General features: G+C 70.2%; 27 protein-coding genes. 13 read left to right on the forward strand and 14 right to left on the reverse strand.

Annotation, left to right across the window (positions count from 1 at the left end; all coding sequences use genetic code 11):
* Nucleotides 1-141: 141 nt before the first annotated feature.
* Complete coding sequence (locus tag ACFPA8_RS26610; protein ID WP_386452593.1) at nt 142-1,827, reverse strand: serine/threonine-protein kinase; 1,686 nt, start codon at nt 1,825-1,827, stop codon at nt 142-144.
* Between the two features lie 601 nt (nt 1,828-2,428).
* Here ACFPA8_RS26610 and ACFPA8_RS26615 point away from each other — a divergent pair.
* The 4 genes from ACFPA8_RS26615 to ACFPA8_RS26630 all read left to right on the forward strand — a co-directional run bounded on the left by ACFPA8_RS26615 (nt 2,429) and on the right by ACFPA8_RS26630 (nt 10,302).
* Complete coding sequence (locus tag ACFPA8_RS26615; protein ID WP_386452595.1) at nt 2,429-6,199, forward strand: FHA domain-containing protein; 3,771 nt, start codon at nt 2,429-2,431, stop codon at nt 6,197-6,199.
* Between the two features lie 147 nt (nt 6,200-6,346).
* Entirely contained in the window at nt 6,347-7,768 is a 1,422-nt protein-coding gene (locus ACFPA8_RS26620) for an ABC transporter substrate-binding protein (RefSeq protein ID WP_386452596.1), read from the forward strand.
* Between the two features lie 297 nt (nt 7,769-8,065).
* The gene (locus tag ACFPA8_RS26625) at nt 8,066-9,346 is read left to right on the forward strand and encodes a carbohydrate ABC transporter permease (protein WP_386452657.1); all 1,281 of its coding nucleotides are present in this window, start codon (nt 8,066-8,068) and stop codon (nt 9,344-9,346) included.
* Entirely contained in the window at nt 9,343-10,302 is a 960-nt protein-coding gene (locus ACFPA8_RS26630) for a carbohydrate ABC transporter permease (RefSeq protein WP_386452598.1), read from the forward strand. The genes ACFPA8_RS26625 and ACFPA8_RS26630 overlap by 4 nt, the downstream gene beginning before the upstream one ends.
* Nucleotides 10,303-10,357: 55 nt before the next feature.
* On the opposite strand, the gene ACFPA8_RS26635 is transcribed toward ACFPA8_RS26630, so the two are convergent.
* On the reverse strand, nt 10,358-11,338 hold the full coding sequence (locus ACFPA8_RS26635; RefSeq protein WP_386452600.1) for a class I SAM-dependent methyltransferase: 981 nt from the start codon (nt 11,336-11,338) through the stop codon (nt 10,358-10,360).
* Between the two features lie 360 nt (nt 11,339-11,698).
* On the opposite strand from ACFPA8_RS26635, the gene ACFPA8_RS26640 reads away from it, so the two are divergent.
* Nucleotides 11,699-14,326, forward strand: a complete 2,628-nt coding sequence (locus tag ACFPA8_RS26640; RefSeq protein WP_386452602.1) for a glycosyltransferase family 4 protein — start codon at nt 11,699-11,701, stop codon at nt 14,324-14,326.
* Here the strand turns inward: ACFPA8_RS26640 and ACFPA8_RS26645 are convergent.
* From ACFPA8_RS26645 to ACFPA8_RS26660, 4 genes are all read right to left on the reverse strand, one after another.
* On the reverse strand, nt 14,284-16,455 hold the full coding sequence (locus ACFPA8_RS26645) for a hypothetical protein (protein ID WP_386452604.1): 2,172 nt from the start codon (nt 16,453-16,455) through the stop codon (nt 14,284-14,286). The genes ACFPA8_RS26640 and ACFPA8_RS26645 overlap by 43 nt on opposite strands.
* Before the next feature lie 217 nt (nt 16,456-16,672).
* Nucleotides 16,673-21,694, reverse strand: coding sequence for an NAD-glutamate dehydrogenase (locus ACFPA8_RS26650; RefSeq protein ID WP_386452606.1), 5,022 nt, complete (start codon nt 21,692-21,694; stop codon nt 16,673-16,675).
* 288 nt (nt 21,695-21,982) lie between these two features.
* Nucleotides 21,983-22,669: an HAD family hydrolase gene (locus tag ACFPA8_RS26655; RefSeq protein ID WP_386452608.1), complete on the reverse strand. Its 687-nt coding sequence runs from the start codon at nt 22,667-22,669 to the stop codon at nt 21,983-21,985.
* Between the two features lie 130 nt (nt 22,670-22,799).
* Complete coding sequence (locus ACFPA8_RS26660) at nt 22,800-23,315, reverse strand: DUF6912 family protein (protein ID WP_386452610.1); 516 nt, start codon at nt 23,313-23,315, stop codon at nt 22,800-22,802.
* Nucleotides 23,316-23,610: 295 nt separating this feature from the next.
* On the opposite strand from ACFPA8_RS26660, the gene ACFPA8_RS26665 reads away from it, so the two are divergent.
* Nucleotides 23,611-24,294, forward strand: a complete 684-nt coding sequence (locus tag ACFPA8_RS26665) for an Rv3235 family protein (protein WP_386452611.1) — start codon at nt 23,611-23,613, stop codon at nt 24,292-24,294.
* A gap of 119 nt (nt 24,295-24,413) precedes the next feature.
* Here ACFPA8_RS26665 and secA read toward each other — a convergent pair whose 3' ends face one another.
* On the reverse strand, nt 24,414-27,248 hold the full coding sequence (gene secA, locus ACFPA8_RS26670) for a preprotein translocase subunit SecA (RefSeq protein ID WP_386452613.1): 2,835 nt from the start codon (nt 27,246-27,248) through the stop codon (nt 24,414-24,416).
* Nucleotides 27,249-27,420: 172 nt separating this feature from the next.
* Between secA and ACFPA8_RS26675 the strand changes: the two genes are divergently transcribed.
* Together ACFPA8_RS26675 and ACFPA8_RS26680 are read left to right on the forward strand one after the other, a co-directional pair.
* Complete coding sequence (locus ACFPA8_RS26675) at nt 27,421-28,002, forward strand: GNAT family N-acetyltransferase (RefSeq protein ID WP_386452615.1); 582 nt, start codon at nt 27,421-27,423, stop codon at nt 28,000-28,002.
* A gap of 139 nt (nt 28,003-28,141) precedes the next feature.
* On the forward strand, nt 28,142-29,326 hold the full coding sequence (locus tag ACFPA8_RS26680; RefSeq protein ID WP_386452616.1) for a winged helix-turn-helix domain-containing protein: 1,185 nt from the start codon (nt 28,142-28,144) through the stop codon (nt 29,324-29,326).
* Nucleotides 29,327-29,506: 180 nt separating this feature from the next.
* Here the strand turns inward: ACFPA8_RS26680 and ACFPA8_RS26685 are convergent, their stop codons facing one another.
* The 7 genes from ACFPA8_RS26685 to mtnA all read right to left on the reverse strand — a co-directional run bounded on the left by ACFPA8_RS26685 (nt 29,507) and on the right by mtnA (nt 37,984).
* On the reverse strand, nt 29,507-30,202 hold the full coding sequence (locus ACFPA8_RS26685; protein ID WP_386452658.1) for a response regulator: 696 nt from the start codon (nt 30,200-30,202) through the stop codon (nt 29,507-29,509).
* Nucleotides 30,203-30,418: 216 nt separating this feature from the next.
* Nucleotides 30,419-31,111, reverse strand: coding sequence for a ribosome hibernation-promoting factor, HPF/YfiA family (gene hpf / locus ACFPA8_RS26690; RefSeq protein WP_386452617.1), 693 nt, complete (start codon nt 31,109-31,111; stop codon nt 30,419-30,421).
* 258 nt (nt 31,112-31,369) lie between these two features.
* On the reverse strand, nt 31,370-32,179 hold the full coding sequence (locus ACFPA8_RS26695; protein ID WP_386452660.1) for a ComF family protein: 810 nt from the start codon (nt 32,177-32,179) through the stop codon (nt 31,370-31,372).
* A 113-nt stretch (nt 32,180-32,292) separates the two neighbouring features.
* Nucleotides 32,293-34,083: an LpqB family beta-propeller domain-containing protein gene (locus tag ACFPA8_RS26700; protein ID WP_386452618.1), complete on the reverse strand. Its 1,791-nt coding sequence runs from the start codon at nt 34,081-34,083 to the stop codon at nt 32,293-32,295.
* A gap of 40 nt (nt 34,084-34,123) precedes the next feature.
* Nucleotides 34,124-36,166 (reverse strand): MtrAB system histidine kinase MtrB, encoded by a 2,043-nt coding sequence (mtrB, locus tag ACFPA8_RS26705; RefSeq protein WP_386452620.1) that lies wholly within the window; start codon nt 36,164-36,166, stop codon nt 34,124-34,126.
* A gap of 1 nt (nt 36,167) precedes the next feature.
* Nucleotides 36,168-36,845 (reverse strand): two-component system response regulator MtrA, encoded by a 678-nt coding sequence (mtrA, locus tag ACFPA8_RS26710; RefSeq protein ID WP_386452622.1) that lies wholly within the window; start codon nt 36,843-36,845, stop codon nt 36,168-36,170.
* Nucleotides 36,842-37,984, reverse strand: a complete 1,143-nt coding sequence (mtnA, locus tag ACFPA8_RS26715; protein WP_386452624.1) for an S-methyl-5-thioribose-1-phosphate isomerase — start codon at nt 37,982-37,984, stop codon at nt 36,842-36,844. Before mtnA ends, mtrA begins: the two co-directional genes overlap by 4 nt.
* 137 nt (nt 37,985-38,121) lie before the next feature.
* Between mtnA and ACFPA8_RS26720 the strand changes: the two genes are divergently transcribed.
* The 5 genes from ACFPA8_RS26720 to ACFPA8_RS26740 are packed head-to-tail and all read left to right on the forward strand — an operon-like array spanning nt 38,122 to nt 43,718.
* Nucleotides 38,122-39,348, forward strand: coding sequence for a proline-rich domain-containing protein (locus ACFPA8_RS26720; RefSeq protein ID WP_386452626.1), 1,227 nt, complete (start codon nt 38,122-38,124; stop codon nt 39,346-39,348).
* A 4-nt stretch (nt 39,349-39,352) separates the two neighbouring features.
* Nucleotides 39,353-40,132, forward strand: a complete 780-nt coding sequence (locus tag ACFPA8_RS26725) for a DUF4129 domain-containing protein (protein ID WP_386452628.1) — start codon at nt 39,353-39,355, stop codon at nt 40,130-40,132.
* Nucleotides 40,129-41,415, forward strand: coding sequence for a DUF4350 domain-containing protein (locus ACFPA8_RS26730; RefSeq protein ID WP_386452629.1), 1,287 nt, complete (start codon nt 40,129-40,131; stop codon nt 41,413-41,415). The genes ACFPA8_RS26725 and ACFPA8_RS26730 overlap by 4 nt, the downstream gene beginning before the upstream one ends.
* On the forward strand, nt 41,412-42,377 hold the full coding sequence (locus ACFPA8_RS26735) for an AAA family ATPase (RefSeq protein WP_386452631.1): 966 nt from the start codon (nt 41,412-41,414) through the stop codon (nt 42,375-42,377). Before ACFPA8_RS26730 ends, ACFPA8_RS26735 begins: the two co-directional genes overlap by 4 nt.
* Nucleotides 42,378-42,407: 30 nt before the next feature.
* On the forward strand, nt 42,408-43,718 hold the full coding sequence (locus tag ACFPA8_RS26740) for a DUF58 domain-containing protein (protein ID WP_386452633.1): 1,311 nt from the start codon (nt 42,408-42,410) through the stop codon (nt 43,716-43,718).
* The last annotated feature ends 93 nt before the right edge of the window (nt 43,719-43,811 follow it).

A 43,811-nucleotide genomic window follows, 5' to 3' on the forward strand; every position in this document is an offset into this window, starting at 1 on the left:
GACTGCCGATCTTCCGTGCCATAGCGACAAAACTACGCGGCGGAAGGGCTGTTGAGGGCCAAGGAAGCGCCAACCGTCACTTTCGAGGGGGAATTCCCTCCCGGGAAGTCGACAAATCTCCGAACTCGCTTACAGGAAGGGCTATTTCTGAGCGTTGTCGATCAGAGCGCCGAGCTCGTCGAAGACGTTCTCGACCGACTGCCAGAAATCCTTGCCCGCTTCCCACCACTGGGGAAGCGGAGTGAAGTTCCACACCAGCACCGCGGCCACCACCAGAAGCAGGATCATGAAGAGGCAGCCCTTGAGGCAGCCCAGCCCCGGAATGTGCATGGGGTTGGCGCTGCGCTGCCGTGGCTCGCGCTGCGGACGGGGCTCCCGGGGCGGCGGACGCTGCGGCTCGTACCGGCGCTGCGGCGGCTGCTGTGCGGGACGGCGCTGCGGCTGCGCGTACTGCTGGGGCGGCGGGCCCTGCTGCTGACGCCGGGGCGGGGGCTGCTGCGGCTGGCGCGGCGGGCGCCGCCGGAGCGGGTCCATGCTCGGGTCGAGCGGCTGCACCTGCGTCTGCTCGTTGCGGTCCCGCGCCGCGCGCATCTGGCTCTGCCAGGGGTGCGGGCCGTCGGGCGCGCCCGCGTCCGGCGACTGCTGGGGCCGCGGGGGTCCACCGGGCACGGGCGGCATGACCTGAGTGGGGTCCGAGTTCGGGCCCTGACCTCCCTGCCCCTGCCCGCCGCCGGCCCCCTGACCGGAGCCCGGACCACCGGACTGCGGCAGGTAGCTGGTGGCCGCGTTCGGGTCGTAACCGCCCTGGCCCCGTGCCGACGCCGAGTGCGGCAGGACCTGGGTGGGGTCGGCGTCTCCCGCTCCCCCGCCCCCTGCGGCACCGGGCGCCGCGGCGGTGTCCGGCACCGTGGCCGGTGCCGGGTCGGGTGCCAGCAGCGCGGCGACACCCATGGCGGCCGTCGCCTGCTCAGGGGTGGCCTGCGCCCCTATGCCGTTCGCGACGGTGCGGAGCGCGTTGGCGAGGTTGACCGCACTGGGCCGCTCCTCCGGCCGCTTGCTCAGACACCGCTGCACCACCGTCCACAACGGATCCGGCATGCTCGGCGGACGCTGCGGCTCCTCGGAGAGGTGACGGTGCAGCACTTCGAGCGCGGTGGCGCCCGCGAACGGCGGACGCCCGGTCGCGAGCTCGTAGAGCAGGATGCCCGCGCCGTAGATGTCGACGGCGGAGGTCTGCGGACGGCCCTCGGCGGACTCGGGAGCCACATAGGCGGGCGTCCCCACGAACTCCTGGGTGCGCGTCAGACCGGGCGAATCGGCGAGCCGCGCGATGCCGAAGTCGGTGAGCATGGGGCGCATGCCCTCCGGGCCGTCGGCGAGCAGCACGTTGGCGGGCTTGAGGTCGCGGTGCACGATGCCGTCGGCGTGGCTCGCGGCGAGCGCGTCGGCCACCTGAGCGGTCACCAGAGCCGCGGCCACCGGGGAGAACGGGCCGTTCTCCCGCAGATAGCGGTGCAGGTCCGGTCCGTCGATGAGGTCCATCACAAGGGCGAGCATGTCGCCCTCCACCACGAGGTCCCGGGTACGGACGATGTTGTGGTGCGTGAGACGGAGCAGGACGGAGCGCTCCCGCAGGAAGCGCATGACCACATCGGGGTCGTTGGCCAGCTCCTCCTTGAGGACCTTGATCGCCACCGTCTCGCCGGGCTGGCCGGCCACGGCCGCCTCGGCGCCCGCGGTCTCCCGCTGCCGTGCCCGCCATACGGTGCCAGTGGCGCCGCGGCCCATCGGCTCCTCGAGCAGGTATTTGCTGCCTACAGGCCGCACGTCATGAGCTCCCTGGTGTCGTACTGCAATCCCGCCCACAATAGTGCCGTCTCGCGAACGGTCGAACGGCCGTATGTGAACAGAAGGGCGACTCCTGAGGGAGACGCATGCCGCGACCTGGTCGGTTGCGTCCCAATGACGATCGACAACGACCGACGACGACCGCCGACGACCGCCGACGACCGCCGACGACCGCCGACAAACAGAGAACGGCCTGGACAGATCCGTTGTCGGCCGCGTGCGATCGGATTCGGTCGAACCCGGTCGGATCCGGTGTCAGCTGACGGCGCGGCCGGGCGCGGACTGCCGGCGCGTCCCGACGGAGCGGCGAGAGCCCGACCTGCACATCGGCCGGACGGTGCGGCCACGCCCCCTTGCGCTGCGCCCGTTCCCGTCAAGATCATTGGTCGACGCGAGCGGGACGCTGTGTCAGTGACGGGTGCGAAGATGCATCCGGCATCGGCAGCACTGTGCGTGGCGCGCGAGCGCAAGAGTGTTGTCCGTTGTGACATGTGTGCCGGGCGCAGGGCACGGCGGGGCCGACCATCTCGCCGTACGCCGGACAGGCCGGGCACACCGGTGTTCGGGACCGGGAGGGCCGATGCAGATCCGGCTGACTGTCACCCTCGGGGCGCGCGGAAGCGGCCCGGGTACGGGGGAGACGACGGCGGCGCCGGGAGCGGCTCCGGCGTGCGACGTCGTGGTCAGCGCACCGTCGGGAACACCGCTGTCCGCGGTGACCGGCGCCCTGGTCACGACGGCCGCCTCGGCGGCGGGCGCCCCGGGTGCGGCGCAAGGCGCCGGCCCGGCTGATTCCTCCTCGGACTCCTCCGCCGCGGTGTACGCCGGGACGGAACGGCTCGATCCGCACCGCCAGATGCTCGGCGAGCCCCCGCTCCTGGACGGCGCCGTGGTCTCGCTGCACGGGCCCGCCCCCGTGGCGGCGGTCCCCGCCCTGGCCGCGTACGGCTCGGCGAAGGCGCGTCTGCATGTGACGGCGGGCCCGGACGCGGGCGGCATACACCTCCTGCAGGGCGGCAAGGTCCACCTCGGCCGCGCGGCGGACGTGGACGTGCCGCTCGACGACCCGGACGTCTCGCGGCTGCACTGCGCGATCACCGTCTCCGACGGCGGAGCCGTCACGGTCACCGACCTCGGCTCCACGAACGGCACCTCGCTGGACGGCACGCCGGTCGGCGCACAGCCTGTGCTCTTCCGCCCCGGCTCGACGCTGCGCATCGGGGAATCGGCGCTGCGCCTGGAGACGTCCTCGCCGCAAGAGGCGCAGGGGCACCAGGGTGCCCAGGGGTTCGAGGCTCCGGTCGCGGGGGCGGCCGCCGGACCGCTCCGCACCGTCCCGGACGGCAACGGTCAACTGCGGCTGGTGGACGGCGGGCCCCGGGGCGCCGAGGCGGAGACGCCCGGCCGGGGAGGGACGGCCCGCGGGACCGTGCCGCCGCCTTCCGCCCCTGCCGCCCCTGCCCCGCAGGGTCACCCGGCGGGAGCCCAGGACAGCTCGCACGGCTACGCACACGGCGGCGGCCCCTTCCCCGACGGCACCGGAGGCCCGGGCGACGGCATCACGCACGGCTCGGGCGTCGCCCAGCACACCCGGTACTCCGAGCAGTTCCCCCCGGCCTCGTCCGCGACCCTGCCCGTATCCGCGGAGCCGCAGGCCGGTGTTCCCGCGGCGCGGGAGCCGGAGCGGTCCCGTCCCCGTGGACTGGGCGCCTGGGCGCGCCGCTTCGCGGGCGCCCGCCCCGGCGAGGAGCCGGCTCGCCACGGCCCGGGGGCCGCGGGCCCCGGGGCCGCCGGAGGCCGCGGCACAGCGGCGGCCTACGGCGGAGACGCGGCGACAGCGCCGTGGGGCGGCGAGCGCCGCCCCGATCCGGCCACCGTCCTGCTCACCTCGCTCGGTCCAGGGCCCCGCCTGTGGGAACGCGAGCCGGATCATCCCGACGCGCTGACCGTCCGGATCGGCACCGCGCACCACAGCGGCGGACGCCCTGACGGATTGCTCACCGTCGGCCTGCGCCAGTCCGGCGCGCTCGGGCTGGCCGGTCCCCGGCCGCGGCTGACGGGCCTGGCGCGTTCCGTGGTGGCCCAGCTCGCCGCGCTGCACGGGCCGAGCACGCTGGAGATCGTGCTGCTCTCCGCCGACCGCTCACGCGAGGAAGCAGGGCGCACGGCGGAGTGGTCGTGGCTCGGCTGGCTGCCGCATGTCCGTCCGGTGCACGGGCAGGACTGCCGTCTGCTCATGGCCTTCGACCGGGACCAGGCCGCCGCCCGTACCGCGGAACTGATGCAGCGGCTCGAAGAGGACCGGCACAGGACACCGGCACCCGAGGGCATCACCGGGCAGCACGCCGCTTCCGGGCCGGCCCCGTCCCGGCACGGCGGCCCGTACACGCTGCTCGTCGTGGACGGCGACCCGGGCTCGCCGGAGCTGCGCGGTACGGTCGCCCGGCTCGCCCAGGAAGGCCCGGCGGCGGGGATCCACCTGCTGTGCCTCGCCGAGACCCCGGCCGCCACGCCCTCCTCGCCCCTGTCCGAGACGGTGCAGACCGCGTGCGAGACGTCCGCGGCCTTCCGCGAGTGCGGTGCGCTCGCTCTGCTCAGCGGAGCCGTCGCGACAGCAGTACGGGTGGTGCACCGGCAGCCCGGCTCGCCCACGCAGGGCGCTCCCGGCGCCCTCGGTACGGTCGGCACCGTCGACGCGGTCTCGGCCGCCTGGGCCGAGCGTTTCGCCCGCGCCCTGGCACCCCTCCGGGAACCGGACGGCACCGCCGCCCGTACGGGCACGGCCTCGCGCACTGCCGTGACGCTGCCCAGGTCCTCCCGCCTGCTGGACGAGCTGGGGCTCGCCCGGGCGACTCCCGCCGCGCTGCTCTCGCGCTGGGCGGGTTCGCCGGAGCCGTCCCCCGGTCGCGCCACCCTGGTCTTCGGCGCCGGACCGCGCGGACCGCTGGAGGCCGAACTGACCGGTGCCCGCGGGCACTGCCTCGTCACGGGACCTTCCGGTTCGGGCAAGACGGAGCTGCTCCGCTCCCTCGCCGCCTCGCTCTCCGCGGGAGAACGGCCCGACCGGCTGCACCTGATGCTCCTGGAGGGGGACGGCGCGGCCCGTGAGGATCTGCGCAGCTGTCTCGATCTCCCCCATGTCCGCGGCCACTTGGCGGCCAGCGATCCGGTGCGGATGCGCGAGTTCGCGCAGTCGCTGAGCGGAGAGCTCAAGCGCCGGGCGGAGTTGATCGGACCCCAGGACGATTACGAGAGATTCGCGCGCAAGGCCGGACGCGGCGCTCACCGCGGCGCCCCGTCCCGTCAGCTCTCCGAGCAGGACGCGGCGGGCAGGAGCGGCGGGCGCGCGGGCAGCGACGCCGCTGACGCCGGACGTACGGAATCCCCTGCGGGGACCGAATCGTTCGCGCCGTCCTCTGCCGCACGGACGGGCCGTGAGCCCGCCCCGCGGGAGATGGGCGGCGCCACGGGCGGGGAGGCCGGTGCCGCCCCGGCGACTCTGAGGCTCCGCGTTCCCCGGGCCGAGGTGCTCGACGGCCCCGGGCCCTCCGTGGCGGCGTCCGACTCGTCCGTGGCGGCCGCCTCTTCCGGCTCGGCCGCCTCGTCCGGATCACCCGGATCACCCGGCGCGCCGGGGACGGCGGAGCGGGCGGGACGACCACAGGCCGAGCAGCCCCCCGGACGCCCCCTGCCCTCACCGGACCTGCGTGGCTCGCACGGGCCCACGACCGGCGCTGATGACGCCACGGTCGTTCAACACTTGGAAACATCGACAGGCCCACTGCCCCGACTCGTCGTCCTCGTGGACGACTTCGACACCCTCGTCGACCCGGCGCTCGGCAACCCCGGCCGCCCGGCGGCCGGTTCCGTCGTGCGCGCCCTGGAGGCCGTGGCACGGGACGGGGCGCGGCTCGGGGTGCACGTCGTGGCGGTGAGCGGCCGTCCGGACCGTACGGTCCAGACAGCGGTGGCCCGATCGGCCTCGCTGCGCGTCGAGGTGTCCTGGGCGGGCGGCCTGAGCGGTACGGGCGAGGAGGAGGCGCTTCCAGGGCGGGGAGCCCTTGTGCACGCGGACGGCGGTGTCACGGCCTTCCAGGCCGGCAGGGTCACGGGCCGCATCCCGCGCACCTCGACGCAGCGCCCGACGGTCGTCCCGCTGGAGTGGGCGCGAGCCGGAGACCCCCCGGCGAGGCGCCCCGTGAGGGAACTCGGGAACGGCCCGACCGATCTCGCTCTGCTCGCCAGCGCGGTGGGCAGAGCCGCGCGCTCGCTCGGTGTGGACCCACAGGAATCGGACGCCCCCGCAGCGAACAGATCACGGAGTGGTCAAGATGAGGTTCTTGAAAGCTGACAACGTATTGCGAGCCGTCCGCGTTCAGGCGTAGGACTTTGCGCACGGGACTGTGGGAGTAGAAGTGATGCCCTCATGCCCAGTGACCAAAACGGCGCGGCAGACCGGTCCCCGGGATCCGCGCCTCCGATGGGGACGGCGGGAGCTATGCGTAATACGGTTCGTGCGACTGGTACATCACGTACCAGGAGCAACACCAGCATCTTCAGCAACACCAGGGCGACTGCACGTGGCGCTGTGGCGCTCTGCGCCGTCGCAGCTCTGTCACTGACGGCCGCATGCAGCGGAAGCAGCAGTGACGAGGGGGGAGACAAGGGCGGTTCCTCCCAGACGGAGAAGGAAACCGTCAAACTGCCCAAGCTCAAGGGCGAGAAGATCCAGGTCGCCGCCGTCTGGACGGGCGACGAGGGCAAGAACTTCGAGAAGGTCATCGACGCGTTCAAGGAGCGCACCGGTGCCGAGGTCGAGGTCACGCCCACCGGTGACAACGTCGCCACTTACCTGGGCTCCAAGATCGAGGGCGGCGCGCCGCCGGACGTGGCCATGCTGCCGCAGGTCGGCGTGTTGAACCAGTTCGCGGAGAAGGGCTGGCTCAAGCCCCTCGACGACGCCACCAAGAAGCAGCTCGACAAGAACTTCTCCAAGGGCTGGCAGGAGCTCGGCTCCAACAAGGGCAAGCAGTACGGCGTCTACTTCAAGGCCGCCAGCAAGTCCCTGATCTGGTACAACGCCAAGGCGTACGAGAACGCGGGCGTCAGCGAGGCGAAGTCCTGGAAGGAGTTCCTCACCAACGCGCAGACGATCGCCGACTCCGGTGTGGAGCCGGTCTCCATCGGCGGTGGTGACGGCTGGGTGCTCACGGACTGGTTCGAGAACATCTACCTGTCGCAGGCCGGCCCGGAGATGTACGACAAGCTCGCCAAGCACGAGATCAAGTGGACCGACCCTTCGGTGAAGAAGGCTCTGACCACGCTCGGCCAGCTGTTCGGCAAGAAGGAGCTGCTCGCCGGCGGCAACAAGGGCGCGCTGCAGACCGACTTCCCGACCTCCGTGACGAAGGCGTTCGACGACCCCGAGTCCCCGAGCGCTGCGAGCGTCTTCGAGGGGGACTTCGTCGGCATCAACGTCGCCAACGACACGAAGGCGAAGATCGGCAAGGACGCGAAGGTCTACCCGTTCCCGGCCGTCGGCAGCGACGCCCCGGTCGTCACGGGTGGCGACGCCGCTGTCGCCCTGAAGGACAGCAAGGCCGCCCACGCCCTGCTGACCTTCCTCGCCTCGCCCGAGGCCGCGGCCGTCTGGGCCGAGGAAGGCGGCTTCGTCTCGCCGAACAAGAACCTGGACGGCAAGGCGTACCCGGACGCCGTCCAGCGCGAGATCGCCAAGGCCCTGATCGACGCCGGCGACGACTTCCGCTTCGACATGTCCGACCAGGCCCCGGCCGCCTTCGGCGGTACCAAGGGCAAGGGTGAGTGGAAGGCTCTGCAGGACTTCCTGAAGAACCCGAAGGACGTGGCCGGCGCCCAGAGCGCCCTCGAGGCAGCTGCCACCAAGGCGTACAAGGACTGACGGCCGGCGGCACCACTGCCGGTGCCGGACCCGTCGTATGCGACGGGTCCGGCACCGGCGACGCCGCAAGCTCGACGCCCGGCGACGCCGCGGGCCTCAGCCCTACCTCGCCCTGCACAAACCCGGACCCGGACAAGGGACACCACCGTCATGCCCACCCCCACCCCCACCCCGCCGACAGACGAGCCACCAGGCACGGGCGCTTCCGGCGCCCCTGCCGCCACCTCGACGCAAGGCGGGGCTGCCACCGCTTCCGCCCCCGCAGCGCCGCTGCCGAAGGGGACCGGCGCCTCACTGATGCGCTCCCGCCCCTGGATAGCCTTCTCGTTCCTGCTGCCCGCGCTGGTGCTGCTGGGTGCGCTGGTCGTCTATCCGATCGTCTACTCGATCTTCCGCAGCACCCTCGACGCTTCCGGATCGGGCTTCGTCGGACTCGACAACTACGTCGAGGTCTTCACCGATCAGGACATCCTGACGGCGTTCAAGAACAACATCATCTGGGTCGTCGTCGTCCCGTCCGTGTGTACCGCCCTGGGTCTGATCTTCGCGGTGCTCACCGAACGGGTGCGCTGGGGCACAGCGTTCAAGCTCGTCATCTTCATGCCGATGGCGATCTCCATGCTCGCCTCCGGCATCATCTTCCGGCTCGTGTACGAGGAGAACCCGAAGCAGGGCGTCGCGAACGCCATCTGGGTCGGTGTCCACGACACGTTCGCCGAGTCCTCCGCATGGCCCGGCGCCAACCCGCGGCCCAACTCGGAGCTGGCCAAGTCCGGCGGCGGCGACTACACGACCAAGTCGACGGTCTCCGCGGCCGACCCGGCCAACCTGGCGCTGGTCGGCCTCCCGCCCAAGGAGGTCGCGGACGCCGCTCCGGCCAAGACCGCGTCGCCCGGCAAGGGCGGCGAGATCACCGGCACCGTCTGGCTCGACTTCGCCCCCGGCGGCACCGGCAAGCCGGACGTCGTCGACCAGAAGGAGAAGGCCCTCAGCGGTATCAAGGTCGAGGCGGTGAAGGGCGGCAAGGTCGTCGCCACCGCCGAGACCGGCGCGGACGGTACGTTCTCGCTCCCCAAGTCCGCCGACGGGTCCAAACTCCGCCTGCCCGCCGCGAACTTCGCGGAGCCGTACAACGGCATCGAATGGCTCAGCTCGGCCCTGGTCACGCCCTCCATCATCGGCAGCTACATCTGGATGTGGGCGGGCTTCGCCATGGTGCTGATCGCGGCCGGACTCGCGGGCGTACCCCGTGAGTTGCTGGAGGCCGCGCGGGTCGACGGCGCGAACGAGTGGCAGGTCTTCCGCAAGATCACGGTGCCGGTACTGGCTCCGGTCCTCGGAGTCGTCGTCGTCACGCTGATGATCAACGTGCTGAAGATCTTCGACCTCGTCTACATCATCGCTCCGAGCCAGAGTCAGAGCGATGCCAACGTGCTCGCCCTTCAGCTGTATCTGTCGTCCTTCGGCGCGGGATCGAACCAGGGCGTGGGCAGTGCCATCGCCGTCATCCTGCTGCTGCTCGTCCTGCCGGTGATGGTCGTCAACATCCGTCGCCTGCGAAGGGAGTCACGCCGATGACCGCGGTCAGTGCGGCAAAGCCCGATCCCACCGCCGCTCTCAAGTCGTCGAAGGCTTCGCCTCCCAAGCAGGAGAAGAAGGCCTCGATCGCCTCCCGGCTGGTCACCGTCACCGGCCACTGGGCCGTACGGCTCGGCCTCGTCGTGGTCGCACTCGTGTGGCTCATGCCGACAGCGGGACTGCTGAGTTCGTCACTGCGCAGCCCGGAGGACATCTCCCTCTCCGGCTGGTGGCAGATCTTCGACCTCAACTCCAGCTTCCCGTGGGTGATCGACGCGGGACAGCTCACCGGGGCGAACTACGAGTCGCTGTTCGCCAACGAGTTGGTGACCGGCTCGCTCTTCACCACGATGCTGATCACGGTGCCCTCCACCATGGCCGTCGTCGTCATCGGCGCGCTCGCCGGTTACGCCTTCGCCTGGCTGGAGTTCCCCGGCAAGGACTGGTTCTTCCTGGTCGTCGTCGGGCTGCTGGTGGTGCCCGTCCAGGTGGCCCTCATTCCGGTCGCCAAGCTCTTCAACATCGTGGGGCTCTTCGAGACCACACCGGGCGTGGTCATCTTCCACACGGCCTTCGGTCTGCCGTTCGCGATCTTCCTTCTGCGCAACTTCTTCGCAGAGATCCCCCGCGAACTGCTGGAGGCCGCCCGTCTCGACGGCGCCGGCGAAGTACGGCTCTTCACCCGGGTCGTACTGCCGCTGGGCGGTCCGGCGGTGGCCTCGCTGGGCATCTTCCAGTTCCTGTGGGTCTGGAACGACATGCTGGTCGCTCTGATCTTCTCCGACGCGAGCAGCCCGCCGATCACAGTGGCCCTGCAGCAGCAGGTCCGTCAGTTCGGCAACAACATCGACGTGCTGGCTCCCGGAGCCTTCATGTCGATGGTGATCCCGTTGATCGTCTTCTTCGCGTTCCAGCGCCAGTTCGTCTCCGGCATGATGGCCGGCGCGGTGAAGTAGGCGGCACAGCAGCAGAACAACTGAACAACGGACGACGCGGAGGCGGTCCGCCTCCTCACCGGCCCCGGGCGCGCAGCGCCCGGGCAAGGTGCCGGGCGATCACCGGCGGCAGCACCTCGCGGGCGATCCGCCGGGTGCGGGCCCCGGCCCTGGAACCGGACGCACCGCCCGCCTCCGCGCCGTCCCTCCACCTGTCCCGGGCTCCGGCCCGGGATTTTGCGTGCCGGGACACCGGAAGCCGGGGTGCCGCGGCCTTGCGCGCTCCGATCAGCAGCAGGCGGTGCCCGGCGACGTCCTGCCACTGGAGCCAGCAGTCTCCCCGCTCGCGCAGATGCGCGTGCAGCTCCTCCTGGACGGCTCGGGGATCGCCCCACGTCCCGTAGAACTTCTGACTGCTGACGCAGACAGGCCGCAGTTCGCCCTCCAGCACCGCCTGCCAGGTCGCGCAGGCGACGCCGGGAGTGTGCGACGAGCGGTAGTCGTCCAGTACGACCAGCCCCTCGGGCATGAGGGCCCCGCGCGCGGCGCTGATGTCGGGGTGGACGTGCTCGTACAGGTGAGAGGCGTCGACGTGTACGAAGCGGCAGCTCGCCGGCGTCACCTCTGCCGGGACGACAGAGGTCGGCGCGTGCAGCACGCGGGGCAACTCGTCGTGGAACGAGAGGTAGTTGGCCTCGAAGCCCCGGCGGGTCAGCGTCGCGTACGAGCCTCGCATCTCGCGCTCGTTCCGCTCGGTGGGAGCCTCGGAGCCGAAGAGGTCGCACACCGTGAACGTCTCACCCTCGCGCAGGTACGCACGCAGCATGATGGCGCTCTTGCCGAGGTAGGCGCCCATCTCCAGCAGGTCACCTCGCTGTTCGAGGCGCTGCTGCCGTCGGAGGAACCAGTCGAAGAGGACGACGTCGGTGTTGTAGAACCAACCGGGCACCTCCTGGAAGGAGCGGGGCCGAGGCAACTCCTCGTCCCCTGCTGCCGATGCGTGTGCTCCGGGTGCTCCGGCGGTCGTCGTCGCGGCTTCGTTCGCGGTGCCCTTCATTGCACTTCTCCTCGGGGCGCGGAGACGGAAAGCGTCAGGAAATCAAGTCACCGGGACGGAACGCCCCGAGTCCTGAAGCCCTGTATACGAGCCCCGCACCCCCGCGCGCACGCCCTCACGCCCCCTCCGAGCAGGGCTTCCGCTGACCGACCGCCCCTGTCCACTGGCGGTTCAGCTGCCGTTGGGCGCATGGAATCGCGCACCGGAGACGCCGCCGGGAGAGGGGTGGACGGCGCATCGGCCCACAGAACACGTCGACTTCGAACCCTACTGGCTATTTTCACACGGTATATGGACAATACAGGCGCTACGGTGCAATAGGGATGTCTCTTCGAATAGATCCAGTGAGGAACGGGCCGGATGAAGATCGTCTTTCTGCTGGACAACGCTTACGGGATCGGCGGAACGATCCGCTCGACGGTGAATCTCTCCCGGGCGCTGGCCGATCGTCACACGGTCGAGGTGGTCAGCCTCCGCCGTACCGTGCGGGAGACCGCGCTCCAGTTCGACCCACGCGTCACGATGACCCACCTCCTGGAGCTGCGCCGGGACGCCCGCGGATTCGACGGCGACGATCCCCGCTTCCACCAGCCGAGCATTCGCTTCACCGAAGGCGCCGACCACTTGGAACGCGGCGTCGCCACGCACCTGGGCGATCTGCGCGTCGAGGAGTTCCTGCGGAACACCGACGCCGACGTCGTCATCGCCACCCGCCCCAAGATCAACGACTATCTCGCGGCGTACGGCAGCGACCGTTACCTGCGCATCGGCCAGGAGCACCTGACCCACGCCATGCACAGCGACCACGTCCGTACCCACCAGGACGCGGCCATTCCCCAGCTCGACGCCTTCGTCACCGTCTCCTACGCCGACGCCGCCAACTACCGGGCCGCCATCACCGGCACCGGCACCGCGACAGCCGACGGGGACGCGCTCATCACCTGCATCCCGAACGCCGTACCCGCGGTCGACGTCGAGCCTTCCGACGGTGACAGCAAGCTGATCGTCGCAGCCGGGCGGCTCATCAAGGTCAAGCGGTACGACCGGTTGATCAACGCGTTCGCACTGGTCTCCGAACGCCACCCGGACTGGCGGCTGCGACTGTACGGACGCGGCCGCCAGCAGGCCGCCCTGCGCAAGCGGATCGACAATCTGGGCCTCTACGACCGGGCCTTTCTGATGGGCCCGCACGCCCCGATCGAAGCCGAGTGGGCGAAGGGCGCGATCGCTGCCGTCTCCTCCGACGCCGAGTCGTTCGGCATGACCCTCGTCGAGGCCATGCACTGCGGGGTCCCGGTCGTCAGCACGGACTGCCCCTACGGGCCCGGAGAGATCATCAGCAACGGGCAGGACGGACTGCTCTCACCCCTCGGCCCGACGGAGAAGACGAACGTACGGGCGTACGCCGACGCGCTGATGCAGCTCATCGAGAACCCCGAACTGCGGTACCGGATGAGCCGCGCGGCGCTGCAGAAGGCCGCCCGCTACGCGCCGGAGCGCATCGCCCGCGAGTACGAGCAGCTGATCGAGAAGCTCCAGTCGCAGCGCCGCTCCCGCCCCGTCGCCCGTCCCGAGCAGGTCGCCGCAGCTCGACCCGGCGGGGATGCGGGGACCTCCGGGCCGCTGCCCGCGCATGCCACGGCTCCCGCGCCGCTGACCCCGCCGGCTCCCGCACCGAAGCCCGCGAAGAACGCTGCCTCCGGCACCGAGAAGCCGGTCGCCGCGGACGCCGGTACGGGCAAGGCCACCGCAGGGAAGTCGCCCGCGGCCAAGGCGGGCGGAGCCGCCGCCCCCCGGCGCACGTCCCGCCCGCTGCGCCGCCTGGCGCTGCGCACGCTGGGTCCCGTGCTGCGTCCCGCGCTGCGCATGTGGCGAGCCCACCGCAACCCGGCCGGCCCCGCCGCGAAGCTCCGGCGCCCTCTCGCCCGAGCCCGGGTCGCCACCGACGGTTCGCTGGTGATCCGGCTGCTCGCGAAGCGGCTCCCGAAGACCTCGTCCGTACTCCTCGTGCGGTCCCGGCGTGACAGCGGGGCGCCGCACCGCATCCCGCTCCCGCCCCGCACGGAGGCCGTCGACGGGTGGGTCGAGGTACGGCTGGAGCGCGCCGCGCATCCGCTTGCCGAGGACCGCTGGGACACGTACGTGGAACGCGTCGCGGACGGCAAGCGGAAGCGCGTCCAGTCCGAACTCGTCGAGACGGCCCGCCTGCTGACGATGCCCCCGCCCCTCGACACCGACGACGTCCTCGCCCCGTGCGTGCCGTACACGACCCTCGACGGCTACCTCGCCGTACGCGCCTGGCACCGCCCGGGCCACGCCGAGGTCACCGCCGTGGACCTCGGCCCGGACAGCGGAACGGTGCGCGCCGAACTGTACGGAGAGGCCGCGCGCGCGGCGAAGGCGGGCGAAGGAGCGGTCGTCGCCGTCTCCCGCACGAAGACGGAGCCGGACTTCGAGCTGCCCTTCGATCTCGTCCCCGGACCGCCGGCCTCCGGGACGTCGGACGGGCCCGCCCGGACGGCCGCCGCCCCTCCGACCGCCGCAGTCTCCGTTCCGGCGCTCTCCTTCGAGCTGCCGTACGAACTCCCGGCGGCGCTGGACTCGGGGAACACGAAGGGCGTCTGGGACCTGTGGTTCCGGCCGGGCCCCCAGGGCACACCCCGCATCCGGTTCGGACGGCTGCTGGGCGACCTCGCCGACCGCAAGAAGACCGACCTGGTGCCGCGCGTCCGGCTCGGTGAGAGCGAGACCGGCCTGTGGTTCTATTTCTCCCTCGCCAACGATCTGGTGCTCGCGCTCCAGCCGCTGCCGCTGGATGAGCCCGCCAAGGTCGCCACGGCGGCCCCGGCAGCCGCGGGCGTACAGGACGCGGGCGCCTCCGCCCCTGCTTCGTCCACTGCGTCGTCCCCTGCGTCGTCGGGTGGTGCGCCTTCCGCGACGTCGGCTCAGAGCGCTTCCTCGTCGCCGGACGCGTCGGCCAGCAGCTGACCGGACGCCGTCGAGGAGGGCGCAGCCCCTTCCGGATGCAGCCGGGGGCCGGGGCCCGCCCCGGCCCCCTCCGCCCCCTCGAACGCGTCCGCGGCCGGTCTCTGCTGGGCGTCGCGACGTGCCCTGTTGGCCACCGCACAGGCCCGCAGCTCCTCCACGGCCCTGCTGAACCGCACCAGTGGCGGCGGCTCGTCCGGACCCAGCAGATGGGCCTTGAGGTCCGCCCGCGCCTCCCGCATGGTGTCCGCGGCCGGGTCCCGTACCGCCTCCAACAGAGCCCGCAGCCCGTCCGCGGCCGGTGAGAGGACCGTGGCGGCCCGTGCGGTCGGGAACGCCGTCCTGAAGCTCTCTCCGGGCAATCCCGTGGTGTTGACGACGGCGTACGGCTTCTCACTGCTGAGGTAGTCCGACACCACGCTGGAGACGTCCGAGATGAGCACGTCGGCCTGGTTGAAGCACGCATAGATGCCCGGGCGCGGCCCTGCGAGGACCAGATGCTCGTCCGGGGCGTGGGCCCGCCAGAAGCACTCCTCCCAGGCGTCGACGGCTTCGAGGACCGCCGCCGCAGGCGGATCCACCGGTGCGCGCTGTCTCAGCATCCGCTCCGCCTCGTCCTCGCCGCGGCGGGCGCTCGTACCGGCGAGGATCCTCAGTTCGGCGGAGCGCCGCTCCAGTTCGGCGGCGGCCGCGGCCACAGACGGCGCCTTCTCTCCCCCCGCCGGGCGGCGGCCGGCGGCCTCGGCGATCATCGCGCGGATGCGGTGGTCGACTTCACCGACGGCCGGGTCCACCGAACCGGTCATCGGATGCGGCTTGTACAGCAGCCGGACCCCCGGCTCGTCGAGGAGCGCGCGGACGATCCGCTCGCCCGCCAGGGGCAGCGAGGTGTTGCCGGGGTCGTCCGTCCAGCCCTCCCACGTCGGGGCGTACAGCACGGTCGTACGGGCGTCCGGGGCCGGCGGCCCGGCGTACGGCCTGATCGGTGCGAGCTGCGGGCGGCCCACCTCCACGACGTCTCCGTCGAGTACGCCGATGTCGGCCAGCCGGTAGCGTTCGCGGGCCGCCGGACCCGCCACCCACACCTCGTCGTACGCCTTGGCGTAAGGGTTGCAGGACGAGAGCTTGTCACTCTCTCCGTGATTGATGAACGCATGCTTGATCGTCGGGATGCGCAGCACCTGGGACGTCTTGCCCGAGTTCGCGGGGTGCAGCAGCACCGGCAGGGACGAGTGCTCCAGACGCATCAGGTGGGCGACCTTGGGGATGCACAGAACCGGTACGTCGGTGACGTCGATCTGCTGCACCATGAACCGCTCCCGCAGCACGATGAGCGGCCGACCCTCCAGCTGTTCCAGCGTGGAGAGCCACATGTTCGCCTGGTACGCGGAGGAGGCTCCTCCGGAGAAGTACATGCCGACGGTCGGCCTGTACGCGGCCAGCCAGCCGTCCAGCCAGGCCAGCGCCTCCTCCTCCCCCGCCGGACGCCGTCCGGGCAGCAGGCGCGCCGCCAGCAGTACGACACCGGCCGCCAGCACGGCCCAGCATCCGAGCGCGGTCACGGCGCCCCATGCCGCGTCGCCCGTCACCGTGGTGGCCGCCAGTCCCGCTGTGACGGCAGCGGAGCAGGTCAGCAGGCGTCCCGCACCGTTGCGACCGAAGATCGCGGGAGGTGCGGGGCCGAGGCGGAGCGGTGACGCGTCGATGTTGCGCGTGACGACCGGCAGCCTCCGGGAACGCCGCACCCGCGCGGCAACCGCCTGGCACACGAAGTGCGTCGCCCAACAGCCCAGCACCGCCACCAGCAGCAACGCGGCCTGCGGTGAAGGGCCGAGCACCTCCAGCCGCGCGAGCCCGCCGAGAAGCAGGGCGTCCCTCAGCAGCTGCCGGACGGGGTGGTACAGCTGTGCCCGGCCCAGACCGCGGGCGAGCGCACGCCATCTGCCCAGCAGCCATGCCTCGGTCAGGATGCCGAGGGCGGCGCCGGCGACGGCGAGAGCCGCCGAGGCGAGCAGGACGCCCAGCAGCTGGAGGACGTAGCCGAAAGCCAGCAGTGCCACCAGTGCCAGGGCAGTCACCGCGCGGCGCGAGAGCCGGCGGCTGAGCGGGGCTGCATTCAACTCGGTTCGCATGAGGCTCCCCTTGACGGTCTCTTCCACTTAAGACCGTCGAAGGGCCCGCAGCGCCCTGGACAGAGCCGAACGCGTGCCCCGGGCGCCGGGAGGGCGGGCGTGCCGGGCCGGAAACACGTCCGGCGGCCCACGTACGGGTGACCGCACGGGACCGCCGGGCCGCGAACCTCCGGGCTCCCGGCCGCCGGACCTCGAACCGCCGGGCCGCCCGCGGGCGTCAGCGGTTGCTGCGCAGCAGCGTGCGCATCGTCCTCATCGCCACCGAGAGGTTGGCCAGGTCGAAGGTCTCCGACGACTGGATCTCGTCGAGCGTGGCCCGCGCACGCGTCAGGATCGTGTGGTTCTTCGCCTCCCACTTCTCGTACCGCTGCTCGGGAGTCGCCTTGCCGTCACCTTCCGAGAGGACGTCCGCGGCGATCAGCTGATGCGCCGCGTAGAGGTCCTCCCGGATGGCCGCCCGTGCCATCGACTGCCAGCGGTCGGCGCGCGGCAGCTCGCTCACGCGCTCCTGGAGCTGAGTGATGCCCAGCCGGTCCGCCAGGTCGTAGTAGACGGCTGCGACGTCCAGGAGCTGCACGCCGGTGCGGTCCGTCACGGCGACCACGTCCAGCGCGGAGAAGGCCGCGGAGAACCCGGCCACCCGCACGGCCAGGCCGGAGGGCACCCCGGCTTCGTCCAGCCGGTCCAGGATCGTCTGGTGCCAGTCGCGGTCGTCGCCCTTGAGCAGCTTGGGCAGCTCCTCCCAGACCTCCGCGACCCGTTCCCTGAACAGGTCGATGGTCTCGGCGATCAGCAGCGGCTGGGGGCGGTTGTTGAGCAGCCAGCGGGTGCCGCGCTCGACCAGCCGCCGCGACTGGAGCCGGATGCTGGTGAGGACGTCCGCGCTGACGATGTTGTCCAGCGCTTCGGCCTCGTCCCAGATCTCCCCGAGCCGGAAGATGGCGCGGGCGGCGGTGTGCGCCCTCACGATCTCCTCCGCCGAGGCGCCGGTCTCCTCCTTCATGCGGTGCACGAGGGTCGAACCGCCCGTGTTGACCGTGTCGTTGACCAGCAGCGTCGTGACGATCTCACGGCGCAGCGCGTGCTGGTCGATCTCCTCGGGGAACCGCTCGCGCAGGGCCTTCGGGAAGTACTCGTAGGCCAGCCGCTGCAGGTGCGGGTCGTCCGGCAGCTCGGTGTCGAACAGCTCGTCCGTCACCGTGATCTTGGTGTATGCGAGGAGGACGGCCAGCTCGGGCTGCGAAAGTCCGTGGCCGGCCGCGAGCCGGTCGCGGATCTGCTTGTCGCTGGGCAGGAACTCCAGGCCGCGGTCCAGTCGCCCCTCCTTGCCCAGGCTGCGCATGTAGCGGTGGTGGGCCTGGAGCAGACTGGCCGCGCCCTCGATGGCGTTGGCGAGTGCGGTGTTCTGCGCATAGTTGTTGCGCAGGACCAGTTCGCCGACCTCGTCCGTCATCTCGGCCAGCAGGCTGTTGCGCTGTTTGAGCGTCAGATCGCCGCCCGCGACGACCGCGTTGAGCAGGATCTTGATGTTCACCTCGTGGTCGGAGGTGTCGACGCCCGCGCTGTTGTCGATCGCGTCGGTGTTGACCCGGCCGCCGTTCAGCGCGAACTCGATCCGGCCGAGCTGCGTCAGTCCGAGGTTGCCGCCCTCGCCGACGACCTTCACCCGCAGGTCCTCGCCGTTGACGCGGATCGCGTCGTTCGCCTTGTCCCCGACTTCGGCGTCGGTCTCGGTCGACGCCTTCACGTACGTGCCGATCCCGCCGTTCCACAGCAGGTCGACCGGCGCACTGAGGATCGCCCGCATCAGCTCCGCGGGAGTCATCTTCGTGGCCTTCGACTCGATGCCGAGCGCCTCCCGTACCTGCGGGGTCACGGGCACGGACTTCGCACTGCGCGGATAGACACCGCCGCCCGCGGAGATCAGCGAGGTGTCGTAGTCCTCCCAGGAGGAGCGCGGCAGTTCGAACAGCCGGCGCCGTTCCGCGTACGACGTCGCCGCGTCCGGCCGGGGGTCGAGGAAGATGTGCCGGTGGTCGAAGGCGGCCACGAGACGGATGTGCTCGGAGAGGAGCATGCCGTTGCCGAAGACGTCTCCCGACATGTCGCCGACGCCCACGACGGTGAAGTCCTGCGTCTGGGTGTCGTGGCGCAGTTCGCGGAAGTGCCGCTTGACCGACTCCCAGGCGCCGCGGGCCGTGATGCCCATGCCCTTGTGGTCGTAGCCGGCGGAACCGCCGGAGGCGAAGGCGTCACCGAGCCAGAAGCCGTACGCCTCCGCCACCTCGTTGGCGATGTCGGAGAACGTGGCCGTGCCCTTGTCCGCGGCGACGACGAGATACGTGTCGTCGTCGTCGTGACGGACCACGTCCCGGGGATGGACGACCTCGCCGCCCACCAGGTTGTCGGTGATGTCGAGCAGCCCGGAGATGAACGTCTTGTAGCAGGCGACGCCCTCGGCCAGCCAGGCGTCCCGGTCGGCAGCCGGATCGGGCAGCTGCTTGCACACGAAGCCGCCCTTGGCGCCGACCGGCACGATGACGGTGTTCTTCACCTCCTGCGCCTTCACCAGTCCGAGGATCTCCGTACGGAAGTCCTCGCGCCGGTCCGACCAGCGCAGGCCACCGCGCGCGACCTTGCCGAAGCGCAGGTGCACGCCTTCGACGCGCGGCGAGTAGACCCAGATCTCGTACTCGGGACGGGGCGCGGGCAGGTCGGGGATCGCCTGCGGATCGAGCTTGATCGAGAGGTATTCGTGCGGTTCCGCCGACCGGTCGTCCACCCCGCCGTTCCTGCCGCCCGCGTCGGCGCTCTGGAAGTAGTTGGTGCGCAGAGTCGCCTTGATGACGGTGAGGAAGGAGCGCAGGATGCGGTCCTCGTCCAGGCTGGCGACCTGGTCGAGGGCACCGTCCAGCTCCTCCAGCAGCCCGTCCGTCAGTTCGTGCCCTGCCTGCGAACGGCCGGGGTCGAGGCGCGCCTCGAAGAGGTTCACCAGCAGCCGCGTGGTGTGCACGTTGTGGCCGAGGGTGTCCTCCATGTAGGTGGGGCTGAAGGTCGCCCCGGCCTGCCGCAGGTACTTCGCGTACGCCCGCAGCACCATCGCCTGCCGCCACGTCAGGCCGGCGGACAGCACGAGGGAGTTGAGCGCGTCGTTCTCGGCGCGGCCCGTCCACACGGCGGCGAACGCGTCCTGGAAGCGCTCCCGCGCGTCCTCGCCCAGCCCGTGGACGTGCGAACCGGGGAGCCGAAGGCCGAAATCGTAGATCCACGCCTTCGTGCGGTCGCTGCAGCGCAGTTCGTACGGACGCTCGTCGACGACCTCCACGCCCATCGCCTGCAGCGCCGGAAGCACCGCCGAGAGGGAGACCGGCCGGCCGATCCGGAAGATCTTGAAGCGGCGCTCGCCGGGGCTCGCCCCGACCGGCTCGTACAGGCTGAGTGAGAAGTCCCTCGTGCCGTTCTCACCGCGGGCGAGCCGGTTGAGATGCTGCAGGTCGGCGACGGCGGCACGCGGCGGGAAGTCGGCCTTGTACCCCTCGGGGAAGGCGTTGGCGCTGTACTGGTGACCCAGTTCCGCGGCCTGCTCCTCGCCGAACTCCGCGGTCAGTGCCTCCGAGTAGCCGTCCGCCCAGTTGCGGGCAGCCTCGGTGAGGCGTGCCTCGATGCGGTCCGCCTCGGCGTCCGTCAGCTCGGGCAGCTGCGTCCCGGGTTTGAGGCGGATGACGAAGTGCAGCCTGGTGAGCACCGATTCGGTGTTCCAGACGCTGAAGTCCACATTGCTGCCACCCAGTTCCTCGGTGAGGATATCCGTCAGACGCAGCCGCACCGTGGTGGTGTAGCGGTCCCGCGGGAGGTAGACGAGCGCCGAGTAGTAGCGCCCGTACTCGTCCCTGCGCAGATACAGCCGGAGTTTGCGGCGCTCCTGCAGATAGAGCACAGAGGTCGCGATCGAACGCAGCTGGTCGACGGGGATCTGGAACAGCTCGTCCCGGGGATAGGTTTCGAGGATCTGCAGCAGGTCACGGCCCGCATGGCTGTCCGGAGCGAAACCGGCGGAGCTGAGCACCTCGGAGACCTTGCGGCGGATCACGGGGACGCGCCGCACCGACTCGGTGTAGGCGGCCGAGGAGAACAGCCCGAGGAAGCGCCGCTCCCCCACGACGTTGCCCTCGGCGTCGAACTTCTTCACGCCCACGTAGTCGAGGTAGGAGGAACGGTGCACCGTGGCGCGGCTGTTGGCCTTGGTCAGCACCAGCAACTGGTGCTCACGGGCCTTCGCACGCGCGTCCGCCGGCAGCCGGCTGAAGGAAGGCGAGGCGGGATGCCCGTCGTCCCCCGTGCTGTGCTGCGGGTCCGAGCGGAGGATGCCCAGGCCGGTGCCGGGAAGAGACGTGAGCGTCAACTCCTCGTCCCCGTCCGCGGCTTCGTCGGAGAGTTCGTACTCGCGGTACCCGAGGAAGGTGAAGTGGTCGTCGGCGAGCCAGCGCAGCAGCTCCCGCGACTCCTCGACCTCCACCTTCCGTACGTCCTCCGCGACGGGCTCGGACTCCAGCTCGTCGGCGATGCTCAGCGCGGCGTCACGCATCTTCCGCCAGTCCTCGACCGCTTCGCGCACGTCGGACAGGACGCGCAGCAGGTCACTCGTGATCTGCTTCAGGTCCTCGCGTTCGGTCTCACGGTCGATCTCGACGTGGATCCAGGACTCGGTGACGGCGTCGTGCGGAAGTTCCCGCTTCTCTTCTGCGGACACCCCGCCGGGGCCGGGGACGAGCTTGTCCCGGCCCGCGTCGAGCACCTCCAGCAGCTTCCCCGTCACGTCGCGGCGGACGATCATCTGAGGGTGGATCACCAGGTGGATTCCGCGGTGCTCACGCGAGAGCTGGTTGGTGACCGAGTCGACGAGGAAGGGCATGTCGTCGTTGACCACTTCCACGACGGTATGGGTGCACGTCCACCCGTTCTCGTCGACGGACGGAGTGTGGACCCGCACATTGGCCGTGCCCTGGGGGCGGTTCTGCGCCAGCCGGTACTGGGAGAACGCCGCCCCGAGGATGTCCACGGGGTCGCGGTCGGTGAGGTCCTCCGGAGCCGTGTGCAGGTAGTAGCGCTGGAGGAACGCCCGCAGTGCGCCGTTCTCGAGACCCCGCGCCGGATGCTCTCCCCCGGCGGGGCTCTCTTCAGCTACCCGGGCGGCTTCTTCCAGCCGCTCGGCCTTTGCTTCATCCAGCTTGGTCTGCATGTCCTGGCTCCTGTCGCGCGCCGTTGCGTGACGTCGGTATGGCGGAGACGCGGCATCGGAACACGGGATGTCCGTTCAGGCTCGACGCGCGCCGTGAGAGACGACCAGCGGAGGCCCTGGCGCTGTCACGCGAAGGGCACAGGGCGGGGGCGACGATGCCCGCGCGGGATATAGCGCTGATCACGTGCGTAGGCTATCGCCCCCGCACCTGGGGCCGTCATGGACCTTATGTGTACAAAATCGAAGCTCGCTCTTGGACGAAGTGGACAGCAGGTACCGGCTGCCGCCTCATCTGCTCTCGTTGGCGGCCCAGTCGGCGGCCTCGATCGCCTCTTCGAGAGTGTCCACAACCGGCACTCCGGCTGTCTCCAGACTGGCCCGGCTGTGCGAACCGCCCGTGTAGAGCACCGCACGTGCACCCACATGCGCGGCAGCCACAGCGTCGTCGACGGCGTCCCCGATGACGACGGTGTTCTCCGCCTCGACCTTTTCCAGCGCGAGCAGGTGACGTGCCATCTGCTCGCCCTTGACGCCCCCCGAGGGACCGGTCGCACCGTCGACGCGGACGAAGTGGTCGGCGATCCCATGCGTCTTGACGAGCGGAACGAGCCGGTCGTGCGGCGCGAGCGAACACAGCGACTGGGTACGCCCCTCGGCCTTCTGCGCCGCCAGCAGCTCCGCAGCACCCTCGACGAGATCGGCGTCCCGTGCCCGCAGCCAGTAGTGACGGTGGAAGGACTCGTCCATGACCTCCCACTCCCGCTCGCTCGGCAGCCGCCCTATGAGCCGCTCGTAGAACCGGGGCACCGGAACGCAGTACAGCTCGCGGTAGCGCTCGAGCGTGATGGGCGGAAGACCGAGCTCTGCGAAAGCGGCGTTCGTCGCGGCTATCACGGCATGGATGTCGTGCAGCAGCGTGCCGTTCCAGTCCCACACGATGTGTGCGGTGCGCCTGCCCGAATGTCCCGGATTCATGGTGAAGACCGTACGTCGGGGGTCTGACAGCGCGACACCGGATTCCCGGACCGACGAGCGCCGCGCCGGCCCTGCCGCTCCCCGGCGCCGCACGGCTCCCCGGAGCGGAGCCGGGGAACGGCGTCAGCCGTCAGCCGCCGAAGACATGCGGGATCTCCTGCATGGCGTACCAGAGCAGTTCGTGGTCCTCGGCGCCGTCCACCGTGAAACGGGCGTCCTCGTCACCCATGTCGGCCGCTCCCAGCGCGTCCGCAGCAGCGGTGACATCCGGTTCCGCGTCGTCCGCGTCGACATGGACGGCTGCCGCCTCCGACAGCCGTACGGACGCCCCGATCCGCACCTGCCCGAGGGATTCGCGGTCCAGAACCTGATCCGGGTCGAAGCTCACCTCGCCGTCCGGGATGTCGACGGCGAGAACGACCCGGCGGCGCGGCGCGTCGGGACGGGCCGCCAGCAGCCGCAGGGACGCCTGCGCGGCGCGGTTGAGGGCGGCGTACTCCAACTCCTCGCTGTCGTCGGAGACATACCACTCGCGCAGTCCGGGCGTGACGGCGTAGGCGAGGATCGCTCCGGGCTCCGGCGCCAGCTCCCCGGCGGCGTGCGCGTCCTGGAGGGCGGGCAGAGTCAGAGGCACATAGACACGCATCGATGCCGCTTTCGTGTATCGCCGGACGGTCTGTCAGGCCAGGATACGGCGCGAGCAGCGGCCGTTCCCTGTACGGGCGTTGAACGAAACCCGCAGGTGGAGAACGGCATCCGTCATCTTCACTCCACGCCGCCCCACTGATAGGTGAATCGCTTTCCGGCGCCGACCCACCCACGGTCACACATTGCGACCGCACGATCGCGGTCGGTACAACCGTCAGCGAAAGCTACTGCCGGGTACTGACTGGTTTCCGGCCTCTCTGACACACCACTCATCGGGGGACCCCATGAACGCCGTGCCCAATCCACCCGCGCGGTCCGACAGCACCTCGGGCCTCGCCCCGCACGCCGCCCGGCACGCCACGTCGCACGCCGCCCGGCACACCGGCCCGGACACCGCTCCGGGCGCCCCGGGGACCGTCACGGGCGCCGGCCCCGGCGCCGCCGCGCCTCCTCAGGGCCGCCCGGCGACAGCCCCTCCCCACGCGCGCAGCCACCAGCCCTCCGTGCGCAAGGCGCCACCCGGCCGCCGCGACTCCCGCCGCCCCGGAACACCCGCGACGGGGCGCCCTGGAGCCGCCCCGGGCCGTCCCTCGGCCTCCGCCCTGCGGGCCGCGGCCGCCAGGGAACGCGAACGCCAGCCGCCCTACTGGTTCGCCAGCCGGCTCGTCCTCGTACTCAGCGGGCAGCGTCCCGTCCACACCCTCCTGCAGCACACCCGGGGAACGGCGTACGAGGAGCTGTCCGGGCTCGCCTCGCACGCCCCGCTGCGGCCCCGCGGAGCGGACCGTACAAGCCCGGAAGTGCTCGACGCCCGCGGCAGCCGGCCCCGTGACGGAGTGATCGAGGCGTTCGCCCGCATCGTCACGGGGGACCGGCAACGCGCCATCGCGTTCCGGCTGGAGCTGTGCCCCGACCGCCGCTGGCGGTGCGCAGCCGTCGAACTCGACGGCCAGTCCACGGGCCGCGGCCGGCCGTGAGCCGTCCGGTCCGGCAGCAGCTCGTGCCCCGTCCAACGCGTCCGCACAGTGCTACGGGCTGGTGCCCGCCACCCCGTCGGGGCGACGGGCACCAGCCCGTACACGTCAACGCGCGAAGGTCACTTCTTGCGGCGCTTGCCCTTCTGGGCCTTGCGCCGCTCCGCCCGCGTCAGACCGTCCGCCGCCGAGCGAACAGGCTCTCCGGCGGAAGCGCCGGTCTCCAGCTCGCCCTCCTCCACGCCGCCCTCTGCGGTCGGCGCGGAGTAGTGCAGCCGGTCGGGGCGCTGCGGGGCGTCCAGGCCCTTGGCACGGATGGCCGGTGCGGCCCCCATCGCCGCGCCCGCGGGCACCGCTTCCTGCGGCTCCTTCTCCAGCGAAGCCTTGACCTCGGGCTTCTCCTCCACGGGGACCTCTTCGACCTGCTGCTCGACCTGGACCTCCAGGTTGAACAGATAGCCGACGGACTCCTCCTTGATGCCGTCCATCATGGCCTGGAACATGTCGTAGCCCTCCCGCTGGTACTCGACCAGCGGGTCCTTCTGGGCCATGGCACGCAGGCCGATGCCCTCCTGGAGGTAGTCCATCTCGTAGAGGTGCTCACGCCACTTCCGGTCGAGCACCGAGAGCACCACACGCCGCTCCAGCTCACGCATGATCTCGCTGCCGAGCTCCGCCTCACGGGCGTCGTACTGCTCGTGGACGTCGTCCTTGATGGACTCGACGATGAACTCGGCCGTGATGCCTTCGCGCTCCCCGGCGGCCTCTTCGAGCTCCTCCACGGTCACCTTCACCGGATAGAGCTGCTTGAAGGCGCTCCACAGCCGGTCCAGGTCCCACTCCTCGGCGAAGCCCTCGACGGTCTCCGCCTGCACGTACGCCTCGATGGTGTCGTCCATGAAGTGCCGCACCTGCTCGTGCAGGTCCTCGCCCTCCAGGACGCGGCGGCGCTCGCCGTAGATGACCTCGCGCTGCCGGTTGAGGACCTCGTCGTACTTCAGGACGTTCTTGCGGATCTCGAAGTTCTGCTGCTCGACCTGGGACTGGGCGGAGGCGATGGCCCGCGTCACCATCTTGTTCTCGATGGGGACGTCGTCCGGCACGTTCGCCATGGACATCACACGCTCGACCATCTGCGCCTTGAACAGCCGCATCAGGTCGTCGCCGAGCGACAGGTAGAAGCGGGACTCGCCCGGGTCGCCCTGCCGGCCCGAACGGCCGCGCAGCTGGTTGTCGATGCGGCGTGACTCGTGACGCTCGGTGCCCAGCACGTAGAGCCCGCCGAGCTCCTTGACCTCGTCGACCGCGTCCTTGACCGTCCGCTCGGCCTTCTCCAGAGCGGCAGGCAGCGCCGCGCTCCACTCCTCGGAGTTCTCCACGGGGTCGAGCCCCATCCCGCGGAGCTCCTTCTCGGCGAGGCCCTCGGCGTTGCCGCCGAGTTTGATGTCGGTGCCGCGGCCGGCCATGTTCGTCGCGACCGTGACGGAGCCCTTGCGGCCCGCCTCGGCGACGATCGCCGCCTCACGCTCGTGGTTCTTCGCGTTGAGCACCTCGTGGCGGACGCCGCGCTTGTTGAGCTGCTCCGAGAGGTACTCGGACTTCTCGACGGACGTCGTGCCGACCAGCACCGGCTGGCCCTTCTCGTACTTCTCTGCGATGTCGTCGACGACGGCGGAGAACTTGGCGACCTCGGTGCGGTAGATCAGGTCGGCCTGGTCCTTGCGTGCCAGCGACCGGTGCGTCGGGATCGGGACGACGCCGAGCTTGTAGATCTGGTGGAACTCGGCGGCCTCGGTCATGGCCGTACCGGTCATGCCCGAGAGCTTGTCGTAGAGCCGGAAGAAGTTCTGCAGGGTGATCGTGGCGAGCGTCTGGTTCTCGTCCTTGATCTCGACGCCTTCCTTGGCCTCGATCGCCTGGTGCATTCCCTCGTTGTAGCGGCGGCCGGCGAGGATACGTCCGGTGTGCTCGTCCACGATCATGACTTCGCCGTCGAGGACGACGTAGTCCTTGTCCTTGTGGTAGAGCTCCTTGGCCTTGATGGCGTTGTTGAGGTAGCCGACGAGGGGCGTGTTCACCGACTCGTAGAGGTTGTCGATGCCCAGCCAGTCCTCGACCTTGACGACGCCGGCCTCGTGGATGCCGACCGTCCGCTTCTTCTCGTCGACCTCGTAGTCCCCGGACTCCGGCTTCTGCGTCCGCGGGTCGCCGGGCTCGCCCTTCTCCAGGCGCTTCACCAGCTTGGAGAAGTCGCTGTACCACTTGGTGGCCTGGTCGGCCGGGCCGGAGATGATCAGCGGGGTACGGGCCTCGTCGATGAGGATCGAGTCGACCTCGTCGACGATGGCGAAGTTGTGGCCGCGCTGCACCAGTTCGTCCTTCGACCACGCCATGTTGTCGCGGAGGTAGTCGAATCCGAACTCGTTGTTGGTGCCGTAGGTGATGTCGCAGCCGTACTGCTCGCGCCGCTGCGCCGGCGTCATGTGCGCCACGATGCAGCCGACCGTCAGGCCGAGGAAGCGGTGGACACGGCCCATCCACTCGGAGTCACGCTGCGCGAGGTAGTCGTTGACCGTGATGATGTGGACGCCGTCACCGGAGATCGCGTTCAGGTACGCGGGGAGCGTGCCGACGAGGGTCTTGCCCTCACCGGTCTTCATCTCCGCGACGTAACCGAGGTGCAGTGCCGCACCACCCATGATCTGCACGTCGTAATGCCGCTCACCGAGCACTCGCTTGGCGGCCTCACGCACGGTGGCGAAGGCCTCGGGCATCAGGTCGTCGAGGCTCTCACCATCCGCGTACCGCTCCTTGTACTCGTCCGTGAGGGCGCGGAGCTCGGCATCGGACAGGTCCACGAAGTCCTCTTCGATGGAATTCACCTGCCGCGCAATGCGGTCCAGCTTGCGCAGGATCTTCCCTTCACCTGCGCGCATGAGCTTGCCGAAGACGGACACTTAGGGTGGCTCCTTGCCGGTCGAACCTGGCACGGTCAGTGCGCGGACGCGACGATACGGTCTTCGCCGCACCGGCCATCGTATGCGAGGGACGTACGCCCCTGTACCCCTAACGGTTCGGAGCGGTGGATGGTGCCGGAGGCCGCCCGGCCCTCCCGGGCACAATCGGTTCATGGAGCCCACCACTCTCACCACGGCGCGTCTGATCCTGCGTCCCTTCGCCGAGCAGGACGTGGAGGCGCTGGAGACCGCCTGCCAGGACCCGGACATCGCACGCTGGATACCGGTCCCCGACCCCTACACCCGCAAGGACGCCGAGGAGTTCGCGCTCAAGGTGAGTCCGGACGGCTGGCGCGAGGACACGATGTACAACTTCGGCGTCTTCACGAAATCAGGTGTCCTGGTGGGGTCGATGGGTCTCGTCCGGCTCGCTCTGCTGCCGACTCCCGAACGTCAGGCCGAGCTCGGCTTCTGGACGGCCGCTCCGCAGCGTCGCAAGGGCTACACGGTGGAGGCGGGCCGCGCGGTGTCCCGCTGGGCGTTCACGGCGCTGGGGACGGAGCGGCTGGAGTGGGTGGCGGAGGTCGGGAACGAAGGGTCGCGACAAGTGGCCCGGCGGCTCGGCTTCGTCATGGAGGGCACGCAGCGGGCCAGGATCGTGCACCGCGGGACCAGACGCGACGCATGGATCGCGGCGCTCCTCCCGTCGGATCTGGGGCTGGGGGCGGAGAAGCCCTACCTGCCGGCACGGTGAGCAGGGCAGCCGCGGAGAACTGCGCGGCGCAGGCGCCGGGCACGCCCCGGTCTGCACCGGCGGGCACTGGCGGGCACCGGCGCGGGCCCCAGACCTCGGCCGGGGCCCGTTGTCGGCGGTGCCGCTTATCGTGTGCCGCATGAAATCCGCCGAGATCTCACTCTCCGCAGACGAGGCACGGAGGCTGGCCCTGCGAGCCCAGGGGTTGCTGGGCGCGCCGGACCGCCGCACCGGGGTGCGGGGAATGCTGCGCCGGCTCGGCGCGGTCCAGCTCGACACCATCTCGGTGCTGGCCCGCTCCCACGAGCTCGTGCCGTACGCGCGGTTGGGCGCGGTCGGCCGGCGAGCGGTGGAGTCGGCGTACTGGAGCGGCGGCCACAGCTTCGAGTACTGGTCTCACGCCGCGTGCATCCTCCCCGTCGAAGAGTGGCCGCACTTCGCGTTCCGGCGCCGTGAGCGGCGGGCCCGCGGCCACCGGTGGCACGTGCTCGAGGACAAGGACCGCGCCTGCGCGCTCGTCCGGGACAGGCTGAAGGCGGACGGCCCGCTGACGACCACCGAACTGGGCGGCGGCAAGAACGGCGGCGAGTGGTTCGACTGGTCGGAGACGAAGATCGCGGTCGAGTGGCTGCTCGACACCGGTGAGGTCGTCTGCACAGAGCGTCGCGGCTGGAAAAGGGTCTACGACCTCGCCGAACGAGCGATCCCCGACGACCTGCTGCACGACGACATCGACGACCACGAGTGCGTGCGCCGCCTGGTCGCCCAGGCAGGCACGGCGATGGGGGTCGCGACGCGAGCGGATCTGGCGGATTACCACCGGCTCAAGGGCGACCAGGTGGACGCCGCGCTGCCCGAGACCGGCCTCGTACCGGTCTCCGTGGAGGGATGGGGGAAGCCTGCGTGGGCGGATCCCGCCGCGCTCGCCGCCTCGCCGCGGGGCCGGCACCGTACGACGCTGCTCTCGCCCTTCGACTCCTTGGTGTGGGACAGGCCCCGCACCCAGCGGATGTTCGACTTCACGCACAGGCTGGAGGCCTACGTCCCCAAGCCGAAGCGGATACACGGCTACTTCGCCATGCCGCTGCTCGCGGGCGGCAAGCTGCTCGGCCGGGTCGATCCGGGGCGTGAGAAGTCGGCTCTGGTGGCGCGACAAGTCTCCCTGGCGGGCCGGAAGGCGGTCGCGCCCATGGCCAAGGCGCTCTGGGAGGCGGCGAGTTGGGTGGGATGCGAAGAGGTACGGGTGGGGCGTTGCGACGACGCCGAACTGCGCACTGCGCTGGTGAAGGCCTTGGCAGAGGGCCCCGCGGGTACAGCCGGCTGACCGGGACCGGGCTTCCGCGATCCAGTCCGTCCGGCCCCGGGCGACCGGCACCGCGGGTCTGACGGATGTCCGGTCAACGCCGCACCGCTGCGAGTGGCGCGCGACTCGTCTCCCACGGCTCTGCGTCACGCGGCCTCGCGGCTTCTGTGGCGTCCCGCAGCGAGTGCTTTCGGCCCCGACTCAGCGGATTTCCAGGATCTTCTCCCGCATCGCGTAGACCACGGCCTCCATGCGCGAGTGGAGCTGCAGCTTCTCCAGGATGTTCCGCACGTGGTTCTTCACCGTGTTCTCGCTGATGAAGAGCTCCTTGGCGATGTCCCGGTTGTTCATCCCCGTGGCGACCAGCTTGAGAACCTCGAGCTCGCGCTCGGTCAGCTTCGGCGCCGGCACGAGCTTGCTCTCGTCGGTCCGCTGGATCATCGATTTGAACTCGGTGAGCAGTTTCGCCGCCATCGAAGGGCTGATCTGGGACTGGCCGTCGGCGACCGCACGGATCGCCGCCGAGACCTCGTCGGTGGAGATCTCCTTGAGGAGGTAACCGGTGGCTCCTGCCTTGATCGCGTCGTAGAGGTCGGCTTCCTCGTCACTGATCGTCAACATGATGATCTTCGCGCTCGGAGCCACCTCCTTGATGGAGGTGCACGCCTCGATGCCGCCGCGTCTGGGCATCCGCACGTCCATCAGCACGATGTCGGGCAGCAGGTCCGCCGCCTTCTCCACCGCTTCGGCGCCGTCCCCCGCCTCGCCGATGACCTGGATGTCCTCTTCCTGGGCGAGAACGATCTCCAACCCGCGCCGGAAAAGCTCATGGTCGTCCACCACCAGCACGCGGATGGGCTCGGGCGGCTGCCGTTCGCGCAGGTCGCCGTCGTCCATCGCCACCCGCACCGGGTGCGCGTCGGGCATGGGCATCGCTGGCCCGAAGCTGTCCGCCATCGTTCCTCCCCCTGCAGGCTATGCCGCGCCAACCGTGCTGCGCAGCACAGCGGTTGGCGAATGAGGCCGTGAATGAGGCCATGATTCCACGCCCGCGCCCCCGGTCGGATTCTCGACCCGGCCGGGGGCGCGATCACGTCTGGTCAGTTCGAACAGTCAGCCGCCGAGCGAGCCACCGGCTTCCGGAGGCGGATCCACAGCGAACGGGTCCGGATCCAGGTGGATCACGCCGTAGTCGTAGCCGTGCCGACGATAGACGACACTCGGCTGCTTGGTTTCGGAGTCCACGAAGAGGTAGAAGTCGTGGCCGATCAGCTCCATTTCGTAGAGAGCCTGGTCGAGAGTCATGGGCGCCGCGGCGTGCGTCTTCTCCCGGACGACGAGGGGCCCCTCCCCCTGCACCTCCAGCGGCCCCACCTTGGTGGTCATCGGCGGCTCTTCGACCTTGGTGGGCGCGGGCGCCGCTGCGGCGTCCAGCTGTCCGTTGAGCTCTGCCGCGAGGTGTGCTGTGGCCGCCGCGACACTGATCGGCGTGCGGCCGCCCCGGTGAACCCGGCGCTTGTCGTGCTGCTTACGGAGTCGTGCTTCAAGTTTCGCCGCTGCCAGATCCAGCGCGGCGTAGGTATCGGAGGCGGCAGCCTCCGCGCGAATGACCGGTCCACGAGTGACCAGGGTGATCTCCACCCTGTCGGAACGGTCGGCCTGCCGGGGATTGTGTTCCTTGCACACCTCGACATCCAGGCTGATCACCTTTCCGTCGAGCTTTTGGATCTTCGCCAGCTTTTCGGCCACGTGCTTGCGGAACCTCTCGGGCACCTCGGTCTTGCGGCCCTTGACGACGATGTCCACGCAGAACTCCGTTCCCGGAGCGCCCCGCTGCGATAGAGCGGAGCACCTCCTTTGTGCACTGACACCGGAGGCTCAGGGCGTTTTGCCGCCAGCCTCCGGAACTCGGCTTGCGACTTTCACCTCCTTCTTCCCAACGGGAAGATCGCCACCTCATCTCGAACGTACCTCCACTGGAGGACGCGCGGCACCCCCTACTGGCACGTACCTACGTTCAGGTATCAATTCACGACAACCGGCAGCAACGATGTGCGATCTCTGCTAGCTGTCCGCTACATCCGAGTGCTGCCCACCGCCCGGCCTGGGCCGGAAGGCCACGACGGCTGCGGCCGTCACCTCCGGGCCCCGGATACGGACAGCGCGCCCCGCCTCGGCAAGCGACGCGCCTGTAGTCATGAGGTCGTCCACGAGTACCGTCTCCCCTTCCCACAAAAGCCGTTCGCCATCCGGCACCATCTCGAGCGCACCGTCGAGATTCGCCAGCCGCTGCCGTGCCGTGAGACCCGCCTGGTCCGCCACTGCCCGTCCGTGCCGCAGCACGGCGAGCACCCGGGCAGGCACCCCCGCACGCCGCAGTTCGCGTGCGGCCGCCAGCGCCATGCGGCGCACAGGGTCGTGACCCCGGCCGGCCACCGTTCGCCGCGCGGACGGCACCGGCACCAGCGTGAGCGGTGCTCCCGGCGAGCCTGATGCCCCCGCCCGCGAGCCCGCCCCTGGAAGGGGCCTCGTCCCGGCTGCCGCTCCGGACGGTCCCCGCGTACGGGCGTACGCCGTGCGGACAACAGCGGCGAGCAGCCTTCCGAGGGGAGCCGCCAGTCGCAGCGCACCGCGTTCCTTGTGGGCGAGCAGTACGGTCCGTACCTCACCGGTGTACGGCAGCGCTGCGTACACCCGTGGCAGTCCGGGCGGCGCGGGCCGGGGATCCACGCGCCGGGGCACCGCACGCCGCAACGCGTTGCCGCACGTACGGCACAGCTCCTCACGCACCCGCGGCAGGCCGCACCCGGCGCACGCCGAGGGCAGCACCAGACCTGCGAGTTCGTCTCCGAGTTCCCGCCACCACTCCCCCATGGCGTTCACTTTCGCAGCGACGTGCGGGACGCAACAGCCCTGTGGATAACCGCCCCTGTGCCCGGGGCGCAGCGTGACGCAGCCGCTCCCGGCCGCCGTTTCGCGCCGTCGCGTCAGCCCGGGTAGGCGGGACTCGTACCGCTGTCCGTGAGCGTCTTCCAGTTGGCGTCGGGAGGCAGCCGGAGGATGCCGTCCTCCGAGTCCGCAAGCAGCGGCTTGCTCTCGTCCTCCGAAGCCGCCACACCCGTCACGTCGTTGATGCCGGGCAGAGTCGGCTGGTTGGCGGCGGACCCGTCGGTCTCCGTGTACTGGATCTGCTGCACGCTTCCCGACTCCCGCCCCACGACGACCAGTCGGCTGCCTCCCGCCCACGACGCAGCCGCGACGTCCTCGAACTGCGGCGCCAGGGGCCGCAGCTCCGCCACGGTCACCTCCGGCCTCTCCGCCGTCCCGGCCCGCTGGACGCGGCCCAGCTTCAGCGTCCGCTTGCCGTCGTCCTGCCGTATTCGCAGCGCCATCCGTACACCGTCGGACGCGATCCGCAGCGACTCGATCCGCTCGTCCTCGCCCAGACCGGGAACGGCGACCTCTTCGGGTTTCTCCTTGCCGCCGCGCAGACGCAGCAGCTTCGGGTCGTCCGGGTCCCGGTCGGCGATCCACAGATCGCCCAGACCGTCCCAACTGGGCGCCGTGAGCCGGTCCTTCTCGCTCTTCGCCTTGCTGGTGAGGACCGGTTCGCCCAGCTTGCTGTCCTCGGCGAGCCGGGCCACGTAGAGAGCACGACCGGCCCGGGAGACGGCCGCCCCCTCCTGCTCGGCCCGGTTCACCGCGACAGCGCCCAGCTCCGTCTCGCCCCGGCCGAGCGCACCCTGGACCGGCCGCGGTTCGTCGCTGTTTCCGTCGAAGGCGGCCACGCGGTGGTCCTCGTCGACGAAGTACTGCCTGGACGCTCGCCCGTTGAGCCGTCCCGGCTCATAGTCCTCGGCCTGCTCCCGCGTTCGTTCGCACAGCGTCCGCCCGTCGGGTCCCGCGAGCCGAACCTTGCTCACCTTGGCCGACGCCTGCCCCTGGACGGTGTGCAGCACCTGGGATGCCATCCGGGCACATCTCGCGCTGCCTGCCTCGGCCCCCTGCGCGTTCAGCCGCACGCTCAGCGCCCCGGAATCGTCCAGCGACAGCCGTTCCCCGCGCGCCAGGCGCGTTCCGCGCGGGAACGAGGAGGTGACCACTGGATCGAACCACCGGGTCGGCCCGGACAGCAGCGCCTTCACCGTCGACGTGACGGGATCGATTCGTCGCCGCAGATAGACCGGATCCGCCACGAGCACGTTCTTGCCACCCGCGATCGACTCCGCGTCAGTGCCGAGGCGGGCGTAGTAGTAGTTGTTTATCGGACGGTAGATGCGCTGGAAGTCGGACTCCCCGAGCGCGAGGCCGTCCGGGAGCTGGTCGATACGCCACTCCCCGCGCACCTTGGTCAGGTGGAAGTTCTCGCGGTAGTCGCCCTCACGCGGCGAATAGGCGTGCTTGTCGTCGACCTCGGCCATCCTGCTGCCCGACACCTCGACGGTGTAGCCGCGCCGTCCGCCGGAGTCCTTCCGTGCCTTTCCGGGACTGGGGCCGTCGGAGAGCACGCTCGTACTCACGAACGGCTCCCACTCCTGCGCCTTGCGCTCGGTCAGGTACTTCTTCGCCGTGGAGAAGGTCGCCTCGTCACTTGTCGTCGCCTCCAGGAAGCCACGCACGATCTGTTGCGGCCGTTCCCCCTTCTGCGGGCTGACGCCGAAGACGCGCACCTGCGAGTCCGGGTCGGCGCGGTGGGAGGAGTCGACCCGGTCGACGCCGCCCTCGTCCGGCATGGAGGCACAGCCGGACAGCAGCAGCCCCACCGCGAGCAGTTGCACTGCGGCCCCACGACTGCGACCGGTGGGACGGCTACGCCGCTCAGTGCTCACCACTGTGCTCCTCCCGTACGGACTCGCGGGCCGGAACCGCGACCGCTGAGGCGGGCGCGGACGCCGAGGCGGAAGCGGAAGCGGAAGCAGAACCCGAGACCGAAGCAGAACCGCCCGGCCCCGGTTCCGGACCGGACCCCGAGGACGCCCGCACTGTGTCCGTCCTGCCGGAGGCTTCCGCCGGGTCCTTCCCGTCCTGTCCCGGAACAGCGCCTTCCAGCCGCCGCGCACGCCGGCTGTCAGCCGGCTCCAGCGGGAGCGGCGACGAGCGCAGGGCCTCCCCGGCGGCGCACGGCAGCGTGAGCCGGAACTGGGAGCCTCCACCCGGTTCGCCCCACACCTGCAGCCAGCCGCCGTGCAGCCGGGCGTCCTCGAGCGCGATCGACAGCCCGAGACCCGTTCCCCCTGTCGTACGGGCGCGCGCCGGGTCGGCCCGCCAGAAGCGGTTGAAGACGTGCTCCGCTTCCCGCCGGGTCAGCCCGACGCCGTAGTCCCGCACCGCCACGGCCACGGCTCCGCCGCGCGAGGCCATGCTGACCACCACGTCGTGTCCCTCACCGTGCTCTATGGCGTTGTCGACCAGATTGCGCAGCACCCGCTCGATGCGCCGCCCGTCCGCCTCCGCGACGACCGGCTTCTCGGAGCCGCGCACGACCACACGGCTGCCTTTGCGGTCGGCCAGCGGCTCGCAGCCGTCCACGACGCGGTGCACCACGTCGCGCAGGTCGATCGGTGCCGCGTCGAGGTTGGCGGCGCCCGCGTCGAAACGGCTGATCTCCAGCAGGTCGCCGAGGAGCGACTCGAACCGGTCCAGCTGTCCGAGAAGCAACTCCGCAGAGCGGGCGGTGGCCGGGTCGAAGTCCTCCCGGGCCTCGTGGATCACGTCGGCTGCCATCCGGACCGTGGTGAGCGGCGTGCGCAGCTCGTGCGACACGTCGGAGACGAAGCGGCGCTGCATCCTGGAGAGCTCCTCCAGCTGCTGGATCTTCAGCTGCAGATTCTGGGCCATCTTGTTGAAGGATTCACCGAGCCTGGCGATGTCGTCCTCGCCCGTGACCTTCATCCGCTCCTGCAGTCTGCCCGCAGCCAGCCGTTCGGAGATTCCGGCTGCCATCCGTACGGGGGTGACGACCTGCCGTACGACCAGCCACGCGATGGCGCCGAGCAGCACGACCACGAAGACCCCGGCCGTCGCCAGCGTGCCCTTGACCAAGTTCAGCGACTCCTCCTCCAGCGTGAAGGGGAAGACGTAGTACATCTGGTACGGCGCTCCGCCGGCATCGTTGAGCCGCTTGCCCACGATCAGCCCTGCCGTGCTGCCGCCGCTCTGCCGGTAGACCTTCGCGTACCGCTGGTGCGTGCCCGGCTGCTCGTCGAGGGCCTTGCGCAGGTCGGCGGGGATGCTCTCCTCAGGCCGGATGTCGCCGGAGGCGCGGGGGCCGCGGGTGGTGGAGCGGCCGTTGCCGAGGAAGGGCGAATCGTCGTTCTGCGAGCCGAGGGCGACTACGGAGTAGACGCCCTGGCCACCGCTGGCGAGCTGCTCCACCAGGTTGTTCAGCCAGGTGCCGGTGTTCTGCGAACTCCGGCCGCCGGTCCCCGGGCCGCCCGGGCCCTGGCCACTGCGCCCGCTGCTCGCGCTGTCGGCCATCTCCTGGGCGGCCGCGAACCCGCCCGCCGCCTGGCTCTGGGCGGTCTTCTCCTTGGCGTCGAGCAGTCCGTTGCGTACCTGTCCGATGACGACGATGCCGAGCAGCAGCACCACGCCGAGCGACATCAGCAGAGTGGCCGCCACCACCCTCAGCTGGATGTTCCGGCGCCACAGCCGGAGCACCGGCAGCAGTGGGCGTCGAACCCACCGGATGAAGAACCGGACAGCGGGATGGGCCCGCGGTCCGGTCGTGCCTTCTGGAAGCAAACCTTCCGAGAAGAGCGCCCCACTGCGCCACAAACGCCTGAACTTGGACATTTCAGACTCTTGCGGTGCGGCTCCGTCCCCACTGGGGCGGTGCTGGACGGAGCCGTTCCGGGTCATTTCAGCCAGGCCCCGCCTTGTAGCCGACGCCCCGGACCGTCACCACGATCTCCGGCCGCTCCGGGTCCTGCTCGACCTTCGAACGCAGGCGCTGCACATGCACGTTGACCAGTCGCGTATCGGCAGCGTGCCGATAGCCCCAGACCTGTTCCAGCAGCACCTCGCGGGTGAAGACCTGCCAGGGCTTACGTGCCAGCGCCACCAGGAGGTCGAACTCCAGCGGCGTCAGCGCGATGGACACCCCGTCACGCTTCACGGAGTGCCCGGCCACGTCGATCACCAGGTCGCCGATGGTCAACTGCTCCGGCGCGGGGTCGTCCGACCGCCGGAGCCTCGCTCGGATTCTCGCTACCAGCTCCTTCGGCTTGAACGGTTTGACGATGTAGTCGTCGGCCCCCGACTCCAGGCCCACCACCACATCCACCGTGTCGCTCTTAGCGGTCAGCATGACCACCGGCACCCCGGACTCGGCGCGGATCAGGCGGCAGACCTCGATGCCGTCCTTCCCGGGCAGCATCAGGTCGAGGAGTACAAGATCCGGTTTGGTCTCGCGGAAGGCGGCGAGCGCCTTGTCGCCGTCCGACACGAACGACGGTTCAAAGCCTTCGCCGCGCAGCACGATGCCGAGCATCTCTGCCAGTGCGGTGTCGTCGTCGACGACAAGGACGCGTCCCTTCATGCGTTCATCATCCCATTACCCCATCGTGACGTTCTCGTTCGTGACGGGGAACACAGCCCCGCGACAGTCTCCCTGGTCACAGGCGAAACGACACCGCGCTCGGTGACGACCGCCGTCACCAGGTCCGGCGGAGTCACATCGAAGGCCGGGTTGTACGCCTCTGCCCCCTTAGGAGCCAGCTGGACGCCCTCCTCGCCCGCCGTGCCGGAGGCCGACCGGTACGGGAATGAGATCTGCGTCACTTCCTCCGCAGGCCGTTGCTCCACCACGATGTCGGCACCCCGTTCCGTTGCGGCGTCCACCGTGGTGACCGGCGCGACGACCACGAACGGGACCCCGTGGTGCCGCGCCAGCACGGCCAGCGGGTAGCTCCCCACCTTGTTGGCCACGGATCCGTCGGCAGCGATCCTGTCGGCTCCGATCAGCACCGCGTCGACCTCCCCGGCAGCGAACAACGAACCGGCGGCACTGTCCGCCAGCACGCTGTAGGGCATCCGTTCCCGTACGGCCTCGTACGCGGTGAGCCGCGCCCCCTGCAGCAGCGGCCGGGTCTCATCGACCCAGAGCTGCTGGAGGTCACCGGCGTCATGAACCGCCGAGACCACCGCGAAAGCAGTGCCCTTCCCTCCCGAGACCAAGGTCCCCGTGTTGCAGTGCGTGAGCAGGCGGAGTCGCCGCCCCGGCACCAGCTCACCGAGCAGCTCCCTCCCCAGCCGCGCCATGCGCGCGCTCGCTTCGGCGTCCTCCTCGTGCAGAGCTCTCGCCTCCGCCAGCGCGGCAGCCGCGGCCCCGTCTTCACCGGCTCCACCGTCGGTGGCCGCCTTGTACGCGCGCTCGACCCGGCGCACCCCCGCAGCAAGGTTCACCGCAGTCGGACGGGCGGACGCCAGCCGGTCAGCCGCCTGTGCCACATCGCCGCCCAGGGCTGCAGCGAGCGCGACACCGTAACCACCCGCCACACCCAGCAGCGGAGCGCCCCGCACTGACAGGGCACCGATCGCCGCCACCAGGTCGGGCACGTCCTTGCACGCCAGCTCGACTTCCTCGGCCGGCAGCCTCGTCTGGTCGAGGAGTACCAGCTTCGGCGGCCGCTCAGCGGACTCCTCCCAGCGCAGCACCGGGACACCATGATCTGCCATCCGCACAGTCTGCCCTCACCTGCGGCAGCTTCTGAAGGGAAGTTGAGACCTCGGTGCCCGGTCTGCGGCCGCGCCGCCCATGGGACGATGGCTGACAGCCAGGCGATGCAGCGACCCACACCACGAGGTGACCACACGTGAACGACTCTCCGGGCTGGGCCTCGCCCGGATCCTCCCCCTCCGACGGTTCACCAGAGGACAAGCCTCTGCAATCTCCCGGCAGCTCGCCCCCGGGGCGGCCCGCGGACGAGCCGCCCAAGAACTGGTCGGCCCAGCAGCCTCCCGCTCACGGGGGCGCGGGTTGGGGCACGCCGCCCGAGTCGCCCGGCTGGGGAAAGTGGGACAACGGCTGGAACCACCAGCCACCCGCCGCCAAGCCCGGCGTCATCCCCCTGCGGCCACTGGGTGTCGGCGAGATACTGGACGGCGCTGTCGCCACCATGCGAGCGCACTGGCGGACAGTGCTCGGTATCTCCCTCGTCGTGGCTGTCGTGGTCCAGCTCGTCGGGACCCTGATCACCGGCTTCTGGCTGAGGGACTCCGCCGACCTGACAGCGCTCAGCAAGAACCCCGAGCCGACCGCCGGACAACTGATGGACGCCATGAGCGGGACGCTCAGCAGCTCCGGCATCGCCGTTCTGGTCAACACCCTGGGCACTGTCATCGCCACGGCCATGCTGATGGTCGTGGTCAGCCGAGCCGTGCTGGGACGCACAGTCGACGCCGGCGAGGCCTGGCGGGACTCGCGCCCTCAACTCCTTCGTCTGCTCGGCCTCCTCGTGCTCGTGCCCCTCCTCGTCTCCCTCTCCATGGCCGCGGGCGCCGCGCCCGGAGTCGCCCTCCTGGCGGCAGGACTCGACGCCCTGGGGGTGGCCGTCATGATCGTCGGCCTGGTGGCAGGACTGGTCGGCGCGATCTGGATCTGGGTCCGCTTCAGCTTGGCCGCGCCCGCACTGATGCTGGAGAAGCAGGGCGTCCTCACCGCGATGCGCCGCTCCGCCAAGCTCGTCCGAGGCAGCTGGTGGCGGGTGTTCGGCGTGCAGATCCTGGCCGCCATCCTCGTCTTCATCGTCGCCTCGATCATCCAGATGCCGGCGACGCTCATCGGGGCACTGGTCAGCGGCCAGGGCGCCGCCGCACTCACCGACCCGGCAGCGAGCACGAGCTGGTCCTCTCTCATCGCCACCGGCATCGGTGCGGTCATCGCTTCGACGATCACCTTCCCTATCCGGGCGGGCGTCACCGCTCTGATCTATCTCGATCAGCGCATCCGCCGCGAGGCCCTCGATCTTGAACTCGCGCGTGCCGCAGGCATCTCCGGCTACGGCGACCAGCAGGCCGACCGGCCGGCCGCCGGGGGCTGAGGAGATGCCGGGGGGCGTGGCCATCGCCGGGCTGCACTTCGACATCGGCGTGCCCACCGGGAGAACCGGTCTCGACGACGACGGTGTTCCCGTCACCACGCCCCGTGCCCCCGCCCGCGAGGCGGCCGAGCGCGAACTCTCCAAAGGTGAGTACCACCAGGACGACCCCGGCCTCTTCCAGCGCATCCTCGACTGGCTGTGGGAGCACATCGCCTCCCTGCTCGACTCGGCGGCGAAGGCGACACCCGGGGGCTGGACAGGACTCACGGTGATCGCATGCCTTCTGGTCCTGTTGCTCGTCGCCCTGCGGCTCAGACTGGGCAGAATCCTGCCCGGACCAGCCACGACCGAGGGGTCGCTCTTCAACAGTCGCCCCCGGACCGCCGCCGAGCACCGCGCCACCGCTGAGACGCACGCTGCCGCAGAGCGATGGACCGAAGCCGTCAAGGAACGGATGCGTGCCGTCTTCCGCTCGCTCGAAGAGCGGGCCCTTCTCGACCGTCGCCCAGGCCGGACCGCCGACGAGGCAGCCTTCGAAGCCGGCCTGGCCCTGCCGGACCACGCCGAAACGCTGCGCTCCGCTGCCCGATCGTTCGACGAGGTGACGTACGCGAACCGGAAGTCCGACGCAGCCACATACAGCACCGTCCGAGACCTCGACACCGCCATCCAACGTGCTACGCCTCGACTGCCCGGGACCAGCACGTTGCACGATCTCGACACCGCAGATACGAGGGAAGGCAGGGAGACCCCGGCCGACTCACTGGAGGGAGGCGGCCGTTGAGCACCGGCTCCGGCACATCCCTGTCTCCCACTGCCATCCAGCTCTGGCGCCGGGCTCGCGGCCTGCTGCTCGCCGCGGCAGTACTCGCAGTGGCCGGAGTCGCCATCGCCGCGATCCGTTCCGGACCCGAGTACGGGCTTCTCGATCCCCGGTCCACCGACGATCACGGAAGCAGAGCGGCTGCCGAGCTCCTGAGGGAACGCGGCATCGAAATCGAGATGGTCAGCACCTCGACCGAAGCGAAAAAAGCTGTCGGTCCGCATACGACGCTGCTGGTCAGCGACCCGGACGCGCTCTCCCGACGGCAAAGCTCCGATCTGCGAACAGCACCCCGGAGCGGCGGACGGACCGTCCTCGTCGCCCCCGGCCCCGCAGCCACCAGAGCACTCACCCGAGGCGTGCGGGCATCGGCCCCCACCTCGGTCGAGCTGACACCGCCGGACTGCGACTTCCCGCCCGCCGAACGCGCCGGAGACGCCGAACTCGGCGGAGTGCGCTACACGGTCACCACGGACCAGGCAGACACCTGCTACTTGCACCGGAGCCTGCCGTCGCTCGTGCGGTTGCCGGCAGACAGCGACAACGGCAGCCGGGCCGGCGCGGACGGCGGCGACACCGTACTGCTCGGGGCACCCGACCCGCTCTACAACCAACGGCTCGCCCATCGCGGCAACGCCTCCCTGATGCTTCAACTGCTCGGCTCCCGCCCTCATCTCGTCTGGTACGTCCCGTCACCGGCCGGCTCCTCCACCGACGGCGACGGCGAACGCGGCCTCCTCGAACTGCTGCCTGACGGCTGGTCCTGGGCCTTGCTGCAACTTTCCTTCGCTGCGGTTCTCGCCGCTCTGTGGCGCGCACGCCGCCTCGGCCCGCTCGTGTCCGAGCAGCTCCCCGTCTCGGTACGGGCCTCCGAGACCACCGAAGGCAGAGCCCGCCTCTACCGCAGGGCCGATGCCCGTGACAGCGCATCGGAAGCGCTGCGTTCCGCAACCCGCGCTCGGCTTGCCGGCCTTCTCGGACTGAGCGCAGCGGAGGCCCACTCACCGCAAGCACTCACTACCGCCGTCGCAGCGAGTTCCTCCGCTGACAGCGCCCCCGGGCCGGGCACCACCACGCAGCCACCCAGCGACGCGACACAGCTGTACAACCTCCTCTTCGGCTCAGCGCCCCCGAACGATGCGGACCTCGTCCGTCTGGCCGACGAACTCGACGCACTCGAACGTCGCCTCTCCCACTCCACTTCCACGACAAGCCGACCCACAGACAAGGAACGCACCCCGTGAGCGTCCCCTCAGCAGAGAGCGCCCGCAGCGCCCTGGAAGCATTGCGACTGGAGATCTCGAAAGCAGTGGTCGGCCAGGACGCCGCCGTCACCGGCCTCGTCGTCGCTCTGCTCTGCCGCGGCCACGTACTTCTCGAAGGCGTCCCCGGCGTCGCCAAGACTCTGCTTGTACGCACCCTCGCTGCCACGCTCGAAGTCGAGACGAAACGCCTTCAGTTCACCCCCGACCTGATGCCCAGCGACGTCACCGGTTCTCTGATCTACGACGCACGCACCGCGGAGTTCTCCTTCCAGCCCGGCCCGGTATTCACGAACCTCCTCCTCGCGGACGAGATCAACCGGACACCCCCCAAGACACAGGCATCACTGCTCGAAGCAATGGAAGAACGACAGGTGTCGGTCGACGGCACCCCGCGCAAGCTGCCCGACCCGTTCCTGGTGGCAGCCACTCAGAACCCGATCGAGTACGAGGGCACCTATCCCCTTCCCGAGGCCCAGCTCGACCGCTTCCTGCTGAAGCTGAACCTGCCGCTCCCGACCCGCGACGACGAAATCAGCGTCCTCACCCGCCATGCAGAGGGCTTCGACCCCCGGGACCTGGCCGCGGCGGGCGTCCGCGCCGTGGCAGGACCGGATGATCTCGAAGCTGCCCGCGCTGCCGTCGCCGCCACCTCCGTCACGCCCGAAGTCACCGGCTACGTGGTCGATATCTGCCGTGCCACTCGCGACTCCCCCTCGTTCACGCTCGGCGTGTCCCCTCGCGGGGCCACCGCACTACTGGCCAGCGCACGCGCTTGGGCCTGGCTCACCGGCCGCGACTATGTGATCCCCGACGACATCAAGTCCTTTGCCCTGCCCACTCTGCGGCACCGTGTACAGCTCCGTCCGGAAGCAGAAATGGAAGGCGTCACCCCCGACAGCGTGATCAACTCGATCCTCGCCCATGTCCCCGTCCCCCGTTGAACTCAGTCAGCTGATTGGGGAGTCTGCTTCATGGCGTTCACCGGCCGCACAGCCCTCGCCGCCGCACTCGGGGCCCTTCTGGTCGGCTTCGTACTGCCCAGCTGGACCGGCATGCTCACAGTCGAACTCCCCTTGCTGCTTGCAATTCTTTACGACCTCGCGCTTGCGGCGCCAGTGAATCAGCTGGGGTTCACGCGTTCCGGTGACACTTCAGTTCGGCTCGGCGAACGTGCGTACGTGAGCGCCCTCGTCACCAACCCATCCCCCCGCCTCGCACGCCTCCGTATCCGCGACGCATGGCCTCCCAGCAGCTGGCAGGAAGAGCCTGGAGCGGCGACGGGCCGCCACACACTGCGCATCCCCCCGGCAGAACGGCAGCAGTTCACGACTCCCCTTCACCCGTCCCGCCGCGGCGACCGCAAGGCGGACCGGATCACGGTGCGTTCTTTCGGCCCTCTCGGCCTCGCAGCCCGTCAGGGAAGCCATTCGGTGCCCTGGACCGTGCGTGTCCTCCCTGCCTTCACCAGCCGGAAACACCTCCCCGCCAAACTGGCGCGGCTCCGGGAACTCGATGGCCGCACAAGCATCCTGACGCGGGGAGAGGGCACGGAATTCGACAGCCTCCGCGAGTACATCCCCGGTGACGACACCCGTTCAATCGACTGGCGCGCGACCGCCCGACACTCAGCGGTCGCCGTCCGCACCTGGCGTCCCGAACGGGACAGGCGCCTCCTCATCGTCCTCGACACCGGCCGAACCTCCGCGGGCCGCGTCGGAGACGCGCCACGCCTGGACGCGGCCATGGACGCCGCCCTTCTCCTCGCATCCCTCGCCTCTCGCGCCGGCGACCATGTCGACCTACTCGCCTACGACCGTGGACCTCGGGCAACCGTCAAGGGACGGACAGCACATGACGTCCTCCCCGCATTCGTTTCGGCGATGGCACCCCTTGAACCTGCACTGGTCGAGTCCGACACCCGCGGGCTGGCATCCACCGCTCTGCGCATGGCTCAGCACCAGTCCCTCATCGTTCTTCTCACCGGCCTGGAGGCATCACCCGTCGAGGAGGGTCTTCTTCCAGTTCTTTCGATGCTCACCCAGCGCCATACCGTCCTGGTCGCCTCGATCTCCGACCCGCGCATTGCCGAAATGGCCGCCTCGCGAGGCACAACAGACGCGGTATACGCAGCGGCAGCAGCAGCCCGCGCCCAGTCGGAACGCAACCAGACAGCCGACCATCTCCGCCGCCGGGGCGTCGTTGTCGTCGACGCCCTGCCCGACGACCTTGCGCCCGCGGTCGCGGACGCCTATCTCTCACTCAAAGCAACCGGCCGACTGTGACCGCCGGACTTCCACGGCGGGCAACTGTACGTGGGCATGAGAAAAGCCCCGTTGACGTGGTATCCCGTCAACGGGGCTTTCTCCAATGATAGT

The sequence above is a fragment of the Streptomyces ovatisporus genome, assembly GCF_042653885.1.
In the GTDB taxonomy this organism is placed as follows: Bacteria; Actinomycetota; Actinomycetes; order Streptomycetales; family Streptomycetaceae; genus Streptomyces; species Streptomyces ovatisporus.

What these genes read in the sequence shown, in the direction of transcription:
- ACFPA8_RS26640 (WP_386452602.1), top strand. Translation starts at nt 11,699, where the DNA reads ATGAAGATCGTCTTTCTGCTGGACAACGCTTACGGGATCGGCGGAACG.
- ACFPA8_RS26635 (WP_386452600.1), bottom strand. Translation starts at nt 11,338, where the DNA reads ATGAAGGGCACCGCGAACGAAGCCGCGACGACGACCGCCGGAGCACCC.
- mtrB (WP_386452620.1), bottom strand. Translation starts at nt 36,166, where the DNA reads ATGACCCGGAACGGCTCCGTCCAGCACCGCCCCAGTGGGGACGGAGCC.
- ACFPA8_RS26650 (WP_386452606.1), bottom strand. Translation starts at nt 21,694, where the DNA reads ATGCAGACCAAGCTGGATGAAGCAAAGGCCGAGCGGCTGGAAGAAGCC.
- ACFPA8_RS26685 (WP_386452658.1), bottom strand. Translation starts at nt 30,202, where the DNA reads ATGGACGACGGCGACCTGCGCGAACGGCAGCCGCCCGAGCCCATCCGC.
- ACFPA8_RS26615 (WP_386452595.1), top strand. Translation starts at nt 2,429, where the DNA reads ATGCAGATCCGGCTGACTGTCACCCTCGGGGCGCGCGGAAGCGGCCCG.
- ACFPA8_RS26660 (WP_386452610.1), bottom strand. Translation starts at nt 23,315, where the DNA reads ATGCGTGTCTATGTGCCTCTGACTCTGCCCGCCCTCCAGGACGCGCAC.
- mtrA (WP_386452622.1), bottom strand. Translation starts at nt 36,845, where the DNA reads ATGAAGGGACGCGTCCTTGTCGTCGACGACGACACCGCACTGGCAGAG.
- ACFPA8_RS26625 (WP_386452657.1), top strand. Translation starts at nt 8,066, where the DNA reads ATGCGCTCCCGCCCCTGGATAGCCTTCTCGTTCCTGCTGCCCGCGCTG.
- ACFPA8_RS26680 (WP_386452616.1), top strand. Translation starts at nt 28,142, where the DNA reads ATGAAATCCGCCGAGATCTCACTCTCCGCAGACGAGGCACGGAGGCTG.
- ACFPA8_RS26695 (WP_386452660.1), bottom strand. Translation starts at nt 32,179, where the DNA reads ATGGGGGAGTGGTGGCGGGAACTCGGAGACGAACTCGCAGGTCTGGTG.
- ACFPA8_RS26725 (WP_386452628.1), top strand. Translation starts at nt 39,353, where the DNA reads ATGCCGGGGGGCGTGGCCATCGCCGGGCTGCACTTCGACATCGGCGTG.
- ACFPA8_RS26675 (WP_386452615.1), top strand. Translation starts at nt 27,421, where the DNA reads ATGGAGCCCACCACTCTCACCACGGCGCGTCTGATCCTGCGTCCCTTC.
- ACFPA8_RS26630 (WP_386452598.1), top strand. Translation starts at nt 9,343, where the DNA reads ATGACCGCGGTCAGTGCGGCAAAGCCCGATCCCACCGCCGCTCTCAAG.
- ACFPA8_RS26620 (WP_386452596.1), top strand. Translation starts at nt 6,347, where the DNA reads ATGCGTAATACGGTTCGTGCGACTGGTACATCACGTACCAGGAGCAAC.
- ACFPA8_RS26655 (WP_386452608.1), bottom strand. Translation starts at nt 22,669, where the DNA reads ATGAATCCGGGACATTCGGGCAGGCGCACCGCACACATCGTGTGGGAC.
- ACFPA8_RS26740 (WP_386452633.1), top strand. Translation starts at nt 42,408, where the DNA reads ATGGCGTTCACCGGCCGCACAGCCCTCGCCGCCGCACTCGGGGCCCTT.
- ACFPA8_RS26645 (WP_386452604.1), bottom strand. Translation starts at nt 16,455, where the DNA reads ATGCGAACCGAGTTGAATGCAGCCCCGCTCAGCCGCCGGCTCTCGCGC.
- mtnA (WP_386452624.1), bottom strand. Translation starts at nt 37,984, where the DNA reads ATGGCAGATCATGGTGTCCCGGTGCTGCGCTGGGAGGAGTCCGCTGAG.